The organism is Pseudomonas sp. ZS1P83 (assembly GCF_054897825.1).
The window spans coordinates 1,082,055-1,139,725 of the sequence record NZ_CM142706.1 but is presented as its reverse complement, the minus strand read 5'-3'; the positions used below and the strand labels follow the sequence as shown (position 1 = coordinate 1,139,725).

The 57,671-nt window shown below is 56.9% G+C and carries 51 protein-coding genes, 1 pseudogene and 1 riboswitch (2 of these 53 cut by a window edge); of the genes and pseudogenes, 11 read left to right on the top strand and 41 right to left on the bottom strand.

Annotated elements, in window-relative coordinates:
- Positions 1–847: the 3' portion of an IS66 family transposase gene (gene tnpC, locus ACYZT0_RS05485; protein WP_462044750.1), read on the top strand. It extends 689 nt beyond the left edge of the window; only the last 847 of its 1,536 coding nucleotides appear in the window; its start codon lies beyond the left edge, outside the window; the stop codon is at positions 845–847.
- A 104-nt stretch (positions 848–951) separates the two neighbouring features.
- Here the strand turns inward: tnpC and tnpB are convergent, their stop codons facing one another.
- From tnpB to mtnA, 22 genes are all read right to left on the bottom strand, one after another.
- On the bottom strand, positions 952–1,290 hold the full coding sequence (tnpB, locus tag ACYZT0_RS05480; RefSeq protein WP_462044957.1) for an IS66 family insertion sequence element accessory protein TnpB: 339 nt from the start codon (positions 1,288–1,290) through the stop codon (positions 952–954).
- Positions 1,291–1,379: 89 nt separating this feature from the next.
- Positions 1,380–2,351 (bottom strand): UDP-glucose 4-epimerase family protein, encoded by a 972-nt coding sequence (locus ACYZT0_RS05475; protein WP_462044956.1) that lies wholly within the window; start codon positions 2,349–2,351, stop codon positions 1,380–1,382.
- Between the two features lie 127 nt (positions 2,352–2,478).
- Entirely contained in the window at positions 2,479–3,669 is a 1,191-nt protein-coding gene (locus ACYZT0_RS05470; RefSeq protein ID WP_462044955.1) for a glycosyl transferase, read from the bottom strand.
- Between the two features lies 1 nt (position 3,670).
- Positions 3,671–6,433, bottom strand: a complete 2,763-nt coding sequence (locus tag ACYZT0_RS05465) for an FkbM family methyltransferase (protein WP_462044954.1) — start codon at positions 6,431–6,433, stop codon at positions 3,671–3,673.
- A 1-nt stretch (position 6,434) separates the two neighbouring features.
- Positions 6,435–7,817 (bottom strand): ABC transporter ATP-binding protein, encoded by a 1,383-nt coding sequence (locus ACYZT0_RS05460; protein WP_462044953.1) that lies wholly within the window; start codon positions 7,815–7,817, stop codon positions 6,435–6,437.
- Positions 7,807–8,640, bottom strand: a complete 834-nt coding sequence (locus tag ACYZT0_RS05455; protein WP_462046504.1) for an ABC transporter permease — start codon at positions 8,638–8,640, stop codon at positions 7,807–7,809. The genes ACYZT0_RS05460 and ACYZT0_RS05455 overlap by 11 nt, the downstream gene beginning before the upstream one ends.
- Positions 8,641–8,738: 98 nt before the next feature.
- Positions 8,739–9,698: a glycosyltransferase family 2 protein gene (locus ACYZT0_RS05450; RefSeq protein WP_462044952.1), complete on the bottom strand. Its 960-nt coding sequence runs from the start codon at positions 9,696–9,698 to the stop codon at positions 8,739–8,741.
- A gap of 501 nt (positions 9,699–10,199) precedes the next feature.
- Positions 10,200–11,132, bottom strand: a complete 933-nt coding sequence (locus tag ACYZT0_RS05445) for a glycosyltransferase (protein WP_462044951.1) — start codon at positions 11,130–11,132, stop codon at positions 10,200–10,202.
- Positions 11,133–11,167: 35 nt separating this feature from the next.
- Positions 11,168–12,058 (bottom strand): glucose-1-phosphate thymidylyltransferase RfbA, encoded by an 891-nt coding sequence (rfbA, locus tag ACYZT0_RS05440; protein WP_462044950.1) that lies wholly within the window; start codon positions 12,056–12,058, stop codon positions 11,168–11,170.
- Positions 12,055–12,948, bottom strand: a complete 894-nt coding sequence (rfbD, locus tag ACYZT0_RS05435) for a dTDP-4-dehydrorhamnose reductase (RefSeq protein ID WP_462044949.1) — start codon at positions 12,946–12,948, stop codon at positions 12,055–12,057. Before rfbD ends, rfbA begins: the two co-directional genes overlap by 4 nt.
- On the bottom strand, positions 12,945–14,021 hold the full coding sequence (rfbB, locus tag ACYZT0_RS05430; RefSeq protein WP_462044948.1) for a dTDP-glucose 4,6-dehydratase: 1,077 nt from the start codon (positions 14,019–14,021) through the stop codon (positions 12,945–12,947). Before rfbB ends, rfbD begins: the two co-directional genes overlap by 4 nt.
- Before the next feature lie 230 nt (positions 14,022–14,251).
- Complete coding sequence (locus tag ACYZT0_RS05425) at positions 14,252–14,491, bottom strand: LapA family protein (protein ID WP_461973387.1); 240 nt, start codon at positions 14,489–14,491, stop codon at positions 14,252–14,254.
- Between the two features lie 11 nt (positions 14,492–14,502).
- Positions 14,503–14,811 carry an integration host factor subunit beta gene (gene ihfB, locus ACYZT0_RS05420; protein WP_054051920.1) on the bottom strand — a complete coding sequence of 103 codons (309 nt, stop codon included), beginning with the start codon at positions 14,809–14,811 and terminating at the stop codon, positions 14,503–14,505.
- 151 nt (positions 14,812–14,962) lie between these two features.
- A complete protein-coding gene (locus tag ACYZT0_RS05415; protein ID WP_462044946.1) occupies positions 14,963–15,241 on the bottom strand; it encodes a hypothetical protein in 279 nt (92 codons plus the stop codon).
- A gap of 218 nt (positions 15,242–15,459) precedes the next feature.
- On the bottom strand, positions 15,460–17,154 hold the full coding sequence (gene rpsA, locus ACYZT0_RS05410) for a 30S ribosomal protein S1 (protein WP_140681797.1): 1,695 nt from the start codon (positions 17,152–17,154) through the stop codon (positions 15,460–15,462).
- Positions 17,155–17,274: 120 nt separating this feature from the next.
- Complete coding sequence (cmk, locus tag ACYZT0_RS05405) at positions 17,275–17,964, bottom strand: (d)CMP kinase (RefSeq protein ID WP_059406801.1); 690 nt, start codon at positions 17,962–17,964, stop codon at positions 17,275–17,277.
- Positions 17,961–20,168 (bottom strand): bifunctional prephenate dehydrogenase/3-phosphoshikimate 1-carboxyvinyltransferase, encoded by a 2,208-nt coding sequence (locus tag ACYZT0_RS05400; RefSeq protein WP_462044945.1) that lies wholly within the window; start codon positions 20,166–20,168, stop codon positions 17,961–17,963. Before ACYZT0_RS05400 ends, cmk begins: the two co-directional genes overlap by 4 nt.
- Before the next feature lie 28 nt (positions 20,169–20,196).
- Positions 20,197–21,309: a histidinol-phosphate transaminase gene (gene hisC, locus ACYZT0_RS05395; protein WP_462044944.1), complete on the bottom strand. Its 1,113-nt coding sequence runs from the start codon at positions 21,307–21,309 to the stop codon at positions 20,197–20,199.
- Positions 21,310–21,321: 12 nt separating this feature from the next.
- Positions 21,322–22,416 carry a prephenate dehydratase gene (gene pheA, locus ACYZT0_RS05390; protein ID WP_030128742.1) on the bottom strand — a complete coding sequence of 365 codons (1,095 nt, stop codon included), beginning with the start codon at positions 22,414–22,416 and terminating at the stop codon, positions 21,322–21,324.
- Entirely contained in the window at positions 22,416–23,501 is a 1,086-nt protein-coding gene (serC, locus tag ACYZT0_RS05385) for a 3-phosphoserine/phosphohydroxythreonine transaminase (RefSeq protein ID WP_462044943.1), read from the bottom strand. The genes pheA and serC overlap by 1 nt, the downstream gene beginning before the upstream one ends.
- A 253-nt stretch (positions 23,502–23,754) precedes the next feature.
- A complete protein-coding gene (gene gyrA, locus ACYZT0_RS05380) occupies positions 23,755–26,409 on the bottom strand; it encodes a DNA gyrase subunit A (protein ID WP_462044942.1) in 2,655 nt (884 codons plus the stop codon).
- Positions 26,410–26,837: 428 nt separating this feature from the next.
- Positions 26,838–27,914 carry an S-methyl-5-thioribose-1-phosphate isomerase gene (gene mtnA, locus ACYZT0_RS05375; protein ID WP_462044941.1) on the bottom strand — a complete coding sequence of 359 codons (1,077 nt, stop codon included), beginning with the start codon at positions 27,912–27,914 and terminating at the stop codon, positions 26,838–26,840.
- Between the two features lie 108 nt (positions 27,915–28,022).
- Between mtnA and ACYZT0_RS05370 the strand changes: the two genes are divergently transcribed.
- From ACYZT0_RS05370 to ACYZT0_RS05350, 5 genes are all read left to right on the top strand, one after another.
- On the top strand, positions 28,023–29,357 hold the full coding sequence (locus tag ACYZT0_RS05370) for a TRZ/ATZ family hydrolase (protein WP_462044940.1): 1,335 nt from the start codon (positions 28,023–28,025) through the stop codon (positions 29,355–29,357).
- Between the two features lie 58 nt (positions 29,358–29,415).
- Positions 29,416–30,114 carry a bifunctional 2-polyprenyl-6-hydroxyphenol methylase/3-demethylubiquinol 3-O-methyltransferase UbiG gene (gene ubiG, locus ACYZT0_RS05365; protein ID WP_462044939.1) on the top strand — a complete coding sequence of 233 codons (699 nt, stop codon included), beginning with the start codon at positions 29,416–29,418 and terminating at the stop codon, positions 30,112–30,114.
- A 4-nt stretch (positions 30,115–30,118) separates the two neighbouring features.
- On the top strand, positions 30,119–30,790 hold the full coding sequence (gene mupP, locus ACYZT0_RS05360; RefSeq protein WP_462044938.1) for an N-acetylmuramic acid 6-phosphate phosphatase MupP: 672 nt from the start codon (positions 30,119–30,121) through the stop codon (positions 30,788–30,790).
- 109 nt (positions 30,791–30,899) lie between these two features.
- The gene (locus ACYZT0_RS05355) at positions 30,900–31,640 is read left to right on the top strand and encodes a YciK family oxidoreductase (protein ID WP_462044937.1); all 741 of its coding nucleotides are present in this window, start codon (positions 30,900–30,902) and stop codon (positions 31,638–31,640) included.
- A 228-nt stretch (positions 31,641–31,868) separates the two neighbouring features.
- Positions 31,869–32,795: a GGDEF domain-containing protein gene (locus ACYZT0_RS05350; protein ID WP_462044936.1), complete on the top strand. Its 927-nt coding sequence runs from the start codon at positions 31,869–31,871 to the stop codon at positions 32,793–32,795.
- Positions 32,796–32,844: 49 nt separating this feature from the next.
- Here the strand turns inward: ACYZT0_RS05350 and ACYZT0_RS05345 are convergent, their stop codons facing one another.
- The 3 genes from ACYZT0_RS05345 to ACYZT0_RS05335 form a co-directional block, all read right to left on the bottom strand.
- Positions 32,845–34,719 carry an MFS transporter gene (locus ACYZT0_RS05345; protein WP_462044935.1) on the bottom strand — a complete coding sequence of 625 codons (1,875 nt, stop codon included), beginning with the start codon at positions 34,717–34,719 and terminating at the stop codon, positions 32,845–32,847.
- Between the two features lie 84 nt (positions 34,720–34,803).
- Positions 34,804–35,970, bottom strand: coding sequence for a TDT family transporter (locus ACYZT0_RS05340; protein ID WP_462044934.1), 1,167 nt, complete (start codon positions 35,968–35,970; stop codon positions 34,804–34,806).
- Positions 35,971–36,075: 105 nt separating this feature from the next.
- Positions 36,076–36,387 (bottom strand): cupin domain-containing protein, encoded by a 312-nt coding sequence (locus ACYZT0_RS05335; protein WP_462044933.1) that lies wholly within the window; start codon positions 36,385–36,387, stop codon positions 36,076–36,078.
- Between the two features lie 377 nt (positions 36,388–36,764).
- Here ACYZT0_RS05335 and ACYZT0_RS05330 point away from each other — a divergent pair, with 377 nt between their 5' ends.
- Positions 36,765–40,235 carry a hybrid sensor histidine kinase/response regulator gene (locus ACYZT0_RS05330; RefSeq protein WP_462044932.1) on the top strand — a complete coding sequence of 1,157 codons (3,471 nt, stop codon included), beginning with the start codon at positions 36,765–36,767 and terminating at the stop codon, positions 40,233–40,235.
- A gap of 148 nt (positions 40,236–40,383) precedes the next feature.
- On the opposite strand, the gene ACYZT0_RS05325 is transcribed toward ACYZT0_RS05330, so the two are convergent.
- Together ACYZT0_RS05325 and ACYZT0_RS05320 are read right to left on the bottom strand one after the other, a co-directional pair.
- Positions 40,384–41,748: a DNA recombination protein RmuC gene (locus ACYZT0_RS05325; protein WP_462046503.1), complete on the bottom strand. Its 1,365-nt coding sequence runs from the start codon at positions 41,746–41,748 to the stop codon at positions 40,384–40,386.
- Between the two features lie 175 nt (positions 41,749–41,923).
- Positions 41,924–42,079: pseudogene (locus tag ACYZT0_RS05320) on the bottom strand (sel1 repeat family protein); the annotation flags it as partial.
- Positions 42,080–43,078: 999 nt separating this feature from the next.
- Here ACYZT0_RS05320 and ACYZT0_RS05315 point away from each other — a divergent pair.
- The 3 genes from ACYZT0_RS05315 to ACYZT0_RS05305 all read left to right on the top strand — a co-directional run bounded on the left by ACYZT0_RS05315 (position 43,079) and on the right by ACYZT0_RS05305 (position 45,494).
- Positions 43,079–43,303 (top strand): hypothetical protein, encoded by a 225-nt coding sequence (locus ACYZT0_RS05315; RefSeq protein WP_003214941.1) that lies wholly within the window; start codon positions 43,079–43,081, stop codon positions 43,301–43,303.
- Between the two features lie 276 nt (positions 43,304–43,579).
- Positions 43,580–44,062, top strand: coding sequence for a hypothetical protein (locus ACYZT0_RS05310; protein WP_462044931.1), 483 nt, complete (start codon positions 43,580–43,582; stop codon positions 44,060–44,062).
- Positions 44,063–44,207: 145 nt separating this feature from the next.
- Positions 44,208–45,494 (top strand): OmpP1/FadL family transporter, encoded by a 1,287-nt coding sequence (locus tag ACYZT0_RS05305; protein WP_462044930.1) that lies wholly within the window; start codon positions 44,208–44,210, stop codon positions 45,492–45,494.
- Between the two features lie 76 nt (positions 45,495–45,570).
- Here the strand turns inward: ACYZT0_RS05305 and ACYZT0_RS05300 are convergent, their stop codons facing one another.
- The 14 genes from ACYZT0_RS05300 to cobO form a co-directional block, all read right to left on the bottom strand.
- A complete protein-coding gene (locus ACYZT0_RS05300) occupies positions 45,571–46,122 on the bottom strand; it encodes a glutathione peroxidase (protein ID WP_462044929.1) in 552 nt (183 codons plus the stop codon).
- 55 nt (positions 46,123–46,177) lie between these two features.
- The gene (locus ACYZT0_RS05295) at positions 46,178–46,300 is read right to left on the bottom strand and encodes a hypothetical protein (RefSeq protein ID WP_256657562.1); all 123 of its coding nucleotides are present in this window, start codon (positions 46,298–46,300) and stop codon (positions 46,178–46,180) included.
- The gene (locus ACYZT0_RS05290; protein ID WP_462044928.1) at positions 46,297–47,505 is read right to left on the bottom strand and encodes an MFS transporter; all 1,209 of its coding nucleotides are present in this window, start codon (positions 47,503–47,505) and stop codon (positions 46,297–46,299) included. The genes ACYZT0_RS05295 and ACYZT0_RS05290 overlap by 4 nt, the downstream gene beginning before the upstream one ends.
- 52 nt (positions 47,506–47,557) lie before the next feature.
- Entirely contained in the window at positions 47,558–47,962 is a 405-nt protein-coding gene (locus ACYZT0_RS05285) for a MarR family winged helix-turn-helix transcriptional regulator (RefSeq protein WP_282377585.1), read from the bottom strand.
- A 137-nt stretch (positions 47,963–48,099) separates the two neighbouring features.
- Positions 48,100–48,834 carry an adenosylcobinamide-GDP ribazoletransferase gene (locus ACYZT0_RS05280; protein ID WP_462044927.1) on the bottom strand — a complete coding sequence of 245 codons (735 nt, stop codon included), beginning with the start codon at positions 48,832–48,834 and terminating at the stop codon, positions 48,100–48,102.
- 2 nt (positions 48,835–48,836) lie between these two features.
- A complete protein-coding gene (cobC, locus tag ACYZT0_RS05275) occupies positions 48,837–49,412 on the bottom strand; it encodes an alpha-ribazole phosphatase family protein (protein ID WP_462044926.1) in 576 nt (191 codons plus the stop codon).
- Positions 49,409–50,464 (bottom strand): nicotinate-nucleotide--dimethylbenzimidazole phosphoribosyltransferase, encoded by a 1,056-nt coding sequence (gene cobT / locus ACYZT0_RS05270; protein ID WP_462044925.1) that lies wholly within the window; start codon positions 50,462–50,464, stop codon positions 49,409–49,411. The genes cobC and cobT overlap by 4 nt, the downstream gene beginning before the upstream one ends.
- A complete protein-coding gene (gene cobU, locus ACYZT0_RS05265; protein ID WP_462044924.1) occupies positions 50,461–50,982 on the bottom strand; it encodes a bifunctional adenosylcobinamide kinase/adenosylcobinamide-phosphate guanylyltransferase in 522 nt (173 codons plus the stop codon). The genes cobT and cobU overlap by 4 nt, the downstream gene beginning before the upstream one ends.
- 126 nt (positions 50,983–51,108) lie before the next feature.
- On the bottom strand, positions 51,109–52,560 hold the full coding sequence (locus tag ACYZT0_RS05260) for a cobyric acid synthase (RefSeq protein ID WP_462044923.1): 1,452 nt from the start codon (positions 52,558–52,560) through the stop codon (positions 51,109–51,111).
- On the bottom strand, positions 52,557–53,549 hold the full coding sequence (cobD, locus tag ACYZT0_RS05255; protein WP_462044922.1) for a threonine-phosphate decarboxylase CobD: 993 nt from the start codon (positions 53,547–53,549) through the stop codon (positions 52,557–52,559). Before cobD ends, ACYZT0_RS05260 begins: the two co-directional genes overlap by 4 nt.
- Positions 53,542–54,450 carry an adenosylcobinamide-phosphate synthase CbiB gene (cbiB, locus tag ACYZT0_RS05250; protein ID WP_462044921.1) on the bottom strand — a complete coding sequence of 303 codons (909 nt, stop codon included), beginning with the start codon at positions 54,448–54,450 and terminating at the stop codon, positions 53,542–53,544. The genes cobD and cbiB overlap by 8 nt, the downstream gene beginning before the upstream one ends.
- The gene (gene bluB, locus ACYZT0_RS05245) at positions 54,447–55,097 is read right to left on the bottom strand and encodes a 5,6-dimethylbenzimidazole synthase (RefSeq protein ID WP_462044920.1); all 651 of its coding nucleotides are present in this window, start codon (positions 55,095–55,097) and stop codon (positions 54,447–54,449) included. Before bluB ends, cbiB begins: the two co-directional genes overlap by 4 nt.
- Complete coding sequence (locus ACYZT0_RS05240; protein ID WP_462044919.1) at positions 55,094–56,431, bottom strand: cobyrinate a,c-diamide synthase; 1,338 nt, start codon at positions 56,429–56,431, stop codon at positions 55,094–55,096. The genes bluB and ACYZT0_RS05240 overlap by 4 nt, the downstream gene beginning before the upstream one ends.
- 10 nt (positions 56,432–56,441) lie before the next feature.
- A complete protein-coding gene (gene cobO / locus ACYZT0_RS05235) occupies positions 56,442–57,053 on the bottom strand; it encodes a cob(I)yrinic acid a,c-diamide adenosyltransferase (protein ID WP_462044918.1) in 612 nt (203 codons plus the stop codon).
- Positions 57,054–57,133: 80 nt separating this feature from the next.
- Positions 57,134–57,367, bottom strand: a riboswitch (cobalamin riboswitch).
- Positions 57,368–57,521: 154 nt separating this feature from the next.
- Here cobO and ACYZT0_RS05230 point away from each other — a divergent pair.
- On the top strand, positions 57,522–57,671 hold the 5' end (the start) of the coding sequence (locus ACYZT0_RS05230) for a hypothetical protein (protein WP_462044917.1). Its footprint extends 435 nt past the window's final position; only the first 150 of its 585 coding nucleotides appear in the window; its start codon is at positions 57,522–57,524; its stop codon lies off the right edge, out of view.

Here is a 57,671-nt window from a genome sequence, read left to right as displayed (position 1 = left end):
TTTGATGCGCGACCGATTGCTGGAAAGTCCGGTGATCCACTGCGACGAAACGCGGGTACAAGTGCTGAAGGAACCGGATCGAGATCCGACCAGCCAGTCTTGGATGTGGGTCCAAGCCAGCGGCCCGCTTGAGCGCCCGGTTGTCCTGTTTGACTACACCACCAGCCGAGCGCAGGAGGTGCCGTTGCGCCTGCTTGCCGATTATCGCGGCTACCTGATGACCGACGATTACGCCGGCTATAACGCCTTGGGCGCGCAGCCAGGTGTCGAGCGTTTGGGCTGCTGGGCGCATGCGCGACGTAAGTTCGTCGATGCGCAAAAAGTGCAGCCCAAGGGTAAGACCGGGCGAGCCGACATCGCGCTGAACCTGATCAATAAACTCTACGGCATCGAGCGCGAGCTCAAAGAGGCCAGCGACGACCAGCGCTTTAGCGCTCGACAGGAAAAAAGCCTGCCGGTACTCGCAGAACTAAAAAGCTGGCTGGAGAAAACCCATCCCCAGGTGACGACGCAAAGTGCCTTGGGCAAAGCCGTCGGTTATCTGGCCAGCAACTGGAGCAAGCTTGAGCGTTACACCGAGGCTGGCTTCCTGCCCATTGATAACAATAGGGCCGAGCGAGCGGTAAAACCCTTTGTGATCGGTCGCAAAAATTGGATGTTCAGCGACACGCCCAAGGGCGCGACGGCCAGTGCGCAGATCTATAGCCTGGTCGAAACTGCCAAAGCCAACGGCCAAGAGCCCTATACGTGGCTGCGCGACGTACTTGAACGCCTGCCACAAGCTACTTCGGTAGAAGACTTCGAAGCCTTGCTGCCGTGGAACTGTTCCCCGACTATCTTGCGCTAAATGCACACATCGGTTTTTTGCCATGTGTGGTTTACGGGTCGCTTACCTTCGGTAGAAGACTTCGAAGCCTTGCTGCCGTGGAACTGTTCCCCGACTATCTTGCGCTAAATGCACACATCGGTTTTTTGCCATGTGTGGTTTATGGGTCGCTTACAGTTCAGTTCCTGAACGGTCAGCACGATAGCCTCGTCCACCTCATCAGGTGAAATTTTAAAACGCTCGGACTCCAGGCGCTTGAGCCAAAGGCAGAAGCCGTTGCGCTCCCAGTACAACACTTTGACGCGGTTGCGGTGGCGATTTAGAAAGACGAAAAGCACGGGGTCGAACACCGCAACTTTGATGTCCAGTTCGACCAATGCAGCCAGGCCGTCGATGGACTTTCGAAAATCTACAGGCTTCGGGTAGAGGTACACTTTTTCAACGCTGACATTGGGACGCATCATGGTGATGGGCTCCTGATGGAAATCGGGAGCACAGCATCAGCCGTCAGCTATCCGCTGGAGTGTGGAGTTCATGGAGCGGATACCATTACTCATGACTTATGAGCTCTTAGAAAATGTTGAGCTGTTGAATATAGTGCCTCATCGACATCAACAGGCGGCGACCAGCCAAGTAGATTCTTCGTTTTACTAATATCGACTTGTAGCGAATCAAACAACCGAGTCGAAAGAGAACGTTTTTGCAACATTATCGCAGCGATTCTCATAAGCCAAACAGGAACAGGGATCAGCCTCGCCGGCTTTCCAAGAGAGCGTGCCAAATGATGGAGTAACTCGGTAGTAGACAAGTCTTGTCCATCACTAACTAGAAAAATCTCGTTTGCCGCATTTGGGTGTTCGAGACAGACACTGATCAGATCAACAAGATTATCTATCGCAACTAAGCTACGCTTATTGAAGACTGCACCAAACGGAAGTGGAATCCCACGATTCAACCAACTCATCATCGTTTTAAAGTTCGCCTTCACTCCTGGCCCATAAACTAGCGGAGGTCTAATAATGACAATCTGCATACCGGAGCTTTCAGAAATTTTATTCAACCCTGCTTCGGCCTCAAATTTGGAGATACCATATGGATCTGCAGGATTTGGAATATCATCGGCTGTAAAGGGTCGAGTGCTTCTTCCACCCTCACCATTAACTTTTATGGAGCTCAAGAAAATAAACCGTTTAACTCCGCAACTTGCAGCTTGGCGGGCTAGATTTAGGGTACCTTCCACATTAACCAACCTAAACATTGCCAGCTGATCGGACGCCAGATCATTCATTACGTGTACACGTGCCGCGGCATGAACAACCACATCAACTCCAGTCAAAGCGCTACAATAGTCCGTATCACGACTTAGACTGTCTACTTTACACTCTACAACACGCGATGGAAATTTGAAGTCACTTGATCTAACAACAGCGACTACATCGTAGCTCAATAAACCTGCCAATCGCATAATGAGTGCCGAACCAACAAAACCTGACGCACCAGTCACTAGAATTTTGGTTCGTTTCATAACGTTTTTACGTCCAAATTTAAACATTCAAATATATTTCGATCCTGCAAACAGCCAGAAAACCTTATGAACGCTGCAGTAGTCTGATATTTAGTCATGATCTACCGCAGGATCAATAAACAAAAACTTATCGAGTAATTACTTTCTTGATGAAGCCTATAACCCCGTCTCGCCTGATCACTCGGACCACAGTTTTAAAGTTTTGGCTAGCGGTTTTCGGCGACATAAAACTCCGTGCAACCTGGCTCCCTATACCTGGAGAAGTTACACCCCCATCTACAGGCTGATTCGAACCATCGTTGGTTTCGGCTTTCCACCAGCTGAAATAACTAGGTTCTTCCATGCTATAAGGAAACGGGAAAGCTTTTTGAACGTCAATTCTCTGCTGATAAAGGCGACGCGCCTTCGCTGGAATAGATTGGCCATTTTCAAAATTACCGTAAAACCAGCTTTTTAGCGTCGTATCGCCTTGCCCCTCAGCCTCAATATCTTTGGCATAACTATCCCACAACTCATGAGCAACAGCCTGGCTGGATGCATAACGCGTGAGCATCCCGAATCCTGCACCGCTATCATAGCCAGTGAAATGATAAAAACGCAGCGGAACGCCTGCAACCAAAAATACGCCACTGTCATCTTTGCTCAAAGGCCGATGGGCAATGTTCCAAGTGGCTACGTTGCATCCCGGATCTCTTACGATATGCAAGCCACTGAAAAATGCTGGGGCCAAGTCGCACCAACGCTGATCGGTAAAAATACCAGCAGGGATATCGTCACGGCAAAATAAGCGTAGGCGATTAGCCCACCATTGGATAAAGCCAAGGCCTTGACCGTCTGTACGGGCAGCAAAGAACCCCAGGTTATAGACACCGTGCTTCAAAGCTGAAAGTTCGTTATCACAAATTGCTGCAACGTCAGACTCCGCATCAAGCAAGTGAGGTGTCAACAGAATTTCATGTTTATCCAGAAGTTCATCGAGCATGGCTAGGGAGTTGAATACCTTGATATCCGGATCCAGATACATGATTTTATCAACGTTGGGGCGCTGGGCCATTACCTCCGCCGCAGTCCCCTTCACCGCCGTGCAAAGTTCTACTACCGTATGTCCAAACGCCCAGCGCTTCCAATCAGGAATGCCCAGGTTCTCAATAGTAAGGACCTCGTCGAACGGCTCTGCGCTCAGGTCAAAACCGACTGGCAGATCATCGGAATAGAGCAACACGAAAGTCCAGTCTGGGTGAAACTTTTTAACAGACTTCGCTAACACTCGAGCTTTAGGAAGGTAGCTTTTGGTGATAGAAGTATAGACAAGCATCATTTTATTCCTTTGCAGCTTTATAAATAGATTTAGCGGCAGTCAAAATCTCTTCGGGTGACGCACCGACAGGTACAACCTTACCCAGCCGATATTCCTTAACTCGCCGTCCCTGAGCGCCTATATCAAACGCGACAATAGGCACTCCCATCTCTATTGCTTCTGAAATTGTATAACTAAATGTCTCGGGAACAATGGACGCCATAAACACAACACTTACACCCAGCGAATCTATAAGCGAAGGCAACTCTTCAGGGGAATATCGCCCGTGAATCACTGCATTAGCAGGCAGTTGAGTATGGCTCTCACCGATCACTATCACCGGAACATCTAAATTTTCATCATCAATATAGGAACATAGTTCTTTAACGACATCTCCACCCTTAATATGAGAAAGGGTCCCTATAATGCCAATACTCAGAGCCCCTCCGAGATTAGTCCTTTCAGTACATTTGAAATGCTGTAATTCATGTGGCATCACATTGATCCTATCGTCCTCAATGATGAAATCCGTCCTTAATATTTCAATAGAAGACTCATCAAAACAGGTGATAACGTCACAGGCATCGAACAGACGTTGAAATGGGGCACGCCAAAGATCAATATCTGTTGCCATATCACTTTTTGTATACCAACTGTGATACCAGCTCAAATTTTTAGGAAGACATTTTTTACATACTTCGTGATCACTCGGGATACCGCAGAATTTTTGATCATGGTCAGACAAGTGAGGGGAGGGGCAAAGAGCATGAAAGTCATGAACCTTAAAATCGATACTACTACCGGACCGATTTTTTAGGTCAACAATTAGATCAATCGCCTTTTCGATAGGGCCATAGCCGTATAAAGAGTTGACTACGATCTTATTGACACGAGAGGCATTCAGGCACTTAAACAGATCTTCAAGGGAGGCCGCGACATAAAGAGAATTATTCGAGCCAGCGTTATTCCGGAGCTGAATGTACCAGTCCCCTCCCCAGCAATAGACTCTCAAAATCGACGCGTCTTCAGTGAGAGTCGATGCAATCAACTCAGAAGTATAAGTATTTGAGCCACCACCACCGTTGTGATCAAAAACTATTGTCTCTACGACGAGCTCAGAGCTTTTTAAAGCGTGTGTGAGCACCTCTATTTCGTTGGCACTCTGCTTTGCTTCAAAATTCACTATTTCAGTCGGAGAATTAGTTGCTTGGCGAAACATCTGAAGCTTACTTTTCAGCCCAGACATGCCGCCCGACCGAAACTCCATCCAAACAGTTCTGAAGAGTTTCTTAAAGCCTGCAAACCCCTGATTTTTTCGTATGTATGCGACTAAAATCGAATTTAACTTGACCATTTTGCGAAGAAATGCCGAGAATAATCTTACCGGTCGAGTAACTCGCCATGAAGTTGAAGAAAGTAGATTCTGAATGTCTGAATGCAGCGCGTATATTTGTTGCTGTCGTTGCTCAATCCCCGCAGAAAGCTCATTTAATTGCGATTCCAGAAGTATAACTTCCGCCTTTTTCTGCGCCAACGCTGCCTCGCTAGCCTGCTGAGACTCGTATCGCTCTTGGCGCTCCTGCAACTCATTGAGTTGCGATTCCAGAAGTGTAACTTCCGCCTTTTTCTGCGCCAACGCTGCCTCGCTAGCCTGCTGAGACTCGTTTCGCTCTTGGCGCTCCTGTAACTCATTGAGTTGCGATTCCATAAGTGTAACTTCCGCCGTTTTCTGCGCCAACGCTGCCTCGCTAGCCTGCTGAAACTCGTATCGCTCTTGCCGCTCCTGCAACTCATTGAGTTGCGATTCCAGAAGTGTAACTTCCGCCGTTTTCTGCGCCAACGCTGCCTCGCTAGCCTGCTGAGCCTCGTATCGCTCTTGCCGCTCTTGCAGAACCAAAGGGGATGGGAAATTAAGGCTCAGTCTCGATGCGGGGTTTGTATTGGACAAAACCTCATCGGCATATTGAGGTTTATGCAACAGTGGCAAAACAAAATCTTCCAAATCTTTTATTTCAAACAGCTCGTCGAAAGTCACTTCCGGATCTAAATCTGTAATTTTCGATATCGGAATCAACAACAATGAAACTTCTTTTGCATTACCAAAAATATTGTCGACAACACCATTGAAGTTTTCTGGATTATAGGCTGCCGATAAAAGTCCAAAAACGCGATATTTTAAAGGCTGACAAAACTCAAAAATCTCGTACCCAGAGGTCAGCGAATTGCACTCACAAAAGATCAACGGCTGATCTCTTGCAATCACTTCAATGGCCCCCTCTAGCACCCGCCGCTCCATCCCTTCAACGTCTAGTTTCATAAAATGAACCGCCGGCACATTAAGCTTATCCACAGTGGAAATATGCACGTCGTATATATTAGCTATCTCTTTTGGAACAACGTTATCAATAGAAAGGCCACCAAAGTTCACGGACTCTTTAATATCAATTGACTCTAGCGCAATAGAACCTGCCGCTTCGGCGAGTCCCATATTAAATGCCTGCACATGCTTAATTCCATTAGCTTCAATATTGGAACAAAGTATTTGATAGATTTCCTTGCGAGGTTCAAATGAGTAAACTTGGCCGCTGGTCCCCACGAACCGGGCAAATGCTAGCGTATGCGTGCCGATGAACGCTCCGATATCAAGCACATGCATCCCTGGCTTGACCAGTTTATGCAAAAAACTTAACTCACAACCTGCCCACTCGCCATAAAGAGACAGAGAGTGAGAAATAATTTTGTCCGCCGGTATTACGTTCATTTTGCCGTATTTTGTGGAAATCATCTCAATTCAACTCCGCACCGGCGATAGAACTTATGACAATATCCATATTTAAGTCTTGCAACCCACAGATCCCGTGCACTAACCGACTGTTCAAACTATGGAGAGCCATGGCATCGTTCAACCAATGATGCTGCACGTGTTCATCTCCGACACCATCGGCAACCGCGATATTAATAGAATAATCACCTTGAATAAGAATCGGCATTCTGAAAGAAAAACTGACTCGCACTTCATCTGTCGGTCTTACACTCAATCCCGAATTACGAAACGCGAGATCTGTACCTTCTGCAAATACGTATTGCCCCAGACGATCCTTTATCATAATTCCAAAGGCAGGGTTTTTTATGTGCTTATCGGCTTTTGCAGCTATGTTGAATTTTACCGATTCACCACCAAGCAAAGTACTAACCTTGCTTCCTTCTTCATTTTCAAACCAAGCATTTACAATTGTTATGCCTTGATATCCGAATGACTCAGCCTGCGCCCTAAATGGAGACGTTTTTATTACATTACCAGGTTGCTCGCCCGCTTTGTACTCTTCAATTCTGCTATCGTTCGATTGCGAAATGCTGTAAATCGAATCTATCTCGCTTTCATTAGCCACACTCTCAATATCTTTTTCAGCATACAAATCTTTTATATATGCCCGACATATAACATCTGTCACATCGACAACGGGCGGGCTATTTTTAGATAGTAGTACACCCCGCTCACATAGATTTACAACGGCACTGGTGTCATGACTTACGAAAACTACCGTCCCACCCTTTTCTTGGTGAGCTCGCAAGAAGCGCATACACTTTTGCTGAAAAAATACGTCGCCTACTGCAAGAGCCTCATCGACGATTAATATGTCCGCGTCTACATGGGCAATGACCGAAAATGCTAAACGTACATACATACCGCTGGAGTAGGTCTTGACAGGTTGATCAATAAACTCAGCAATCTCCGAAAATGCGACGATATCATCGAACCGTGCTTCCGCCTCTTTATGAGTCAACCCCAAAACTGCAGCATTCAGAAAAACGTTTTCTCTCCCAGAAAATTCCGGGTTAAACCCTGAACCTAGCTCGAGCAATGCGGCAATACGGCCATTTGTTTCTATGCTACCTTGCGATGGATGAAGCGTTCCGCAGATAATCTGCAGCAGCGTAGACTTACCAGCGCCATTTCGCCCAATGATACCTACTGTTTCACCCTTCTTAATTTCAAAGGATACATCCTTAAGCGCCCAGTATTCTCTGTAATACTGCTTAAAGGGTAGGCGAAGTAGTTTCCTAAAAACTGGCATAAAGAACTGTTTTAGGCGATCTCGGGGGCTGGCATAGACCTCATAGTACTTACTAATATCATTTACGCGAATCGCATAGTCATTAGAGGACATCTGCAAACCCCTTTCTTGTCTTTTGAAACCAGACGTATCCGACAAACGCAATAATCAGCGACGCTGCGCAGTACATCAGTAGCCCCTTCCAGTCTGGTAAGTTTCCCCATACAAGCACAGCCCGAGACTGTTCAATTATAAACGTCAGAGGATTCAAGAGTATGAATGGGCGAAATCGTTCCGGAACAGCATCAAGCGGATAGAACACCGGAGACAAAAACATGAGCACTGTAGTAATGATAGTTACCGTTTGGCCCACGTCTCGAATGAACACTCCTAATGAAGCCAAGAACCATGACAGTCCTAACACCAAAATGACTAATGGCAAAATCACGAACGGTATCAGAATCGCAGTCCAAGGAATAAAACCATTAAACACCAAAAGCGCTACTAATAACACACACACATTGATTAAACTATTAAACAAGGCAGCAAGTACTGTCACTAGCGACAGCGTTTCTACAGGAAAAATAACCTTTTTTACAAAATTAGCATTTGCAATAATTAAAGAAGGGGCTCTGTTGATAACATCGCAGAATAAATTAAGCACAATTATTCCGACAAACAAAACAACCGCGAATTGAGTTTTGCTATCGTCGCCACCCGCCCCCCCCCATCGAGCCTTGAATATTTCAGAGAATACGAATGTATAAACGACCAGCATAAGGATCGGATTGAAAAGAGACCATGCCAATCCAAACGCTGACCCTTTATACCTTCCCGAGACCTCTCGCTTGCTCATCTGACTAATGATTTGTCTGTTTCGCCAAAAATTCTTTACAAGCGTTATAGGCGAGATTGAGTGCGCTGAATGGGGATTTATGCTGACGTGCAAATGAGTCATGCCCGACCCTTCCTATTGAAGTGCTTTATACATAACTTGATTGATCGTTCTAAAATCAAAACTACACCCTGGACAGATTATATCGCATTACATAATACTGCAAACAAAAGCGCACAGCTTCCAAACTTCGTCTGCCGGTAAACACCGGACCGTTTCAAATAAACGAAACGCTTAACGACACTACCGGTTCTAGCTTGCTTGAAATCGAGTAATTTCATTTGGTTTTCATTCGTAAGCCGCGTCTTTATAGACTCTAAAGCCGTTATATTTTGTTGATTCCAGATGCAAAAACGTCCACTTAGAATCATACGTATACGTTTCAGACGCGAAAAAAATCCTAAATTTGATCCAACCAAATTATTGCCATGCTGCCGATACCGAACATAGGAATTTTCATCATAATGTACTATGCCTCCTACCCCACAAACGACTAAATATGCCCACCAATCATGTGACACTATTGGAAAGTCATCGCCAGCATCTTTCAAAATTTTCAATGTGGCACGGTTGAACACCATCGTATTCCCCCCCGCAATACTTTGAACTAAAGAATTACTGAACGATGGTGGCCGCCCAAATAGCGGTGACCGACCTACCGACACACCGTCAACCGTGACAGTTTCCGTTCGCCCACAATATAGTGCTGGTACGTTATCAGGTACAGTTTTAATCCACTCTAGAGCTTTTTCTATTTTGTCTTCATGCCACATATCATCCTGATCACCCCAGGCGTAATAATCTGATGTGGTTTCAAGACCACATGTAACCGACATAAAATTTTGTGCAAAGCCTTTACGGGGACCATTAACAATATTTAATCTGTCCTTCCCCCAACGCGTTTGATAATCTCGAAGAATATCAACGGTCCCGTCTGAAGACCCGTCATCAGAGACTACAACTGACCATCTCGCATGAGTTTGACTTGCAATTGAATCTAATTGCTCTGCCAAAAAACGCTCACCATTGAACGTACAGAGCATGACTGTGACGTGATCTCGTTGAACGGACGGCAAGTTATCATCCCCATCTTGGGACACAACTGACCTCTTTTCAGAGCTTGACGTAAAACGGCTTGTCACTCGACCCAGCTCCCGTACACATTTTGTCCGCTTGCCGTGCTAGGTGCTCTAAGTTCAAGAACCACCTTCCAGCCCGACAACGCCTTGAGACACGCAAAATTCGCAATTATAACCACTACCAAACTGAATTGATAGCCACTTGATATCAAGTTAAGCAACAGCTAGATATTACTTAAAGTAAAACTGACTGAGCGCCAAAAAGATAACTGGTGGACTGCGGTCAGACATAAGGATATCAATTTCTGCGACGACGACAAAAGGGTGGCAATGTGCCAACCTTCGTAGCATAAAAACTGATCGACAAAAGTGATAATAAGTATTTGATTTTTATAGAAAAGACTGAAGGTCACACAAAATGCCGGAGTCTGTCTCTGAGAAGTTTCCGACAGCGTGTGCTTCCCGACCTTATACGAACTGATCAATCTTACGTGTGCTATGCATGCACAGCAAACCAAGGACCTATTCTATCAAATCATCCGTCTTGCGACGCACGCTTGTGGCACTGACGAGACAAATGACTACGAACAACATTTTATCTCTATAACGGCGGCGACATTGATGCGCTTGGGTGGCTAGGTAAAGCAATTGAAAAACACCGAGCTTTATCCATCTTCTAACGAACGCATCTTCAGTCTTATCGAGAATCTTTACCATCAAAGCAATCTGGTGAAACCACCAGCCACTCTTAATTACCCTGTAACGCGATAGGAGAGACTTGAATCCAACATTAGCCCCCACTTGGTTATTGGCATGCTGGCGATAAAGAATCCCTGGCTCAGAATCAATGAACCATTGGTAACCATTTGCACGCGCATAACCATAACAGAACCAGTCGTGCAAAGTTATTGACTGGATATCATCCCAGTTATCGTACACTACACGCTTTATTTGGCCCGCCAGACGCTTACTAAAAACGTACGTACATCCCGGTCCAGCCGCTTCGAAAAGGTAGTCCCACGCAACTTGCGGCTGGGCCTTGTTTAACACATGACTTGTACCATCAGGCCAGAAGGCGGTGACGTTGCTTGAGTAAGCGTCACACACGCCACTCTGGAGCAAGCGCGTAGCTCGCTTGAGTTTGTCCGGCAACCAGATATCGTCCTGATCGGCAAATGCTACGAAGTCAAACTCCCCAAAACCTACGTCTCTGATGAGACGATAAAAGTTTTTCCCGGCACCGCCATAGCTACCTGCCGAAGGCAACAACACAACGTTGCTATTAATCGTACACAGAGATGCACACCATTGCTCCGTGCCATCAGTAGACGGATCAATGCTTATATAGATAGTTACATCTACACCGGCTTGACCCAGGATAGAATTGATCTGCTGTTCAATCCACAAAATTCCATTGTAGGCAGCCAACAATACTGCAATTTTTGGTCGCCCCACTGACTAGTACTCGCCTACAAACGAAAATGGATCAATCAATACAGGTTGGAGATCAGGAGCTTCGACAAATACTGACCGTACCCAGTTTTCTTCAGAGCATCGGCTTGAGCACTGAGCTGCTCGGCAGTGATCCAACCGTTGTGGTAGGCAATCTCTTCCAGGCAAGCCACTTTCAGGCCTTGGCGCTGTTCGATGGTATGCACGAAGTGACTGGCTTCCAGCAGAGAATCATGGGTACCAGTATCGAGCCAGGCGAAACCACGGCCCAGCATTTCGACATTGAGCGTCTTGCGCTCCAGGTACGCACGGTTAACGTCAGTGATTTCCAGCTCGCCACGCTCGGACGGCTTGATGCTCTTGGCGATCTCGACAACATCGTTGTCGTAGAAGTACAGGCCGGTCACCGCATAGTTGGATTTTGGCTTCAGCGGTTTCTCTTCAATACTTAGCGCCCGACCGGTGTTGTCGAACTCGACAACACCGAAGCGTTCTGGGTCGGAGACGTGATAGCCGAATACGGTAGCGCCGTGCTGTTGAGAGCTGGCGGAACGCAAGTTATCGGAGAAGTGCTGACCGTAGAAAATGTTGTCGCCCAAGATCAGGCAGCAAGGATCTTTGCCGATGAACTCTTCGCCAATGATGAAGGCTTGTGCCAGACCGTCCGGACTTGGTTGCTCGGCGTAGGTCAGCTTGATGCCGTACAGGCTGCCATCACCCAGCAACTTGCGGAAACATGGCAAGTCTTCAGGCGTGGAGATAATCAGGACTTCACGCATGCCCGCGAGCATCAGCACCGACAGCGGATAGAAGATCATCGGCTTGTCGTAGATCGGCAGCATCTGTTTGGACACACCGAGGGTCAACGGATGCAGACGCGTACCCGAGCCGCCAGCGAGGATGATGCCTTTACGATTTGTCGTGCTCATTTATTCAGAACTTCCCTAAGCATTCGGGTTACACCACTTTGCCAATCCGGCAAGTGTAGAGAAAAATTGTCACGCAGCTTCTGAGTATTCAATCGCGAATTCAGGGGGCGGCGCGCAGGTGTTGGATAAGCCGTCGTTTCAATCGGATTGATCGCCGTTACGGCAAGCTGCTCGCCGTTGGCTTGGGCGAAGCCGATCACATGGCTAGCATAGCCGTGCCACGACACTTCGCCACTGGCCGCCAAGTGATACAAGCCCGACAGTTCGGGACGTTGCAGAACTTGCTGAATGGCCAACGCGGTCACGTCGGCAATCAGGTCTGCCCCCGTAGGGGCTCCAATTTGGTCGGCGATAACGCTCAAGGTTTCGCGATCCTTGGCCAGACGCAGCATGGTCTTGGCGAAGTTGTTACCGCGAGCGCCGTAGACCCAGCTGGTACGGAAGATCAGATGCTTGCAGCCCGACGCGGTAATCGCCTGTTCACCGGCCAGTTTGCTGGCGCCGTAGTGATTCACCGGGGCGACTGCATCTGACTCTTGCCAAGGAGCAGAACCCAGGCCGCTGAAAACGTAGTCAGTCGAGTAGTGAACCAGCCAAGCACCCAGAGTCGTCGCCTCTTCGGCCATGACTTGGCTTGCCTGACCGTTCACACGGTTGGCCAGTTCGGTCTCGGACTCGGCTTTATCAACGGCGGTGTAGGCCGCCGCATTGACGATGACGTCGGGCTTGACCTGACGGATCGTCGCGCGCAAGGCGTCGAGATCGGACAGATCGCCGCACAAACCATCGACCACATGTCGGTCCAACGCGATCAACTCGCCAAGCGGCGCAAGGGAGCGTTGCAGCTCCCAGCCCACCTGGCCGTTTTTTCCCAGCAGAAGTATTTTCATGCCTTGTTCGAACGATCTGCGTAGTTCTGATCGATCCACTGCTGATAGCTACCGCTCTTCACGTGCGCGACCCATTCAGTGTTGTTGAGGTACCACTCGACCGTTTTGCGGATGCCGGTTTCAAAGGTTTCTTCCGGCGTCCAACCCAGTTCAAGCTGGATTTTGCTGGCGTCAATTGCATAACGCTGGTCGTGACCCGGGCGATCCTGAACGTACGTGATCAGGCTGGCATGTGGACGGTGAGCAGAATCGGGACGCAGTTCGTCGAGCAGCGCGCACAGGGTATGCACCACTTCGATGTTTTGCTTTTCGTTATGACCACCGATGTTGTACGTCTCGCCGATCACGCCTTCGGTCACGACTTTGTACAGTGCGCGAGCGTGATCTTCGACGTACAGCCAGTCGCGGACCTGATTGCCTTTGCCGTAGACCGGCAGCGGCTTGCCTTCCAGTGCGTTGAGAATGATCAGCGGGATCAACTTCTCTGGGAAGTGGCACGGACCGTAGTTGTTCGAGCAGTTGGTGACCAAGGTCGGCAAGCCGTAGGTACGGCTCCAGGCGCGAACCAGGTGATCGGAACTGGCCTTGCTGGCGGAGTAAGGCGAGCTTGGCTGATACGGCGTGGTTTCGGTGAAGAGGTCTTCCGGACCTTCGAGGTCTCCGTAAACTTCGTCAGTCGAAATATGGTGAAAGCGGAAGTTGGCTTTACGCGCATCATCCAGCGCCGCCCAATAGTGGCGCGCAGCTTCCAGCAGGGTGTAAGTGCCGATGATGTTGGTCTGGATGAATTCAGACGGGCCGGAGATCGAGCGGTCGACGTGGGACTCTGCGGCCAAGTGCATGATGGCATCTGGTTGGTGTTCACGCAGGACGCGGTCGACCTGATCGCGATCGCAGATGTCGACGCGCTCGAACACGTAACGCGAGTTCTGGCTAACTTCGGCCAATGACTCAAGGTTACCGGCGTAAGTAAGCTTATCGACGTTAACGACAGCATCAGCAGTGTTGGAGATGATATGACGAATGACTGCCGAGCCGATAAACCCGGCGCCGCCGGTTACTAGAATTTTCACGCGAAACCATACCCTTGAGTTACTGACAGGGTCGTCAACCGAGCACTGTCTAATCCATGAATGCAGAAGCCATCAAGTCAGCTGATGACTCTGACAGAGTCAGTTTGAACCGACGTGGGCATATGCCAACTATCGGACAAGCGCAGCATTTTACAGCTTAATGACGGTTTTACTAATGGATATAGACAAGCCGTGGCTAAAGTTTGGTGCCCTTGCGTGTCATGCGGCAATCAGACAAGGCGCTTACGTGAGACTCTAGACGTACGTCCCAGAAACCAGCCCAGAATCGGCCCAATCACCATCCCGATCAGCAGCGCAACAACCATGATCAGCGAGACCGGCAGTTGCGGCCCCGCCCAACCCAGGAACAGCAGGGAAACCGATTGTTGATTTTCCAGGACAAACGCCAGAACCGCCAGAATCAGCAACAGGATAACTACGCCAAGGAGTACACGCTTGAGGTTACGCACGCGCCGACCCTTTAGTTATGGAGGTCAAAACCTTCCTCCTCTTCCTCGTTTACCCGATCACGCAGTTCCTTGCCTGGCTTGAAATGCGGCACGAATTTGCCGTCGAGGCTGACGGACTGACCGGTTTTTGGATTGCGACCTACGCGCGGTGCGCGGTAGTGCAAGGAGAAGCTGCCAAACCCACGGATCTCGATGCGATCACCGGTGGCCAGGCATTGGGACATTTGTTCAAGCATGGTCTTGATGGCCAGCTCCACATCCTTGGATGAGAGCAGCCCTTGATGGGTGACAATTCGTTCGATCAACTCCGACTTCGTCATATTTTTCCCTTCTTTTTCAAGCAGCTAGATCAGCGCTTCAAAGGTTTTAGCACGCCCGGATGAATTTGAACAGCCCGAGTTTTTGACTTACTCCACCAGCGTTGAGATGCCCTATTCCAGAGCAGCGGACACTGATCGTGCACTCTCGCACTCATCTACAGATAACCAGCATGGTGCGCGTAAGATAGCCCGCAGGATTGAAGCCAAAGGGGTACTCATCCTCGTCTTTGGCATCATCGGACCTGGCTACAACTTTGTAGCCCGCGGCCTTGCACTCCTTGTTCGCTCGCTTGTGGCACTTCTCCCACCCCGAACCCAATCCCGAACAATCAATCTCGATGCCACTGACCCCACGCACTGCGTGAGTCTTGGCATTAGTGGTACAGCCCGCCAGTGTCATTACTGCTATTACGACAATGAGCTTGTACATTCGCTTCCTTAGGCCGGGCACGCCGCCAGACTGTCGTTCGCTTTAGGCTATAGACTAGCTGTAAATAAACGATTGATCCTGTTAAAGAAACAGACAACTTGTCGGGAGGATTGGTTTCACGGCATTCAATTTCAGCGCCGCGTGACCATCAGAATCACTAAATCGCAGGCGCAAAAAAGGGCGACCGAAGTCGCCCTTTTTCTATGGTCTGACAGAACTTAGTTCTGTTTTTCCATTTGTGCACGCAACAGGTCGCCCAGAGTGGTAGGACCAGGAGCAGCGGTATCCGAAGCTGGCTTGTCGCGCAGGCTTTGGATGGCTTCTTTCTCTTCTTCAACGTCTTTCGACTTGATGGAGAGCTGGATTACACGGCTCTTGCGGTCAACGCTGATGATCTTGGCTTCTACTTCTTCGCCTTCTTTCAGAACGTTGCGCGCGTCTTCAACGCGGTCACGGCTGATTTCGGAGGCTTTCAGAGTCGCTTCGATATCGTCGGCCAGAGTGATGATGGCGCCTTTAGCGTCAACTTCTTTCACGATGCCTTTAACGATTGCGCCTTTGTCGTTCTCTTGAACGTACTCGGAGAACGGATCGCTTTCCAGTTGCTTGATACCCAGGGAGATACGCTCGCGCTCTGGGTCAACCGACAGGATAACGGTGTCCAGCTCGTCGCCCTTCTTGAAGCGGCGAACGGCTTCTTCGCCCACTTCGTTCCAGGAGATGTCGGACAGGTGAACCAGACCGTCGATGCCGCCGTCCAGACCAATGAAGATACCGAAATCGGTGATCGACTTGATGGTGCCGGAGATTTTATCGCCCTTGTTGAACTGGCCAGAGAAATCTTCCCATGGGTTAGATTTGCACTGCTTGATGCCGAGGGAGATACGACGACGCTCTTCGTCGATGTCCAGAACCATAACTTCCACTTCGTCGCCGACTTGTACGACTTTCGAAGGGTGGATGTTCTTGTTGGTCCAGTCCATTTCGGAAACGTGTACCAGGCCTTCAACGCCTTCTTCCAGCTCAGCAAAGCAGCCGTAGTCGGTCAGGTTGGTTACACGAGCGGTAACGCGAGTGCTTTCTGGGTAACGGGCTTTGATAGCAACCCATGGATCTTCGCCCAGTTGCTTGAGGCCCAGGGAAACACGATTGCGTTCGCGATCGTACTTCAGAACCTTGACATCGATCTCGTCGCCAACGTTGACGATTTCGGAAGGATGCTTGATACGCTTCCAAGCCATGTCGGTAATGTGCAGCAGGCCATCGACGCCACCCAGATCGACGAATGCGCCGTAATCGGTGAGGTTCTTGACGATACCTTTGACTTGTTGGCCTTCCTGCAGGGATTCCAGCAGAGCTTCACGCTCAGCGGAGTTCTCGGCTTCGAGGACGCTACGACGAGAAACGACAACGTTGTTGCGTTTCTGGTCAAGCTTGATGACCTTGAATTCCAGCTCTTTGCCTTCCAGGTGCGTGGTGTCGCGCACTGGACGAACGTCAACCAAAGAACCTGGCAGGAACGCACGGATGCCGTTAACGTCGACAGTGAAGCCGCCTTTAACCTTACCGTTGATAACGCCCTTGACCACTTCTTCGGCTGCGAAGGCTGCTTCCAGAACAATCCAGCATTCAGCGCGCTTGGCTTTTTCACGCGACAGCTTGGTTTCACCAAAGCCGTCTTCAACCGAGTCCAGAGCAACGTGAACTTCGTCACCGACGTTGATAGTCAGTTCGCCAGCATCGTTGTAGAACTGCTCAAGCGGGATGAGTGCTTCAGACTTCAGGCCAGCGTGAACGGTTACCCAACGAGCTTGGTAATCGATATCAACGATAACACCGGTGATGATGGAGCCTGCCTGAAGGTTCAGGGTTTTTAGGCTTTCTTCAAAGAGTTCCGCAAAGCTTTCGCTCATTTTAATTCCTGTTGAATAAGGGCGAAGGATACGCCCATCTCCACATCCCAGACGACGTGGGTTATGTTCATTAGAAGAAGCACCGCAAGACTATGACTGGTCCCCTGTGGCGCTTCTTGGTCACCCGGCGATATCGCGAATGGCGATCTCACTCATGATGCGTTCCAGCACCTGATCGATGGATAATTCCGTGGAATCCAGCTGTATGGCGTCAGCCGCCGGCTTGAGCGGGGCTACCGCTCGCTGGGTGTCACGCTCATCGCGTGCACGTATCTCATCTAGCAGACTCGACAGACTAACACCATCGACTTTGCCCTTCAACTGCAAGTATCGACGGCGCGCACGCTCCTCGGCACTGGCAGTCAGGAATATCTTCAGCGGCGCGTCGGGGAAAACCACCGTGCCCATGTCGCGACCATCGGCTACCAGGCCCGGCGGCTCCTGAAACGCCCGCTGGCGCTGCAGCAAGGCATCGCGCACCGCCGGTAGAGCAGCCACTTGCGAGGCCCATGCGCCGACTTGTTCATTGCGCAAATCATCAGTGACATCGTCACCTTCGAGAATGATTCGTTGCGGATGACCTTCGGTCGCCCCGACGAACTGCACGTCCAGATGAGCGGCCAGCAGCTTCAGCGACTCTTCATTGGTCAGATCGACCCCATGGTTACGCGCGGCGAATGCCAGCAGACGGTACAGCGCACCGGAATCCAGCAGGCACCAGCCCAGACGCTTGGCCAGAATCCCTGCAATAGTGCCCTTGCCCGAACCGCTAGGCCCGTCGATGGTGATAACCGGTGGCTTGATAATCACGACTGAGCCTCTTGAGCAACACGGATACCGACCTGCGCACACAGCGCGAGGAAGTTCGGGAACGACGTCGCGACGTTGGCGCAATCATGGATGCGGATCGGTGCTGTGGCGCGCAACGAAGCAACGCTGAAGGCCATCGCAATCCGGTGATCGCCGTGGCCGTGCACTTCACCGCCGCCGATCTGGCCGCCGTCAATAATGATGCCGTCCGGGGTTGGTTCGCATTTGACGCCAAGCGCCAGCAAGCCGTCAGCCATGACCTGTATCCGGTCCGACTCCTTGACCCGCAGCTCTTCAGCGCCACGCAGGATGGTGCGTCCTTCGGCACAGGCGGCGGCCACGAACAGCACCGGGAATTCGTCGATGGCCAGTGGAACCAGCGCTTCGGGAATCTCGATACCCTTGAGTTTAGCTGCACGTACGCGCAGGTCCGCCACCGGCTCACCGCCGACTTCACGCTGGTTTTCCAGGGTGATATCGGCGCCCATCAGACGCAGAATGTCGATCACGCCGGTACGGGTCGGGTTGATGCCGACGTGTTCAAGCACCAGCTCCGAACCTTCGGCGATCGATGCGGCCACCAGGAAGAACGCCGACGACGAGATGTCGCCCGGCACTTCAATGTGGGTCGCGGTCAGTTTATGGCCGGACTCGACCGAAGCGGTCGCACCGCTGACGCTGACCGGGTAGCCGAAGCCACGCAGCATGCGCTCGGTGTGGTCGCGGGTTGGCGCCGGCTCGGTGACGGTGGTCTTGCCTTCGGCGTACAAACCCGCCAGCAGCAGGCAGGACTTAACCTGAGCACTGGCCATTGGCATGGTGTAGGTCAGGCCTTTGAGCGTGTTGCCGCCACGAATAGTCATCGGTGGACGACCCTCAGCAGCGGTCTCGATCACGGCGCCCATTTCACGCAGCGGATTGGCCACGCGATTCATCGGACGCTTGGACAGCGAAGCATCGCCCGTCAGCGTGCTGTCGAAGTTCTGCGCAGCCAACAGGCCAGACAGCAAACGCATCGACGTGCCGGAGTTGCCCAGATAGATCGGGCCCGGCGCAGGCTTCAAGCCATGCAGGCCGACGCCGTGAATGGTCACGCGACCGTGGTGCGGACCTTCGATCACGACGCCCATGTCACGGAAGGCTTGCAAGGTTGCCAGGGCGTCTTCGCCCTCGAGGAAACCTTCCACTTCGGTGACGCCTTCAGCCAGGGAGCCGAGCATGATCGAACGGTGGGAAATCGATTTGTCGCCCGGTACGCGAATCCGCCCAGTCAGGCGGCCACCAGGTTGTGCCAGGAAAATCAGGTCGTTGGAATTCATAGCGTCCACATAGGCCCGGCGGGCCAGGATTTTACTGAAATGCTCGCGGGCAACCCGGGCGCGCGTGAACACGCCCAACAATTGGTGCCCATCCCCTGCATCGACCGCGTCGCGCAAGGCGTCGAGGTCGCTGCGAAATGTATCGAGTGTGCGCAGGACAGCTTCGCGGTTGGCGAGGAAGATGTCGTGCCACATGACCGGGTCGCTACCCGCAATTCTTGTGAAATCGCGGAAACCGCCCGCAGCGTACCGGAAGATCTCAAGGTTTTCATTGCGCTTGGCCAACGAATCGACCAAACCGAACGCCAACAAGTGCGGCAAATGGCTGGTCGCCGCCAATACTTCGTCGTGACGCTCAACCTGCATGTGCTCGACATCGGCGCCCAATTCACGCCACAACCGGTCGACCACTGCCAGGGCTGCCGGGTCAGTTTGATCCAGCGGCGTCAGAATCACTTTATGGCGACGGAACAGCTCGGCGTTGGAAGCTTCCACCCCGCTCTGCTCGGAGCCGGCAATCGGATGCCCCGGCACGAAACGCGAGGGCATGCCGCCAAACGCCACGGTTGCCGCACGCACCACGTTGCCCTTGGCGCTGCCGACGTCGGTCAGAATCGCTTGCCCCAGGTCCATGGCGGCCAATCGGCCGAGCATTTTTTCCATGGCAAGGATTGGCACGGCGAGTTGAATCACGTCGGCGCCCTGGCACGCAACGGCCAGGTCTTCTTCGCAGCGATCCACCACACCCAGCTCAACTGCCAGTTTGCGCGACTGCGGGTCGAGATCGACCCCGATCACCTCGCGGCACAGACCGCTTTCACGCAAACCCTTGGCAAACGAACCGCCGATCAGCCCCAAACCGACCACCACCAGGCGACCGATCATAGGTTCAGCAGATTGTAGTGCAGTGACATCAACCACGAGCCAGAACCTTGGTCAGCGCTTCGAGGAAGCGGCTGTTTTCTGCTGGCAGACCGACGGTGATGCGCAAGTGGTTCGGCATGCCGTAGTTGGCCACCGGACGCACGATTACGCCTTCGCGCAGCAAACCCTGGAAGACCGGCGCCGCCACTTGCCCAAGATCGACGCAGATGAAGTTGCCTTTCGACGGAATCCAGCCCAGCCCCAGCTCACGAAAACCCGCTTGCAGTTGCTGCATGCCGGACTCATTCAGGCGACGGCTTTCAGCCAGGTACTCGGTGTCTTGCAGCGCAGCGCTCGCAGCGGCCAGCGCCAGGCTGTTAACGTTGAACGGCTGACGCACTCGGTTCAGCACATCCGCAACCACCGCAGTGGACAAGCCATAACCGACCCGCAACGCCGCCAGACCGTAGGCCTTGGAGAAGGTGCGCGAAACCAGCAGGTTCGGATAGGCCGCCAAATAGTCCAGGCCATCCGGCAAGTCGCTGCCTTCGGCGTATTCAATGTAGGCCTCGTCCAGCACCACCAGCACGTGTTCCGGTACGTCCTGCAGGAATTCGTCCAGCGCCTCGGCGTCGAACCAGGTCCCGGTCGGGTTGTTCGGGTTGGCGATGAACACCACACGGGTATCGGCATCGATCGCGGCCAGCATGGCCGACAGATCATGGCCCCAGTCTTTGGCCGGGATCACTTTTGCCTGAGCGCCAACGGCTTGGGTCACGATCGGATAAACCGCGAACGCATGCTCGCTGAACACGGCGTTCAATCCCGGCGCCAGGTAGGCACGGGCGACCAGTTCCAGAATGTCATTGGAACCGTTGCCCAACGTCACCTGATTGAGCTCGACGCGGCACTGATCGGCCAGCAGGGTCTTGAGCGCAAAACCGTTGCCGTCCGGATAACGGGTCAGCTCGGCCAGCGCTTCGTGAATCGCTGCCAAGGCCTTTGGACTGGCGCCCAACGGGTTTTCGTTGCTGGCCAGTTTGACGATGCTGGCCGGATCGATGTTCAGCTCGCGCGCCAGTTCGTCCACGGGCTTGCCCGGAACGTAAGGCGAAAGTTGTTGCACGCCCGGCTGTGCCAGAGCGAGGAAGTCACCACTCATTTGCTACCGCCCTTAGAGAACTGCTTTCGGGTAGGAACCCAGCACTTTGAGTGCCACTGCTTCCTGACTGATCTTTTCCAGCACACCTTTTATCAGCGGATCGCGGTGGTGGCCGACGAAGTCGATGAAGAACACGTAGGTCCATTTACCGCTGCGCGACGGACGCGTCTCGATTCGCGTCAGGTCGATGCCGTTGTCGTGGAACGGCACCAGCAACTCGTGAAGTGCGCCGGGCTTGTTGCTCATGGAGACGATGATCGAGGTCTTGTCGTCGCCGGTTGGCGGTACTTCCTGGCTGCCGATCATCAGGAATCGCGTGGAGTTGTCCGGGCGATCCTCGATTTTCTCGGCCAGACGGGTCAGCCCGTACAAGCCTGCGGCCATGTCGCCGGCAATCGCCGCCGAGTTCCACTCACCCTTGACCCGCTTGGCCGCTTCGGCGTTGCTGGACACCGCCACGCGCTCGACATTCGGGTAATGGGCGTCCAGCCATTTGCGGCACTGGGCCAGCGATTGGGCGTGGGAATAGATGCGGCTGATGCTGTCGGTCTTGGTGTTTTCACCGACCAACAGGTGGTGGTGAATCCGCAGCTCGACTTCGCCACAGATCACCATGTCGTGTTCGAGGAAGCTGTCGAGGGTGTGGTTGACCGCGCCTTCGGTGGAGTTTTCCACCGGGACCACGCCAAAGTTCACCGCGCCGGCCGCCACTTCGCGGAACACTTCGTCGATCGCCGCCATCGGTTTGCTGATCACGGCGTGACCGAAGTGCTTCATGGCTGCGGCTTGGGTGAAGGTGCCTTCAGGGCCGAGGTACGCCACTTTCAGCGGCTGCTCGAGGGCCAGGCACGAGGACATGATTTCGCGGAACAAACGCGCCATCTCTTCGTTGCCCAGCGGCCCCTGGTTACGCTCCATCACTCGCTTGAGCACCTGAGCTTCGCGCTCAGGACGATAGAACACAGGCACTTCGCCTTCGGCCAGCGAGGCCATCTTTACTCGCGCAACTTCCTGGGCGCAGCGTGCGCGCTCACTGATCAGCTCCAGGACTTTTTCGTCCAGGGCATCAATGCGCAGGCGCAGTGCCTTGAGTTCTTGCTCAGACATTAACCGTGTTCCTTCTCGAACTCTGCCATGTACGAAATCAGTGCGTTGACCGCAACGATGTCGACGGCGTTATAGATGGAGGCACGCATGCCGCCCACGGAACGGTGACCCTTGAGGTTCAACAGGCCACGCGCTTCGGCACCGACCAGGAATGGCTTGTCGAGACGGTCGTCAGCCAGGCGGAACGGCACGTTCATCCACGAGCGATCCGACTTGTTGATCGGGTTGCTGTACAAGCCGCTGGCGTCAATGAAGTTGTACAGCGTGCGCTGTTTAACGTCGTTGAGCTTGCCGATGGCTTCAACACCACCCTGCTCCTTCATCCACTCGAATACCAGACCCGAGAGGTACCAGGCCAGGGTTGGCGGAGTGTTGTACATCGAGCCGTTATCGGCCGCGACCTTGTAGTTGAGCATGGTCGGGCACAGGGAGCGGGCGTGACCCAGCAGGTCTTCGCGAATGATGTTCACGACGATGCCGCTCGGGCCGATGTTTTTCTGGGCACCGGCGTAGATCATGCCGAAGCGCGAGACATCCATCGGACGCGAGAGAATGTCCGAGGACATGTCGGCGACCAGAGGGACATCACCTGTTTCCGGGATCCACTGGAACTCCAGGCCGCCAATGGTTTCGTTCGGCGCGTAGTGAACGTAGGCCGCGTCTTTGGACAGGCTCCATTCGTTCTGGCCGGGAATAGCGAAATAGTCGTAAGGCTTGGCGGTAGCGGCAACGTTGACGTGACCGTAGCGCGACGCTTCTTCGATGGCTTTCTGCGACCAGATACCGGTGTCGATATAGTCGGCGGTACCGCTTTCCGGCAACAGGTTCAGAGGGATCTGAGCAAATTGCTGGCTGGCGCCACCTTGCAGAAACAGCACTTTATAGTTCGAGGGGATATTCAGCAGATCACGCAGATCCTGCTCGGCCTTGGTGGCGATGGACACGAACTCATCACTGCGATGACTCATTTCCATGACCGACAGGCCTTTGCCGTGCCAATCGAGGAGTTCACCCTGAGCGCGCTTCAGGACAGCTTCCGGAAGCGCCGCAGGACCGGCACAGAAGTTATAGGCTCTCTTGCTCACATCCAATCTCGCTCTGATTTGGTGGTATCACGCAATAAATCACAACATCAATCGACACAGGGTCCCTGCCGAAGCAGAAAACCTGTGGGAGCGAGCCTGCTCGCGAATGCGTCACCGCGGTGTTTCAGAGGCACCACGGCGCCTGCATTCGCGAGCAGGCTCGCTCCCACAAGGGGTCTCCACAGATATCGAAATTTTCCATTCGGACAAATAATAAGGGGGCGAATCTTCATCCGCCCCCCCGTTTGTCCGCTTATTCCTGCGGTTCTTCGTCAGCGGCGGCGTCGAGTTGCTGGTCTTCGGCAACGTCGTCGATCACGACTTCACCGTCGAACACTGCACCCTCTTCACCTTCCAGCTCTTCGCCTTCGACTTCCGACGGTTCCTGAACCCGTTCCAGACCTACCAGCTTTTCATCGCTGGCCAGCTTGATCAAGGTCACACCCTGGGTGTTACGACCCAGGCTGGAGACTTCGTCGACACGCGTACGCACCAGGGTGCCCTGGTCGGAAATCAGCATGATTTCCTCACCATCAAGCACCTGGACTGCACCGACCAGACGGCCGTTACGGTCGTTGCTGACCATGGCGATAACGCCCTGACCGCCACGTTTGTACTCAGGGAACTCGGTGATCGCCGTACGCTTGCCGTAACCACGCGCCGAAGCGGTGAGAATCTGGCTGCCTTCTTCCGGGATCAGCATCGAAATCAGCTTCTGGCCTTCCGGCAGACGCATGCCGCGGACACCGCGAGCGGTACGGCCCATGGCGCGAACATCGGTTTCCTTGAAGCGAGTGACCTTGCCGCCGTCGGAGAACAGCATGACTTCGCGCTCGCCATCGGTAATGGAGGCAGAAATCAGCACGTCGCCTTCGTCCAGTTCCAGCGCGATCAGGCCAACGCTGCGTTGACGGCTGAAGGATTCCAGCGGGGTCTTCTTCACGGTGCCGTTGGCGGTGGCCATGAAGATGAAGTGACCTTCAGTGTACTCATCGACCGGCAGCATGGTGGTGATGTATTCACCCTCGCCCAGCGGCAGCAGGTTGACCAACGGACGACCACGGGCAGCGCGGGACGCTTCCGGGATTTCGTAGGTTTTCAGCCAGTACACTTTGCCTTTGCTGGAGAACAGCAGCAGCGTGGTGTGGCTGTTGGCGACCAGCAGGTGAGCGATGTAGTCCTCATCCTTGACGCCAGTAGCCGATTTGCCTTTACCGCCACGCCGCTGAGCCTGGTACGCAGCCAAAGGCTGGGTCTTGGCGTAGCCACCGTGGGAAATGGTCACGACGCGCTCTTCTTCCGGGATCATGTCACCCAGGGTCAGGTCGAGACGGGCATCGAGAATCTCGGTGCGGCGCACATCGCCGTATTCGGCACGGATCACTTCCAGCTCTTCACGGATCACTTCCATCAGGCGCGTGGCGCTGCTGAGGATGCGGATCAGTTCGCCGATCTGGTTGAGGATCTCTTGATACTCGGCCAGCAGCTTTTCGTGTTCCAGACCGGTCAGACGGTGCAGACGCAGTTCCAGAATGGCTTGCGCCTGTTCCGGCGACAGGAAGTACTTGCCTTCGCGCAGACCGTATTGCGGGTCCAGGGTCTCTGGACGGCACGAATCAGCGCCGGCACGTTCAACCATCGCGACCACGGCGGAAGATTCCCACGCCATTTTGATCAGCGCTTCCTTGGCTTCCGACGGCGTTGGCGAGGCTTTGATCAGGGCGATGACCGGGTCGATGTTCGACAGGGCAACCGCTTGACCTTCCAGAATGTGACCACGTTCGCGGGCTTTACGCAGTTCGAACACGGTACGACGGGTAACGACTTCGCGACGGTGACGAACGAAGGCTTCCAGCAGGTCCTTGAGGTTCAGGATGCGTGGACGGCCGTCGATCAGCGCGACGATGTTGATACCGAATACCGCTTGCAGCTGGGTCTGGGCGTAGAGGTTGTTGAGGATCACCTCAGGCACTTCGCCGCGACGCAGCTCGATCACGACGCGCATACCGTCCTTGTCGGACTCGTCGCGCAGTTCGGTGATGCCTTCGAGCTTCTTCTCTTTTACCAGCTCGGCGATCTTCTCGATCAGACGGGCCTTGTTCAGCTGGTAAGGGAGCTCGGTGATGACGATCTGCTGACGGCCACCGACCTTGTCGATGTCTTCGATCATCGAGCGGGCGCGCATGTAAATGCGGCCACGACCGGTGCGGTAGGCTTCGATGATGCCGGCGCGACCGTTGATGATCGCGGCGGTCGGGAAGTCCGGACCGGGGATGTATTGCATCAGCTCATCGATGGTCAACTCGGGGTTGTCGATGAGTGCCAGGCAACCGTCGATGACTTCACCGAGGTTGTGCGGCGGAATGTTGGTTGCCATGCCCACAGCGATACCGCTGGAGCCGTTGACCAACAGGTTGGGAATACGGGTCGGCATGACCGCCGGGATCATTTCGGTGCCGTCGTAGTTCGGCACCCAGTCCACGGTTTCTTTGTGCAGGTCAGCCAGCAGCTCGTGCGCCAGCTTGGTCATGCGCACTTCGGTGTATCGCATGGCGGCGGCGTTGTCGCCGTCCACGGAACCGAAGTTGCCTTGACCGTCTACCAGCAGGTAGCGCAGCGAGAATGGCTGCGCCATCCGAACGATGGTGTCGTACACCGCGGTATCACCGTGAGGGTGATACTTACCGATCACGTCACCGACAACACGGGCAGATTTCTTGTACGGCTTGTTGAAGTCGTTGCCCAGCTCGCTCATCGCGAACAGCACACGCCGGTGCACGGGCTTCAAGCCATCGCGCGCATCCGGCAGTGCCCGCCCGACAATTACGCTCATCGCGTAGTCGAGGTAGGACTGCTTCAGCTCGTCTTCGATATTGACCGGGAGGATTTCTTTGGCCAGTTCGCCCATGAGAAGCCTGATTCCTTTTTCTGGTGAAACCTCGTCACATCCATATGGGACGAACGAAGCTCGCCGCTGCAGGCTGAGTGCCATGCACCGACTTACGACAAATCAACGAGTTATGCCATGGATCTGCGCAGTAAAGGCAGCCACATTGGGCTACCTTGGAAACCGCCGAATGTTATCACAAGAGCCGCCACGCACCTATCCCCCTGATGCGCATGGAGTGTAGTTAGTTGAGTGGTGGCAGGCTTGAAGGGGACGAGAGAGGCTCAGAGCCTTTTTGAATGAAGAATTTCGGGGTGAATGAGGGTTGTTTGGTGACTGTCATGACCCCTTCGCGAGCAGGCTCGCTCCCACATTGATCTGCGTCGTCCACAAATCCCCTGTGGGAGCGAGCCTGCTCGCGAAGGCATTCTAACTGGCGCCAGATATCTTTAATGCAGGCGCTTGCGGCACATCAACTGCGCCATTTTCGCGGTGTCCGGACGCTCGACGATGCCTTTTTCGGTGACGATCACATCGATCAAGTCAGCCGGAGTCACGTCGAACACCGGGTTGAACGCATCGACATCGGCGCCGACCCGCTTGCCGCCGACTTCCAGCAACTCACGACCGTCGCGCTCTTCAATCGGGATGTCATCACCGCTGGCCAGGTTCATGTCGATGGTCGAACTCGGCGCCACCACCATGAAGCGCACGCCGTGGTGCATGGCGTTCACCGCCAGCTGATAGGTGCCGATTTTGTTGGCCACGTCGCCATTGGCGGTGATCCGGTCAGCGCCGACGATCACCCAGGTAATGCCTTTGGTCTTCATGATGTGCGCAGCGGCGGAGTCGGCATTGACGGTCACGGGAATGCCTTCGTTGGCCAACTCCCATGCGGTCAACCGAGAACCTTGCAGCCATGGACGGGTTTCGTCGGCATAGACGCGCTCGACCATGCCCTCGATGAACGCCCCACGAATAACGCCAAGCGCCGTACCAAAGCCGCCGGTGGCCAGTGCGCCGGTGTTGCAATGCGTCAGAATCGCCTGGGCGTTGCCCTGATGCTTACGAATCAGGTCCACGCCCAGTTGCGCCATGGTCAGGTTGGCTTCGCGATCACTCTCGTGAATGGCGATAGCCTCCGCCTCCAGCACCGCCAGCGGATCGGCGTGATGCTTCAGACGCTCAAGTCGGTCGCGCATGCGGCCCAGCGCCCAGAACAGGTTAACCGCTGTCGGACGGGAGTCGGCGAGCAGCGCGAAATCCTCTTCCAGCGCCGCCTGCCAGTCGCCACCCTTGGCAAACCGCGCACGGGCCGCCAGCACGACGCCATAGGCGACACTGATGCCAATCGCCGGCGCGCCGCGCACCACCATCGAACGAATGGCCTCGGCCACGCCAGCGGCGCTGGTGTAGGCGATCCACGTTTCCTCGAACGGTAAAATACGCTGATCCAGCAGGTACAGGGCGCCATCACGCCAATCGATGGCCTTCACCTTCTCCGCAGCCAACAGTCGATCGCGCATCCCTCACCCCGTACTCATGAACAAAAGCCGTCGATTATAGCGATCCCCCTGCGAAGACGCTCGGGTATACTTCGCCATCCTTCACAAAAGCTCTGGAACCGACTCTCGATGTTGAACACTGCCGTTGCGCTCGACCTGTTATTGCTGCCGACCTGGCTGGTACCCGTCGAACCCGCTGGCGTTGTCCTCAAAGAGCACGCCCTCGGCATCCGTGACGGGCGCATTGTCTTTATCGGCCCGCGCGCCGCAGCACTGAAGCTTAACGCAACTGAAGTCCGCGAACTGCCGGACATGTTGCTCTGCCCTGGCTTGATCAATGCCCACGGGCATGCGGCGATGACGCTGTTCCGTGGTCTGGCCGATGATTTGCCCCTGATGACCTGGCTGGAAAACCACATCTGGCCGGCCGAAGCCAAGTGGGTCGATGAAGCTTTCGTACGTGACGGCACTGACCTGGCGATCGCCGAGCAGATCAAAGGTGGCATCACCTGCTTCTCTGACCTGTATTTCTTCCCGAAGGTTGCCAGCGAGCGCGTCCATAACAGCGGCATTCGCGCGCAAATCGCGATTCCGATCCTCGACTTCCCGATCCCGGGCGCCAGTACGGCGGACGAAGCCATTCGTCAGGGCGTCGAATTGTTCGGCGATCTCAAGCACCACGAGCGCATCAAAGTGACCTTCGGCCCTCACGCACCCTACACCGTGGGCGACGAGACCCTGGAGAAAATCCGGGTGATCACCGAAGAACTGGACGCCTCGATCCATATGCACGTGCATGAAACGGCTTATGAAGTGCAGCAGTCCATCGAGCAACGCGGCGAACGCCCATTGGCCCGCCTCGGGCGCCTGGGTTTGCTGGGGCCGCGCTTTCAGGCGGTTCACATGACGCAGATCAGCGATGAAGACCTGGTATTGCTGGTAGAAAGTAACACCAACGTGATTCATTGCCCGGAGTCGAACCTGAAGCTGGCCAGCGGGTTCTGCCCGGTGGAGCGCTTGTGGCAGGCTGGCGTCAATGTGGCGGTCGGCACCGATGGCGCGGCCAGCAACAATGACCTGGACCTGCTCGGCGAAACCCGCACCGCCGCATTACTGGCCAAAGCCGTCGCCGGCTCGGCCACCGCGCTGGACGCTCATCGCGCCCTGCGCATGGCCACGCTCAACGGCGCGCGTGCGCTAGGGATCGAGGCTGACGTCGGTTCGCTGGAAGTCGGCAAAGCAGCAGACATCGTCGCATTCGACCTCTCTGGCCTGGCGCAGCAACCGGTCTACGACCCGGTTTCGCAGCTTATATATGCCACCGGCCGCGATTGCGTGAAACACCTTTGGGTCGCTGGCAAGCAACTGCTCGACGACCGTCGCCTGACTCGCCTGGATGAAGAACAGCTTTGCGCCACCGCCAAGGCCTGGGGCCTACGCATCAGTGGCCATACCGAATCGTAAGCCCCCCCGGACCCACCACCGGGGCAACAGGATTTTTCAAGTTTTAGAGGACTTAACCATGAGCAACGTCGACTACGCCGAAATCGCCAAATTCGAAGCCCTGGCCCATCGCTGGTGGGACCGCGAAAGCGAGTTCAAACCGCTGCACGACATCAACCCGCTGCGGGTTAACTGGATTGACGAGCGAGTCCATCTGGCCGGCAAGAAAGTCCTCGACGTCGGTTGCGGCGGCGGCATCCTCAGCGAAGCCATGGCCCAGCGCGGCGCGACCGTCATGGGCATCGACATGGGCGAAGCGCCGCTGGCGGTCGCGCAACTGCATCAACTGGAATCCGGCGTGAGCGTCGAATACCGGCAGACCACCGCCGAAGCGCTGGCCGAAGAAATGCCTGAGCAGTTCGACGTGGTCACGTGCCTGGAAATGCTCGAGCACGTGCCGGATCCATCCTCGGTGATCCGCGCCTGTTTCCGCATGGTGAAACCCGGTGGTCAGGTGTTCTTCTCCACCATCAATCGCAACCCGAAGGCGTACCTGTTCGCTATCGTCGGCGCGGAATACATCATGAAGCTGCTGCCGCGCGGCACCCACGACTTCAAGAAGTTCATCCGCCCTTCCGAGCTCGGCGCCTGGAGCCGCATGGCCGGCCTGACCGTCAAGGACATCATCGGCCTGACCTACAATCCGCTGACCAAGCACTACAAACTGGCCTGCGACGTGGACGTCAACTACATGATCCAGACCCTGCGCGAGGAGTAAGCCGATGCGTATCAGAGCAGTTCTTTTCGACATGGACGGCACCCTGCTCGACACCGCGCCGGACTTCATTGCGATCTGTCAGGCGATGCGTGCCGACCGCGGCCTGCCGCCGATGAACGACCAGCACATTCGCGATGAGATCTCCGGCGGCGCCAAGGCGATGGTCGCCGTGACCTTCTCCATGGACCCGGAATCACCGGGTTTCGAGGCGTTGCGTCTGGACTTCCTGGAGCGCTACCTCGTCGGTTGCGCGGTTCACAGCAAACTCTTCGACGGCATGGGCGAACTGCTGGCCGACATCGAGAAGGCCAACCTGATCTGGGGCGTGGTCACCAACAAGCCGCTGCGGTTTGCCGAGCCGATCATGCAGCAGCTTGGATTGGCCGAGCGCTCGGCGCTGCTGATCTGCCCGGACCATGTGAAGAACAGCAAACCGGACCCCGAGCCGTTGATTCTGGCGTGCAAGATGCTCGACCTGGACCCGGCCAGCGTGCTGTTTGTGGGTGATGACTTGCGCGATATCGAGTCCGGTCGCGATGCCGGCACCAAAACGGCTGCCGTGACCTATGGCTACATTCATCCGGACGATAACCCGCGGCATTGGGGCGCGGATGTGGTGGTCGATCATCCGCTGGAGTTGCGCAAGGTGCTGGATAACGCTTTGTGTGGTTGCTGAGCCGCTTTTCGTAGGAGCACGGCTTGCCGGCGATGGCGATTCTGAAGACGCCATCGCTGGCAAGCCATGCTCCTACAGGGTCCGCTTTCTGATTTGTTGAGGTTTTTTTATGTTTGATTATTCCGCCCGCCCAGATTTGCTCAAGGCCCGGGTCATCCTGGTCACCGGCGCTGGCCGTGGCATCGGCGCTGCCGCCGCGAAAACCTTCGCCGCGCACGGTGCCACCGTGCTGTTGCTGGGCAAGACCGAAGCTAACCTGACTCAGGTCTACGACGAAATCGAAGCCGCTGGCCATCCACAACCGGCCGTGATCCCGTTTAACCTGGAAACCGCCCTGCCCCATCAATACGATGAGCTGGCAGCGATGATCGAAACCGAATTCGGCCACCTTGACGGTTTGCTGCACAACGCGTCGATCATTGGCCCGCGCACGCCGATCGAGCAGTTGTCTGGCGAAAACTTCATGCGCGTCATGCATGTCAACGTCAACGCCATGTTCATGCTCACCAGCACCCTGCTGCCGCTGCTCAAGCTGTCTCAGGACGCCTCGGTGGTGTTCACTTCCAGCAGCGTCGGTCGCAAGGGTCGCGCGTATTGGGGCGCATATGGCGTCTCCAAGTTCGCCACCGAGGGCTTGATGCAAACCCTGGCGGACGAAGTCGACACCGTGGCACCGGTGCGCTCCAACAGCATCAACCCGGGCGCCACGCGCACCAGCATGCGCGCCCAGGCTTATCCGGGTGAAAACCCACTGAACAACCCGACGCCCGAGGAGATCATGCCGGTCTACCTCTACCTGATGGGTCCGGACAGCACCGGTATCAACGGTCAGGCGTTCAACGCTCAGTAACGCCCGCGCATTACTTTTGTGCTGCGACGGCTTCCTGTCGCGGCACTCAAAGTGCGCCACAACCACACTGATGCAAGTCAAACAACTGCCACCGCGTTCGGAAAAATTTTTTAAACAACTATCAAGCTATTGATTTATAACGCTTTATATTCGACTGAACTGAATGGCACGACTTTCGCTCTAAATTTGCTCAGACACGCAGTGTGAAAGCAATCGGGCGGACGCCAAATGAAATCACCTTCCCAGACCAACGCAATTGACTTCGATGTTGCCAAATTGCAACGCCTGGGCCTTGGTCAGCAGTCTCTCCTTCTGGAGAGGCCGGTCAGCCTTGCGCAACTGCGCCAGAAGCTGAGCCTGCAGCTGCAAACCAGTCTTGAGCCGCAACGCATTCTGGGGCTCTTCTTTCGTGAAATTCAGCGACTTGTACCGCTCGACGCCTTGAGCTATCAGCACGAGGCCAGCGACTTGCGACTGGAGTTCGGCCTGCGCGGCCATCACTCGATCAGCTACAGCCTCAGCCATGAAGACGAGCACCTGGGTGAACTGATGTTCCGCCGCAATCAGCGGTTCAGCGAGCAGGAACAGGGCCACCTCGAGTCGCTGCTGTCCGCGTTGATGTATCCGATGCGCAATGCCCTGCTCTACCGCGCCGCCACCCAAAGTGCCTTGCGCGATCCGCTCACGGACACCGGCAACCGCATCGCCATGGATCAGACCCTGCAACGGGAAATCGAGATGGCGCGTCGGCATCTGCAACCCTTGTCGCTGCTAATGCTGGACATTGATCACTTCAAACGCATCAACGACAACCACGGACACAGCGCCGGCGATCACGTGCTCAAGGCCGTCGCAGCCTCGATCAAAAGCCAGTTACGCAACGTGGACATGGTTTTCCGGTTTGGTGGAGAGGAGTTCCTGATCTTGCTTTCCAACACCAACCGGGAAGCGGCAGCCCTGGTCGGTGAGCGACTGCGGTTTGCCGCGCAGGCTGAGGAGTATGCCGCCGACGGCCATTTGGTCGAGCTGACGGTCAGCCTTGGCTGCTCGACCCTATTGCCCGGCGAGTCTGCCGATAGCCTGTTGCGACGGGCCGACAGCGCGTTGTATGTGGCCAAGCGCGAGGGGCGCAACCGATTGGCGATGGCGGGCTGAACATCCGTCAGAGCGGGCTCGCTGGTGCAGCGGCCCGCATGGACAGGTATTAGCGACTAGTACCGCGCAAATCCCCCACCAACCCTTGCAACTGGGCGGGTTCTGCCGCTTCAACCGACACCGCAGGCCCTGCCACCAGCGTCACCCGCGACCACAACCGGCGAAACACGCCCTTTTGCGGGTCGCGGCTGAAGAAACTCCCCCACAAACCCTGCAATGCCAGCGGAATCACCGGCACCGGCGTCTGTTCGAGAATCCGCCTCAGCCCGCCCTTGAACTCGTTGATCTCGCCATCGGCGGTCAATTTGCCCTCAGGGAAGATGCACACCAACTCGCCGTCCTTCAGATACTGAGCAATGCGCGTGAACGCTTTTTCGTAGATCTGAATGTCTTCCTGGCGCCCCGCGATCGGAATGGTCCCGGCCGTGCGAAAGATAAAATTGAGCACCGGCAAGTTGTAGATCTTGTAATACATCACAAAGCGAATCGGCCGACGCACCGCGCCGCCAATCAGCAAGGCATCGACGAAGGACACGTGATTGCACACCAGCAACGCCGCGCCTTCATCGGGAATCAGCTCCAGATTGCGATGCTCCACGCGGTACATGGAATGGCTGAGCAGCCAGATCATGAAGCGCATGCTGAACTCAGGGACAATGCTGAAGATGTAGGCATTCACGCCGATGTTCAGCAGCGACACCACCAGGAACAACTGCGGGATCGACAACTTGACCATGCTCAGCAAGACGATCGAGACAATCGCCGAGATCACCATGAACAGCGCGTTGAGAATATTGTTGGCGGCAATCACCCGCGCCCGCTCGTTCTCGGGGGTACGTGACTGAATCAGCGCGTACAGCGGCACGATGTAGAAACCGCCGAACACGCCAAGCCCCAGAATGTCGATCAACACCAACCAGGTGTGACCGAAGCCGAGGATTTCGATCCAGCCATGGCCGGTGACGCTGTCGGGAATTCCACCGGAATGCCACCACAGCAGCAAACCAAACACCGTCAGACCGAACGAGCCGAACGGCACCAGTCCGATCTCGACTTTGCGTCCGGACAGTTTCTCGCAGAGCATCGAACCGAGTGCGATACCGACCGAGAACACGGTAAGAATCAGCGTCACCACGGTTTCATCGCCGTGCATCCACTCCTTGGCGTACGCCGGGATCTGCGTCAGATAAATCGCCCCGACAAACCAGAACCATGAGTTGCCGACAATCGAGCGCGACACCGCAGGGGTCTGCCCCAAGCCCAGTTTTAATGTGGCCCAGGACTGGCTGAAAATGTTCCAGTTCAGACGCATTTCAGGTGAGGCGGCCGCGGCCCGTGGAATGCTGCGGCTGGCCAGATAGCCGAGCACCGCAACACCGATGATCGCCGTGGAGACGATCGGCGCGTAATGACTGGACGACATCATGATCCCGGCGCCGATGGTCCCGGCGAGGATCGCCAGGAAGGTGCCCATTTCCACAAGGCCGTTGCCACCCACCAGCTCTTCGTCACGCAAGGCCTGCGGCAGGATCGAGTATTTCACCGGCCCGAACAGCGCTGAGTGAGTACCCATGGCAAACAGCGCCACCAGCATCAGTGACAGGTGATCGAACATGAAACCGACTGCGCCGACCGCCATGATGGCGATTTCCCCTAGCTTGATCAGACGGATCAGCGCGTCCTTGGCGAACTTTTCACCGAACTGCCCGGCCAGCGCCGAGAACAGAAAAAACGGCAGGATGAACAGCAGCGCGCACAGGTTGACCCAAATCGAGCGATCACCCTCGATAGTCAGCTTGTACAAAATGGCGAGGATCAGCGACTGCTTGAAGATGTTGTCGTTGAACGCCCCGAGCGACTGCGTGACGAAAAATGGCAGGAAGCGCCGGGTGCGAAGCAAGGTGAACTGTGAGGGGTGACTCATCTTCCATGTGTCCCTGATGTTGGGTAGAGAGTGGCGTGGATACCGTTATTGGAATATCGAACGACGATCCAGGCCACACATTACCTAAACTTTGCAGGTTGTTGCTTTAATCTGTGCAATGCACGGCGAGACAAACAACTCGCCCCGCCATGCGCCCTGCAGCGTCCGTTTGGCGACGATCAGCCACATCACCGCCAGCAACACCACCAACACACAGCCGAAGACACTGAAAAACGTCAGGTTCAAGGTGCTGGCCAGTTTCAACGTTGCCAGAGAATAGACGCCCAACGGGAAGGTGAATCCCCACCAGCCGAGATTGAAAGGGATACCGACGCGCAGGTAACGCAGGGTGATGAGCACCGCGATCAGCATCCACCACAAACCAAAGCCCCACAGTGTGATCCCGGCCACTAACCCCAGCCCTGCGGCGATCTCACCGATGCCCGGCAGACCGTTGGCCGCAAAGATGGCCGGCGCATCGGCCCCCAGCAGCAACATGCCCAGCGCCCCAGTGCCGATCGGGCCCAGCGCCAACCAGCTGGAGGCGGCCATGTTTTCGTGGGGCAACTTATGCAGCGCCATGCGCAGCAACAGAATGGTCAGAATGCTGAACGCCACCGGTAAGGAAAATGCCCAAAGCACGTAGCTGGTCACCAATACCACCAGTTGCGAATGGGCATCCGTCAGGTGCGGCGCCAACAGACCACCGCTGGCGGCCGCCACTTCCGCCGCGACCACCGGCAACAGCCAGACGGCAGTCATCTGGTCGATGCTGTGTTCCTGACGGGTGAACATCATGTAGGGAATCAGCACGCCACACGCCAGCGACATCGCCACATCCAGCCACCACAGCACCTCGGCGACATGAACCACGCCCTCGCCCCAACGCGGTAAACCGAACACCAGAAAGCCATTAATGATGGTCGCCAGGCCCATGGGGATGGTGCCGAAAAACATCGAAACCGTGGAGTGGCCGAAAATCCGCCGCGCCTCATCAAAAAACAGCGCCCAACGTGCCGCGTATACCGCCGTGAACAAAACGAACAGCACGATATTGAACAGCCAAAGGGCTTCGGCAATCGCGTGCAAACCGGCACTTGCGGCAGGCAGCTGCGCCAGCGCCAACGCCAGCACGCCGGTGCCCATGGTGGCGGCGAACCAGTTCGGCGTGAACTGGCGGATAACTTCGCGCGGGTGCTGTAAATGACTGAAAGGTTTGAAACCGACTGGGGCGGTGTTGGGGCATGTCATGGTGAACTCCTGTCCACTGTGGAGGTGGAGCCCATGGTAGATCTGAATCGAATATCGATATAACGGGTAATATCTCTAACTGTTATCTGTTTTGCAGATATAGCGTCAGACGCTGCCTTCAGTCTCGATCACCAGGATTCTCGCCGCCCCCTGCGGATGGGCAACGTGTTCGGTGCCGACATCGGCATAAAAGATATCCCCTACACCCAACACTACTTGTTTCTCCTGACCCTCTTCGCGATAACGCATCTGCACGACTCCATCCAGCACCACGAACACTTCTTGCCCATCATTGATGTGCCATTTATAGGGCTGATCGGTCCAGTGCAAACGCGTGGTGATGCCGTTCATGTTGGCGATATCCAAAGCGCCCCAGGCACGGTCAGCGGTGAAGGATTTGCTGCGGATGATTTTCATGCTCGGTCCGTCGAAGTGAATGGCTGCCAAGGCTAGCGGTCATTGGACCGCTGACGCATCAATGCGAGATGAGCGCCGACCGAGAGAATAATCAAAAGGTTGAGGAGCTGCACCGGTTGATCGGGATTGCATTGAGTCAGTGAAGCCGCCTTCGCGGGCAAGCCGCGCTCCCACAGGTTTCGTGCTGACCGCATGATTGGGATACGACACGAAACCTGTGGAAGATTCTATGCGGCACAGACACCAAAAATCGAACGGTCCTTCAACCTGCGACACCCCGCCGCGCCGCGACCTTGGTCGACACTGACTAACCCCTGCCATCGTGCGAGACTGTCTGTCCGGGCGGGAGTCCCGGGTGTCTTTTGTCTGGAGTTCCCATGTCGCTGTCCAGCGGGCTGATCGCCGCCGTCGCCCTGGCCTATATGGCCATCATGTTCGCCATCGCCTTCTACGGCGACCGTCGCAGCACGCCGTTGCCGCCGCGGGTGCGCGCTTGGGTATACAGCCTGTCGCTGGCCGTCTATTGCACCAGTTGGACCTTCTTTGGCGCCGTGGGCCAGGCCGCCGAACAGCTCTGGTCTTTCTTGCCGATCTACCTCGGGCCGATTCTACTGCTGGTGTGCGCGCCATGGGTCCTGCAAAAAATGGTGATGATCAGCAAGCAGGAGAACATCACCTCCATTGCCGACTTCATCGCCGCCCGCTATGGCAAATCCCAGTCGCTGGCAGTGGTGGTGGCGCTGATCTGCCTGGTCGGCGTGTTGCCCTACATCGCGTTGCAACTGAAGGGCATTGTGCTCGGGGTGAACTTGCTGATCGGCGCCGGTGCCGACGCCATGGGCACTCGCGCCCAGGACACGGCGTTGATCGTGTCGATGGTGCTGGCGCTGTTCACCATTGTCTTCGGTACCCGTAACCTCGACGCCACGGAACACCACCGCGGCATGGTGCTGGCGATTGCGTTCGAATCGCTGGTCAAGCTGTTCGCTTTTCTCGCGGTCGGCGCGTTTGTGACCTACGGCCTGTACGACGGTTTCGAGGACCTGTTCGACCAGGCCATGCTCGCGCCGCGTCTGGAGGAGTACTGGAAAGAAACCATTAATTGGCCGTCGATGGTGGTGCAAACCGGCGTGGCAATGATGGCCATCATCTGCCTGCCCCGGCAGTTCCACGTAACCGTGGTGGAAAACATCGACCCTCAGGATCTGCGCCTGGCCAAATGGGTGTTTCCAGCCTATCTGGCGCTGGCAGCGCTGTTCGTCGTCCCCATCGCCCTCGCCGGCCAAATGATGCTGCCGAGCTCGGTGCTGCCGGATTCTTTTGTCATCAGCCTGCCGCTGGCTCAATCCCACCCTGCCCTGGCGATGCTGGCGTTTATCGGTGGCGCCTCGGCGGCGACCGGCATGGTGATTGTCGCCAGCGTGGCGCTGTCGACCATGGTCTCCAACGACATGCTGTTGCCATGGTTGCTGCGGCGCAATAACGCGGAGCGGCCGTTCGAAGTGTTCCGCCAGTGGATGCTCTCGGTCCGCCGAGTGAGCATCGTGGTGATTCTGCTGCTGGCTTACGTCAGTTATCGCCTGCTCGGCTCGACGGCAAGCCTGGCGACCATCGGCCAGATCGCCTTCGCCGCCGTGACCCAACTGGCCCCGGCCATGCTCGGCGCGCTGTACTGGAAACAGGCCAATCGTCGCGGTGTGTTCGCCGGCCTCGCCGCCGGGACGTTCCTGTGGTTCTACACCTTGGTCCTGCCGATTGCCGCCAACAGCCTCGGCTTGTCCTTGAGCAGTTTTCCCGGTCTGGCCTGGTTACACAGCAACCCGCTGCACCTGCCGATTACCCCGCTGACCCAGGGCGTGGTGCTGTCTCTTGCGGGCAACTTCACGCTGTTCGCCTGGGTTTCGGTGCTGTCACGTACGAGGGTTTCGGAACACTGGCAGGCGGGTCGCTTCATCGGTCAGGAAATCAGTGCCCGCCCCAGCGCCCGTTCGATGCTGTCGGTTCAGATCGACGATTTGTTGCAGCTGGCGGCTCGCTTCGTCGGCGAAGAACGCGCCCGTCAGAGTTTTATCCGCTTCGCCTACCGCCAAGGCAAAGGCTTCAACCCGAACCAGAACGCCGACGGTGAATGGATCGCCCATACCGAACGTTTGCTGGCCGGTGTGCTCGGTGCTTCTTCGACCCGGGCAGTGGTAAAAGCCGCTATCGAAGGTCGGGAGATGCAGCTTGAGGACGTCGTCCGTATCGCCGATGAAGCCTCAGAGGTGCTGCAATTCAACCGCGCGCTGCTGCAAGGCGCGATCGAGAACATCACTCAGGGCATCAGCGTGGTCGACCAGTCGCTGAAACTGGTGGCCTGGAACCGGCGCTATCTGGAGTTGTTCAATTACCCGGATGGGCTGATCAGGCTTGGCCGACCGATTGCCGACATCATTCGCTACAACGCCGAGCGCGGCCTGTGCGGCCCCGGCGAAGCCGAAGTGCACGTCGCCCGCCGCTTGCACTGGATGCGTCAGGGCCGCGCCCATACCTCTGAAAGACTTTTCCCCAATGGCCGTGTGATCGAGCTGATCGGCAACCCGATGCCCGGCGGCGGTTTCGTCATGAGTTTCACCGACATCACCGCGTTCCGCGAGTCGGAGCAAGCGCTGACCGAAGCCAACGAAGGCCTGGAGCGACGGGTGACCGAGCGGACTCACGAACTGTCGCAACTCAACGTTGCCCTGACCGAAGCCAAGGGCACCGCGGAGTCGGCCAACCAGTCGAAAACCCGTTTCCTGGCGGCGGTCAGCCATGACTTGATGCAACCGTTGAACGCAGCGCGACTGTTCTCCGCCGCCCTTTCCCACCAAGACGACGGCTTATCCGGCGAGGCGCAGAAACTGGTTCATCACTTGGACAGTTCACTGCGCTCGGCCGAGGATTTGATCAGCGACCTGCTGGACATTTCCCGCTTGGAGAACGGCAAGATCAATCCTGACTCCAAGCCTTTTGTGCTCAACGAACTGTTCGACATCCTCGGTGCCGAGTTCAAGGCGCTGGCCCGAGACCAGGGGCTGAAATTCCGTGTCAGGGGCAGTACGTTGCGAATCAACAGCGACATCAAATTGCTGCGACGAATCCTGCAGAATTTCCTGACCAATGCCTTCCGCTACGCCAAAGGCCCGGTGCTGCTGGGCGTTCGCCGGCGCAAGGGCGAGCTGTGCCTGGAGGTCTGGGACCGTGGTCCGGGCATTCCAGAGGATAAGCAGCGGGTCATTTTCGAAGAATTCAAACGCCTCGACAGCCACCAGACCCGCGCTGAAAAAGGCTTGGGGCTGGGCCTGGCCATTGCTGACGGGCTGTGTCGCGTACTGGGTCATACCTTGCGCGTACGCTCCTGGCCGGGGCGCGGCAGCGTGTTCAGCGTCAGTGTGCCGTTGGCTAGTGCTCAAACCGCCCTGCCGACCAAAACCGTCGAACTCAACGGCAAATTGCCGAGCGGCGCGCAGGTGCTGTGCATCGATAACGAGGACAGCATCCTGATCGGCATGAACAGCCTGCTCACCCGCTGGGGTTGTCAGGTCTGGACCGCCCGTAACCGCGATGAATGCGCGGCGCTGCTCAGTGACGGCGTGAGGCCGCAATTGGCGCTGGTGGATTACCACCTGGACCATGGCGAGACCGGAACCGAGTTGATGGCGTGGTTACGCACCCAACTGGGTGAACCGGTGCCAGGGGTAGTGATCAGCGCCGATGGGCGACCGGAGATGGTGGCCCAGGTGCATGCGGCGGGGCTGGATTACCTGGCAAAACCGGTAAAACCGGCGGCGTTGCGGGCGTTGCTGAGCCGGCATTTGCCGTTGTAGCGCGGCAGGTTTGAGGCTCGTGGTGGCGCGACTGACGCCATCGCGAGCAAGCTCGCTCCCACAGGGTTTTTGTGTTGTTCACCCGATGTTTGCAACAACACCGATCCACTGTGGGAGCGAGCTTGCTCCCGATGCTTTTAGCTTGCAGCTATTCAGGCAATTCGGCCAAGCCATCCACATCGGTCATCGCCCGCTCCAGCAAGTCTGCCGGCAGGCTCTTGCTCGCCCGCGCACCAAGCAACTTGAGCTGCTCGCTACGACTGACCAGATTGCCGCGGCCTTCCGTCAGCTTATTGCGCGCAGAGCTGTAGGCCTTATCCAGCTGCTGTAAGCGATTGCCGACTTCATCCAGATCCTGGATGAACAACACGAACTTGTCGTACAGCCACCCGGCGCGCTCGGCGATTTCCCGGGCGTTCTGGCTTTGGCGCTCCTGCTTCCACAGGCTGTCGATGACGCGCAGGGTCGCCAGCAAAGTGGTCGGACTGACGATCACGATATTGCGGTCGAAGGCCTCCTGAAACAGCGTCGGCTCAGCCTGCAATGCGGCGGAAAACGCCGCTTCGATTGGTACGAAGAGCAGGACGAAATCCAGGCTGTGCAAGCCATCGAGACGCTTGTAATCCTTGCCGGCCAGCCCTTTGACATGATTACGCAGGGACAGCACGTGCTGCTTGATCGCGATCTCGCCAATGGCATCGTCTTCGGCCGCGACGTATTGCTGATAGGCCGTGAGGCTGACTTTGGAGTCGACCACCACCTGCTTGTCGCCCGGCAGATAAATGATCACGTCCGGCTGGAAACGCTCACCGTCCGGGCCTTTGAGGTTGACCTGGGTCTGGTACTCGCGCCCCTTCTCCAGGCCTGCGTGTTCAAGCACACGCTCAAGAATCAGCTCACCCCAGTTGCCTTGGGTTTTTTGGCCTTTCAAGGCGCGGGTCAGGTTGGTGGCTTCGTCGCTCAGGCGCAGGTTCAGCTGTTGCAGCCGCTCCAGCTCCTTGGCCAGGGAAAAACGTTCGCGGGCTTCAGCCTGATAGCTTTCCTCGACGCGTTTCTCGAAGGACTGGATGCGTTCCTTCAACGGATCGAGCAACTGACCGAGACGTTGCTGACTGGTTTCGGCAAAGCGCTGCTCGCGTTCGTCGAAGATCTTGCCCGCCAGTTCCGCGAACTGCGCTCGCAGTTCGTCTCGCGAGCCCTGCAGGTCGCTGAGGCGCTGCTGATGGCTTTCCTGCTGCTCACGTAGCTCGGCGTTGAGCGAGGCGGCCTGGGCGTCCAGACGGCGCAACTCGGCCTCTTTGCCGGCGCGTTCCAGATTCCAGGCGTGGGCGGCATCGCGGGCGTCGTCACGTTCGATCTGCAGCAGTTCGACTTCACGGCGCACGGCGGCCAGGTCTGCTTGTTTGGCGGCATTGGCCTGGCCCAGATCACCGATTTCATCGCGACAGGCTTCAAGTTGGGCGTTCAATCCGTCCTGGGCCAGATGGGCCGTGGCCAGACGCTCTTCCAGCAGTGCAACCTCTGATTGCGTGGCGCTCGCTCGGCGTTGAAGTTGCCAGGCCAGTACCAATAACGGCAGTGCAGCGCCCGCCAGACCGAGCAATGCGCTGGTCAAGTCCATAGCCATAGCCACTCCTGCCAATTTAATAAAGCTTGAAGGTTAACCAAGGCGTCAGGTCTTGGACAGCTCAGGCTTCGATCAGACCAAGCTCCTGCTGGGCGCGCCGATCCCCTGCCCGCGCAGCCTGACGCAAAAGGTCCTGGCTGATACGGCGATCCCGGGCATTTCCGCATTCACGGCACATCAGCCGACCGAGACGGCTTTGCGCGGCCACGACAACTTCATAAAGCACGGTGGGGCAGATCGGAAGGCGCGCCACTCTACTCTTTTTTTCTTACAGGTAAAGCCTAAAAAACCCTGCACGCCCGTCCTAGAGCAAGCGCTCGGGACAATCCACAGAAGCTGTGGATAACTCAGTGGACAACCGCCTTTGAACTCTCGCAAAGCCCTATGGAATGGGGCCCGCAGTCAAACTGACGATTTTTTCACCAGCAAAAAAAAGCGATATTTTTCATTGACTTAAATTTCGGTTACAGGCACCCACTGCGTTTGAAGGGAAGATGACAGCGGCGTGACAACGTGCGTGACTTATGTGCACAAGTATCTTCGAGGCAGTTATATCGATGCGCTTTTTCGGCGCATTGGGTCGTTAGCCTTGGGGATAATCCTTGGCAAACCCGCGGTCCAGGCTGATGCCGGCCCAATGAATCTCGACTACCCACGGCCGGAATTTGTGCTATTACAGGGCGCGTCTGCGGGTTATGACCTTTCTGAGCGCCAAGCCGGACGTTGAATGAGGGGAGTCAGAGAACTTTTTTCGCTAATACACTTCCCTTCAGCTATTCAATCAGTTAGTATCCGCGGCGTTAGTACCAAGCTGAAAGTCAATTCTGGTCGAACACATCCCCCCGGTCAGCCTTCCTCAAGGAAGCCTCTACCGACAAAGCGGGATCGACCACCTCGATGGTTTCCAGGTAAACCTTGCGCCAACACAGCCTTTGAATCGAATGCAAAGGGTGTTGCGAAGCTCACTTACTCTGACCGAACCAACCTGCAAATTGATCAGGATCTTCACCCTGGGCCCAGAACCTTTGCCCTTGATGTGTTGCCTGCCCTCCTAAGTACCTACCTGCCAGCCCAAGCGCGCTAATTTATCAGCGCTTCAAACTGGCTGCTTTGTTCCAGTCGGGTTCTTCGTTCGACCAATGGTGGTCGTCGTCACTGGAACGTTTTAACTTTGCACGGTTCTTATCCGTGTCGCTTGTAGGAACACCCAATGACTATGTCTACTCAAATCCACACCCAGGATGCCATCCGCACCCTGACCAACGCTTTTGCACCAATGAACTGCCTGATCATGGCTGCCCGCAAAGGCTGCTTCAGCTTCACCCTGGTCAACGAACACGGCATCGCTCGTCACAGCGAACGCCTGTACCCCGATCAATACTCCAGCGCCGAGCCGCTGCAGGCCGTGATCGATCGTACCCGTCAGGCACTGGTTGCCTGAAACGCCAGAAACAGTGAAACCTCAAAAGCCCTGCTCAAAAAGCGGGGCTTTTTATTGCACGAAATTTCTCTTTTCGCTGTCACCGCTTAAGCACTAACCGATATAACGGTTATAACTCGGAGCCGGAAATATTTTAAAAACAGGCCTTTACGGCGCGAATATGACACTACACTTCAACTCAAGCGGATTCATCCGCTTCCGGCGAGCCTGAGTCGATTCACCCGCTGCCAACGCTACCTTCAGGTATCGCCGACCCTTTCATGATTCGAGGGCTTTATGGGTATCGCTGCCAGCGAACTGTGCCGCTATGTCATCCGCCCGACATTGATCTACCTCGGGCGCCATAGCGCAACTGCCGAATCCCTGCTGCTGGGCATCGCCGCCAGCCAGTCAGCCCTGGGTACTGCCCTGCATGACCGCCGTGGACACGGCCTGTACCGAATCGCCGAACCCCGCCACCAGGCACTTTGGGACCATTACCTGGCACTTGACCCGGAACGCGCAAGCCTGGTTCGTGGCCTGGCCAGCCAGCATGCTTTCCTGAGTGGTCCGCACCTGGAGTTGACCGTCAACCTGCGTTACGCCACAGCCATCGCCTGGTTGCTGGTTGAAGAACAGAACACCCCGCTCCCCGAAGCAGACGATCTGCTGGGAATGGCCCGTATCTGGCGCCAGACCTTCCAGCCTCAAGGACGCCTGAGAGACTTCACCTGCGCCTGGCAAACCTGTGTTTCACCGATGAATCAGGTCGCCTGCTAATCCGCTATTTCCACAAGATCGCGCAAATGCCGCGAACTTGGTCGGATTGTCCTACAAAACCGCTCTAAATCAAGCCATACAGCCTATAGCGCTGGGACGAAAATGTTGGTAATTTTCGCCCCGGTGATCATCAGGAGTTCTAATAATGAAAAAAGTAATGCTCAAAACCACCCTTAGCCTCGCCGTTACCTTGGCATCCTCCCAGATCTTCGCAAGTGGCTTTGCCCTCAACGAACAAAGCATCAGCGGGATGGGTACAGGTTTTGCTGGGCGATCTTCATCTGCCGATGATGCAAGTACAGTTTTTGGCAACCCTGCCGGTATGGCCCGCCTCAAAGGCCAGCAAATCACTGGAGGCATCGCAGCGATCGACGCCTCGACCGATATCAGCGATACCAGCGGCCGTTCAAGCGGGACCAACAAAGGCGATATGGTTCCGCTCACTGCAGTACCGATGGGTTTCTATACAAATAAACTCAACGATGAATGGGCTATTGGTTTCGGTGTCTACGCTCCGTTCGGGCTAGTCACCAACTACGAAAACGGCTTTCAGGGCCGCGCTTTCGGCAGCAAGAGCGAAGTCAAAGTCGTCACTCTGCAGCCAACCGTCAGCTACGCTTTCAACGATAAAGTATCGATCGGTTTTGGCCCTACCATCAACCGGATTTCCGGCACCCTGGAATCGGACATTGCTCTCCCTATCCCCAGGACTGGCGACAACAATGTGCAGATCAAGGGCGACGATACGGCCTTGGGCTTTAACGCCGGCGTCCTGGTGCAAGCCACCGACACCACTCGCGTGGGCCTGACTTATCACTCGAAAGTGAACTACAAGCTCGACGGCCACACCGATGTGACTGCCGGCGCTGGCGTGCCACCTCAGTTACTCAAAACCAACCGTTACGATGCCTCGCTGAAGATCGAAACACCTGAGTCCTATGACCTTTCCGTGACTCAAGATATGAATGATGCCTGGAAGCTCTATGCCGGTGCTACCTGGACTCGCTGGAGCCGCCTGAAAGACATCACGGTCAACAACGAAGGCGTAACCCGACTCAGCGGTGGTGCCCTCGCCCCACAAATCGTTGGTACCATCAAGGAAGACCAGAACTGGCATGACACTTGGGCCTACGCCGTGGGTACTTCCTACCAGTTGAACAAGCAGTGGGTACTGCGTACCGGTCTCACCTTTGACCAGTCGCCCACCAACAACACTGATCGTTCGCCACGCATTCCTACCGGCGACCGGACGATCTACAGTATCGGTGCGGGCTTCAATCCAACCGATGACTGGACTATTGATGTGGCTTACTCCTACCTCAAGGAAGAAGCTGTCACTGTCAACCGCGCTAACGCTTTGGGTCAGTCCTACAACGCCAAGTACGAAAACAGTGCGAACGGTTTCGGTGTCGGTGCGACCTATCGCTTCTGACGGCTCCTCAATCGCCGCCTGAATCAAAAAAGCCCCGCTCTCTTGTACAGAGGCGGGGCTTTTTTACGGGTGTCGATCAGGGTTGCGAAGCCAGGGCTTTCTCCACTGCGGCAATGAAATCAGGATCGTCAGGCGTGGTCAGGCTGGAGAAATTGGCGATCACCTTGCCCTTGCGATCGACCACGTATTTGTAGAAATTCCACTTCGGCGCGGCGCTCTGCTTGGCGATGATCTTGAACAAATGAGTCGCATCATCACCGCGGACTTTCTGCGGTTCAGTCATGGTGAACGTCACGCCGTAGTTCACGTAGCAGACCTTGGCGGTCTCTTCGCCATCCTTGGACTCTTGCTTGAAGTCGTTGGACGGAACGCCGATCACCTCCAGCCCCTGATCCTTGTAGCGCTGATTCAGTGCCTCAAGGCTTTTGAACTGCGGGGCGAAACCACAGAAGCTTGCGGTATTGACCACCACCAGCGGTTTGCCGACGAAGCGCTGGCACAGGTCGATGGATTCCTTGGCGCGCAGCTTGGGCAACGAGCCTTGCAAAAGGTCCGGGCACTCTGCCGCTTGAGCCCATCCACTAAACGCTACCAGTAACACGGGAACAGTGAGCCAGCGCATCAGCATGTCGGTGCATCCTTGAGAAGTCGTCAAAAACGAAGTTACTCGCCCTCACCTCCTGCTAGCAAGCACCCATGCCCAGTTGCATCAACGCGAGCCCACCCTGATGCCAGCCCCACCACGAAAGGGCCAGCAGCAAGGCGCAGGCAGCGACGACAGCGATCCGCGGCCAGAGGCTGTTCATAGCGCACTCATCTGTGTTTGCAGACGCGCCACCGGCCGTTCACGCACCGGCCAGTTCAGGGCTGCAGCCAACAGGCTCAAGAGAATCGCTACCTGCCAGATCAAGTCATAGCTCCCGGTTCGGTCGTACACCACCCCGCCCAACCAGCCGCCGAGGAACGATCCGAGCTGGTGAAACAGGAAAACAATCCCACCGAGCATGGACAGATTTCGCACGCCGAACAAGGTCGCGACGGTACCGTTGGTCAAGGGCACGGTCGACAGCCACAGGAACCCCATTGCCATGCCGAACAGGTAAGCGGTGGTCGTCGTGACTGGCGCCCACAGGAACAACCCAATCACCACTGCCCGCAGCAGATACAGGCCGGTGAGCAAACGCGGCTTGGACATGCGCCCGCCGAGCCAGCCCGCCGTGTAGGTACCAAAAATATTGAACAGCCCGATCAACGCCAGCACCGTAGTGCCGACAGTCGCCGGGAGGTGCTGATCCACCAGATAAGCCGGCAAGTGCACGCCGATGAATACCACCTGGAAACCGCAGACAAAAAAACCGAATGCCAGCAGCCAGAACCCCGAATGAGAGCAGGCTTCGTGCAAGGCTTCGGACAGCGTTTGTTCATGGCCGAACACCGGTAGCGGCTTGTCCTTGAGCATGCTCACCAGCGGTACGATCAGCGCCACCAACAGGCCCAGCGCCAGCAATGCCGCAGACCAGCCGAGCCAGCCAATCAACCCCAGCGTACCGGGCACCATGGCGAACTGGCCGAAAGAACCGGCGGCGCTGGCAATGCCCATGCCCATGCTGCGTTTCTCTGGCGGCACCGCGCGGCCGACCACGCCAAGAATCACTGAAAACGACGTGCCCGACAGGCCAATACCGATCAACAAGCCGGCACTCAGGGACAAGGTCACGGCCGAATCCGACAGGCCCATAAACACCAGACCCAACGCGTACAAGACGCCGCCGACCAGCACCACTTTCGCGGCGCCAAAGCGGTCGGCCAACGCGCCGGTGAAGGGCTGCGCCAGGCCCCAGATCAGGTTCTGCAAAGCAATGGCGAAGGCAAACGTCTCACGCCCCCAGCCGAACTCGGCACTCATCGGCGCCAGAAACAGCCCGAAGCCGTGCCGTACGCCCAAGGACAACGCGAGAATCAGCGCACTCCCCAACAGAACCCAACCGCACGTACGCCACATTGATGTCATTCTTATTCTCCGGTAGCGGGTATATACCCGCTTAAGATCGGAAAAACCGGCATCACGCCAGTTCGTCCAGCAGTCGCAGCAAGGTTTCACGTTTTTCGGCACCCAAGCGATCAATCAATCGCTGTTGCGCCGCTTCCCAGGCCGGCAAGGCCGCTGCCAGCCGTTCAACACCGGCCTCGGTGAGCATGACGATGCGGTTACGCATGTCTTCACCCTCGACCAGCATCAGCAGGCCTTCGCCTTCCAGCACCCGCAGATTGCGCCCCAAGGTGCTGCGATCCAGCCCCATGGCCTCGGCCAACGTGGAAATACTCGGTTTATCCAGACGCTGTAAATTACACAGCAGAGAATACTGGGCGACGTTGATCCCGAAGCCGTCGAGCGCGCCGTCGTAGTGCCTGCTGACGCCACGGGCGGCGCGACGCAGGTTGATGCATAAACATTGGGAGTCGAGCATGGTGCGTGTATATACCCGCGGTTAAATGAATGCAAATTTTTGATACAAAACCCGTAGGAGCGAGGCTTGCCCGCGAAGAACGAAAACGCGTTTTATCTGCAAGACCGCAGTGCGTCCTTCGCGGGCAGGCCTCGCTCCTACAGGAACAGTGCGAGGCCGACCAGTAAAACCATTTCCAGCAATTCCAACAACGCCCCCGCCGTATCGCCCGTCGTGCCGCCCAACCGTCGCAACATCACCTGCCGCAACCAGACAAACACCAACGCCGCCAACGCCACTGCCAACACGCCGCTGAGGCCGGCAATCAAAACACACGCCAACGCACTGACCGCCAACACCTGCTTGCCCGCCAGACGTGGCAGATGATCGGCCAGCGCTTGCCCCAACCCACCGGCACGCACATAAGGCGTGGTCAGGAATAACCCCAACATCGCGCTGCGCCCAATCATCGGAACGATGATCAGGACAACGGCGTGTTGCTGCTCGATCAACGCCAGCAACGCGGCGAACTTGAGCAGCAACACCAGCACCAGCGTCACGACCGCAATCGGGCCGCTGCGCGGGTCCTTCATGATCGTCAACGTGCGCTCTCGATCGCCGAACCCACCGAGCCACGCATCGGCGCTATCGGCCAGGCCGTCGAGGTGCAAGGCACCACTGAGCAACACCCAAACGCTCAGCAACAACGCTGCATGGAGCAACAACGGGGTGCCGAGTAACAGCCAGTTGAACGCCCATAAAATTCCGCCAAACAGCAGGCCGACCAGCGGATAAAACAGCAGAGACCGTCCCGACGCCTGTGGCGCCGGCATGCCCGGCAGACGAACCGGCAAACTGCTCAAAAATTGCAGGGCGATCCAGAAAGGCAACATGGTCAGGTCGCTTCCTTTAACAACACGCCGGATTCGACCGACAGCGAAAACAACGCGCCATGCCCGACTTCGACGTTGAGCAACTGTTCACGAGGCAAACCCCGCGCCTGCGCCAGCAACAAACGCATGACCCCGCCGTGACTGATCAGCAACACCCGCTCGCCGGCGTAGGCGGCATGCAAACGCTCAACGGCCGCCAACACCCGCGTCGAAAAATCCACGACCGGCTCACCCTCAGGCGGCGTAAACGCATAAGGGTCGGCCCAGAACAACCCCAACGCCTCGGCATCGGTGTCCATCAGCGCCGCGGCGCTCTGCCCTTCCCAGTCGCCGAAGTGCAACTCCTGCAAGTCTTTATCCAACTGCACCGGCAACCCCAGTTGCGCGCCGAGCTCTTCGGCGAACCGCGCACAACGCTGCAACGGCGAGCTGACCAAACGATCCCAAGGCCCCTGCTCGACCACCGCCGCGCGCATCTGCGCCCAGCCCTTGTCGGTCAGCGCATCGTCGAGGCTGCCGCGCAAGCCGCCGCCGAGTTCGGTTTCGCCGTGGCGCAACAAGTCCAGGCGCAAGGTCATGCCGGACGGTCCGCCACGGCGGCCTCGGCGAAGGTCGCCATCTGCCCATGAAGGTCGCACGCCAGACGCAGCAACGGCACGGCCAACGCCGCGCCACTGCCCTCGCCCAGACGCAGACCGAGGTCCAGCAGCGGTTCGGCATTCAGGGTTTCCAGTACATGACGATGACCCGGCTCGGCGCCACGATGACCAAACAACAGCCACTGACGGCATTCAGGATTCAATCGCACTGCCACCAACGCCGCGACGCTGCAAATGAAACCGTCCACCAGCACCGCAACGCCTTCCTGGGCACACGCCAGATACGCGCCGACCAGTGCAGCGATTTCAAAACCGCCGAGGTTGAACAGGGTTTGCAGCGCATCGTCACGTTGAGCGCTGTGCAGTGCCAAAGCGCGCTCGATGACCTGAGCTTTATGGCTGACACCCGCCGCATTCAAACCCGTGCCCGGCCCGGCCAGATGCACCACCGGGCAATCGAGCAAGGCACAGGCCAACGCGCTGGCCGCGGTGGTATTGCCGATGCCCATCTCGCCACCGATAAACAACTGCGCACCCGCCGCGATGGCGCGCTGCACGCTGTCACGGCCGGCCTGCAAAGCGAGTTCGCCTTGAGCCGGCGTCATGGCCGACCCTTCGACGAAATTCGCCGTGCCCGGGCCGATGTTCAAGTGCCGCACACCCGGCAAATTCAACGACGGCGTGACCGTGCCGAGGTCGACCACCTCCAGGGAGGCCCCGAGTTGTCGCGCCAACACGCTGATCGCCGCTCCACCGCTGACAAAGTTGTGCAGCATCTGCCCGGTGACTTCCTGAGGAAATGCTGACACCCCTTCTGCGACCACGCCGTGGTCACCGGCAAAAATCGCGATCCACAGTTGATCGAGTCTCGGCTTGACCTGCCCCTGTAACCCGGCCAATTGCACGGCCACCGTCTCAAGCTGACCGAGGGAGCCGGCAGGCTTGGTCAGCTGCTGTTGACGGGCCTGCGCCTGCTCGACCGCTTGAGCATTGATCGGCTTGCAGGGGTTCAGCCACCAGGATTGAGTCATAACGCAGTTCCTTTCAAAGTCAGGGGCAGACCGGCGACGGTCAGGACGACTCGCTCACAGCGCTCGGCCAACGCTTGATGCAGCCAACCGGCTTCATCGACATAGCGGCGAGTCAATTCGCCCAGCGGCACGACACCCATTCCGGTCTCGTTGCTGACAAAAATGATTTCACCCGGCAGCGACACCAGGCAGTCCAGCAACGCATCACGTTCGACCGACAGACGTTCGGTGTCGTCGAGCATCAGCAGATTGGTTATCCACAACGTCAGGCAATCCACCAGCAGGCACCGATCGGCGCTGGCGGTTTCGCGCAGGACGCGGGCGAGCTCCACAGGCTCTTCGATCAATGCCCATTCGGCCGGACGACGGGCGCGGTGATGGACGACCCGCTCGTTCATTTCACCGTCGAGCGGTTGACTGGTGGCGATGTAAGTCACTGCCAGAGCGCTGTCGGAGGCGAGTTTTTCGGCCAGGCGACTTTTGCCGGAACGGGCGCCGCCGAGGATCAGTTGGAGCATGTTTTCAGTCCTTCAAATTGCGGTGTGGGGGCGGGCCTCTTCGCGGGCAAGCCTCGTTCCCACAGGACCTGAGCCGCTCTTGATCCTGTAGCGAGGCTTGCCCGCGAAGGCGTCCTAAAATACACCTCAAATCCCGCAGAGCTCACGCAACAGTCGGGTATCCAGATGCTTCTCCACCAAATCCGCCAGCCGCTCGATATCGCGCTCACGCAACGCGTGATAATCCACTTCCTGCACCGCCTGCAAACCTGCCCAGCGCAACAGCGCACTGCACGCCGCGGGCGATTCAAACAGCCCATGCAGATAGGTGCCGAAAATCTGCCCATCCACGCTTTGCGCACCGTCGCAGCGACCGTCGTCCAGCTGCACCGCGGCGTTTTCCAACGCCGGCCCGGTGGTCACGCCGGCATGAATTTCATAGCCGCTGACCGGTGCGTCTTCCAGCGCCAGACGCCCGCGCACATTGCGCAGTTGCTTCTCTTCTTCGAGCTGCGTTTCAAACGCCAGCAAACTCAGACCGGCACTGGAACCCGGTGCGCCTTCGAGGCCCAGCGGATCGTGTACTTGTTCACCGAGCATTTGCAGACCACCGCAGATGCCCAGCACTTTGCCGCCATAACGCAGATGACGACTGATCGCAGTGTCCCAGCCATTGGCCCGCAGATACGCGAGATCGCTGCGCACGCTTTTCGAACCGGGGAGAATAATCAGGTCGGCCGGTGGAATCGTCTGGCCGGGGCCGATGAATTGCAGGTCCACCTGCGGGTGCAGGCGCAGCGGGTCAAAATCGGTGTGGTTGCTGATGCGCGGCAGTACCGGCACCAGCACTTTCAACACCTGGTCGGCCTTGTCGGTCTGACGCTGGTCGATGCCGTCCTCGGCTTCAAGGTGCAGGTCCATCACGTAAGGCAGCACGCCGATCACCGGTTTGCCGGTGCGTGCTTCCAGCCAGTCGAGGCCCGGTTGCAGCAAGGCGATGTCGCCGCGAAAACGGTTGATGATGAAGCCTTTGACCCGCGCCTGCTCGCTGGGCGACAGCAGTTCCAGGGTGCCCACCAGATGCGCGAAAACTCCGCCGCGATTGATGTCGGCGATCAGCACCACCGGGCAATCCACCGCCTCGGCAAAGCCCATGTTGGCGATGTCGCCGGCGCGCAGATTGATCTCGGCCGGCGAGCCCGCGCCTTCGACCATGACCACCGGATACGCCGCACTCAACCGTTCATGAGAGGCCAGCACCGCTTGCATGGCGATGGTTTTGTAGTCGTGGTAGGCAACGGCGTTCATCGTCGTGACCGCACGACCATGGATGATCACTTGGGCACCGGTATCGCTGTTGGGTTTGAGCAGCACCGGATTCATGTCGGTGTGCGGCTCAAGGTTGGCCGCTTGAGCCTGTACCGCTTGCGCGCGACCGATCTCGCCACCGTCGGCGGTCACGGCACTGTTGAGCGCCATGTTCTGCGGCTTGAACGGCACGACGCTCACGCCCTGACGCGTGACCCAGCGGCACAACGCCGTCACCAGCGTGCTTTTACCGGCGTCAGAAGTGGTGCCCTGCACCATCAACGTAGTCATTGGGTTTCCTTGGCGAAGGCTTGCAGGGCCTGTTCGAGACGGGCTTCTTCGGCGGCATCGGCCGGCAAACCGAAACGCAGGCTGCTGTTGGGCGTGAACAAGCGCAGCAGAATGCCGCGCCGGGCCATGAACGCATGCAGTGCTTCGGCGCGTTCGGTGATCAGCCATTGAAACAAGGCGCAACCGCCCTGGGGTTTGAAGCCGTGCTGTGCAAGCAGCAGCGCCAGACGCTCACTGGCCTCTTCAGCACGAACCCGTTGTCGGGCATGCCCTTCGGTATCCAGCAGACAGGCCTGACCCAGCACCCGCGTCGGTCCGCTGACCGCCCACGGCCCCACTTGCTCGGCCAGCAATTTGAGCAACTTGCGCTCGGCCAGCACGAAACCCAGGCGCACACCGGCCAGTCCGAAAAACTTGCCGAAGGAACGCAGCACAATCAACCCGACCTCATGGGCAAAAGGTGCCAGGCTCAGATGCTGCGTGTTGTCCATGAACGCCTCGTCCACCACCAGCCAGCCACCGCGCTGGGCCAGCCGCGAGTGCCAGTCCAGCAACCGACTCGGTGTCAGGCTCAGGCCAGTAGGATTGTTCGGATTGACCACCACCAGCACGTCGAGGCTGTCGAGATAGAAGTCGACTTCCTGCTCCAGCACTTCACGCACGATGTAGCCATTGCGTCGCCACGCTTCGGCGTGTTCGGCGTAACACGGCGAGAGCACGCCGACCTTGCCCGCCCGGCGCAAACGCGGCAGCAACTGGATCGCCATTTGCGAGCCGGCTACTGGCAGCACCTGAGCGGCGCCGTAATAATCACAGGCCGCCTGCTCCAGACCGTCATCGGTTTCCGGCAAACGCGCCCAGGCCCGCAACGGGATCTGCGGCACCGGAAACGGCCAGGGCGCAAGGCCGCTGGACAGGTCGAGCCAATCGGCTTCGGCGATGCCGTATTCGAGCGCCGCCTTGCGTAACCGACCACCGTGCTCAAGCATAGAATTCAGCCCCCACGCAGAGGATCAGCAACCATAACCATACCCCGCGCTGGACTAATTGCCAGCCACGGTCGATGGAGTCGGCGTCCGCCGGCACGCCTTCGCCCAGTTGTGGACGCTGATGCAGTTCACCGTGATAAATCGCCGCCCCGCCCAATTCGACGCCGAGCGCACCGGCACCCGCCGCCATCACCGGGCCGGCATTCGGGCTGTCCCAGGTCGGGCCTTGGGTACGCCAGCATCTCAGCGCCAGTCGGGTTTTGCCCAGCAGCGCGTAGGTCAATGCCACCAGACGCGCAGGAATGTAGTTGAGGACGTCGTCGATCTTCGCCGCCGCCCAGCCGAAACGTTCGAAGCGTTCGTTGCGGTAACCCCACATCGCATCAAGGGTGTTGCTCAAACGGTAGAGCACCACACCGGGCGCGCCGGCCACGGCAAACCAGAACAACGCGGCAAACACCGCGTCACTGCCGTTCTCCAATACGGATTCGGTGGCGGCGCGGGCGACTTCGGTTTTATCCAGTTCGCTGGTCTGGCGACTGACCAGATAACCCACGCGTTTGCGCGCCTCGTCCAGATCATCGCTGCGCAGGGCTTTGGCCACCGGCTCGACGTGTTCACCGAGGCTGCGCATGCCGAGGGCGCAGTACAGCGCTAGAATCTCGACCAGCCAACCGACATAAGGCGCCCAGGACAATGCAGTCGCCAGCAAAGTCAGTGGCAACACCGCGATCACCCATGCGGTGACGCCGTGGCTACGCCAGCCGCGACCGCCGGAGTTGAAACGTTGCTCGATGCGGTCGGCAAAACGGCCGAACGCCACCAGCGGATGCCAGCGTTTGGGTTCACCCAGCAGCGCATCCAGCGCAACCGCGGCGACACTCAACAACGCCACACTCATTGACTCACTCCCCAATAATTTTCGTACAGCAGCTCACTGAGCGGACGCGCCTGCGCCCAGCCTTCGAGTACCAGCATCGGCGCTGGATAGAATGCCTTGACCGGCCCCAGGCAAAGCACGGCCAAGGGCTTGGCACCGGCCGGCAAACCCAGCAGGTCCGCCAGGGCTTGCGGCTCGAACAGCGACACCCAGCCCATGCCCAGTCCTTCGGCGCGGGAGGCCAGCCAGAGGTTCTGGATCGCGCAGGACAACGAGGCCATGTCCATTTCCGGCAAAGTGCGACGGCCGAAGATATGGCGCTCGCGATCGTCCATCAGCGCGGCGACCAACACTTCGGCGCAGTCGTTGATGCCTTCGACTTTCAACTTCATGAATTCGTCAGTGCGCTCGCCAAGGGCTTCGGCGGTGCGGATGCGTTCTTCTTCCACCAGTAACTGAATCTTGCCACGCAGGGCTCGATCACTGATGCGGATGAAGCGCCAAGGCTGCATCAGGCCAACACTCGGTGCCTGATGCGCCGCTTCGAGCAGGCGCCGCAGTAACGCGGGCTCGACCGTGCCGCCGCTGAAATGACGCATGTCACGGCGTTCGCCGATGGCTCGGTAGACCGCTTCGCGTTCGGCCTGGCTGAATGCGTGGTCAGTCATGGCCTCTTCGCGGGCAAGCCCGCTCCCACAGGGTTTTGGTCAGGCGCAAATAGCGCGGCAACCGCCGATGGATTGGACGGGAAATAGAAGTGCACATAAGAGGCGGTCATCCGCCCTTCACGATAAACCGCCTCTGCCCCACGCCCGCCGTTAGGGCTCAGGCCACGAGCGATTGGCTCAAGCTCGGTGCTGGTCAGCGAATGGTGATAGGTGTGCCCGCGCAACGAACCTTCCGGCAACTCGACCGCCTGCAACGCCAACGCGGCCAGACGCTTTTGCATCACCGCATCCCCCGCCAGCAAGCCGACCATTTCAGCGCGAGCGCCCTCGACATCGGTCAACGAATCAAGCAAATAAAGCATGCCACCACACTCGGCCAACAACGGTTTACCCGCCGCATGGTGAGCGCGGATTGCGGACAGCATTGTGGTGTTCTGTGACAGCGCCACATGGTGCAGTTCGGGATAACCGCCTGGCAGATAGAGGCTGTCCGCTTCCGGCAATTGCGCATCACGGATCGGCGAGAAAAACGCCAATTCGGCGCCCATGGCGCGCAGCAGGTCGAGGCTCGCGCCATAGGTGAAGGCAAACGCTTCGTCACGGGCCACGGCAATTCGCACTCCGGCCAGCAACAGCTCGGCAGCGATCTCATCAGGGGCTGCGAATTCCACCGCCGGTGGCAGCGCGACCTCGCAACTGCTGGCCAGTGCATCGGCCGCTGCATCGAGGCGCAGGTCGAGATCGTTCAACTCACTGGCCTGAACCAGACCCAAATGACGACTCGGCAATTCGATCCCGGTTTCCCGGGACAAGGCACCGTACCAGCGCAAACCTTCAGTGAGGCTGCCTTCAAGTAATTGCGCGTGACGCAGGGTGCCGACGCGGTTGGCCAGCACACCGGCAAACGGCAAATCCGGCTGATAGCGCGCCAGCCCCAGGGCCAGTGCGCCAAAGGTCTGGGCCATGGCGGTGCCGTCGATCACACCCAGCACCGGCACACCAAAATGCCGCGCCAGATCAGCGCTGGACGGCGTACCGTCAAACAACCCCATGACGCCTTCGATGAGGATCAGATCGGCTTCGCCGGCGGCTTCCCACAACAGACGACGACTTTCCTGCTCGCCGACCATCCACATGTCCAGTTGATACACCGGCGCACCGCTGGCGCGCTCGAGAATCATCGGGTCGAGAAAGTCCGGGCCGCACTTGAACACGCGAACCTTGCGCCCCTGATTGCGATGCAAACGGGCCAGCGCGGCGGTGACGGTGGTCTTGCCCTGACCGGAGGCCGGCGCGGCAATCAGTACCGCCGGGCAGTGACGACTGATTTTCATAATGTAGTATTCACAGCTCGACGCCTTTTTGCGCTTTGATCCCGGCCTGGAACGCGTGTTTGATCACGCCCATTTCGGTGACCGTGTCAGCTAGTTCGATCATCTCCGGCTTAGCGCCGCGACCGGTGACCAGCACATGCTGCATCGGCGGACGCGCCTGCAAATCGCTGAGTACCTGATCGAGATCGAGGTAGCCGTGCTTGAGCGCAATGTTCAACTCATCCAGCACCACCAGGCCAATCGACGGATCACTGAGCAATTCGCGGGACACCGCCCACGCCGCTTCAGCGGCGGCGATGTCACGCTGGCGATCCTGGGTTTCCCAGGTGAAGCCCTCGCCCATCACATGAAAACGCACCTGTTCCGGGAAGCGCCGGAAGAACAGTTCTTCGCCGGTGCTGTTGCGCCCCTTGATGAACTGCACCACGCCACACTGCATGCCGTGGCCCATGGACCGGGCGAGCATGCCGAAAGCCGAGCTGCTTTTTCCTTTGCCGTTTCCGGTCAGCACCAGCAGCAGGCCGCATTCATTCGGGGAGTTGGCGATGCGTTCGTCGATCACGGCTTTTTTGCGCAGCATGCGTGCCAGATGACGTTCGTCACGATCGGGGGTATCAGGCATGGGGAGCTCTCCGTTGAGGCTGGATAACGGCGGGCAGGCACAAGAATAGACGGCAAAAAGCCTGGCATCGCCCACCGTGATGCCGCTGGATGGATCAGGCCGGTCTCCGGGCTCATGAGCGGCGATTCGCCTGACTGCGCGCCTTCCCATGTCGAGATCAACACAGTGGCTCAAGGCGCAGTCTTTACTCATTTACCGTTGCGGGGGCAGCGCCGGGATCGTGGTTCTTCATTAGTTGAATGAACGTACTCACCGGCTTCCCTGTTTCACTCTGTCGACCAAGGTCACAGAGCACCTGAAACAAGCCGCGAAGGTTAGAGGGTTGGGGATGGAGCGTCAATTGAAGACAGGCAGACTGCGAGCGAATAACTGCCGTCGATCAATTATCTGACGCCAATCTTGTGCCACACTCCCAGCAGTGATATCAAAGAGCCACAACCTCACAACACAATAACAAAGGTGAGCCACATGCAAGGCATGATCATCAGCAATCCGAAGCTGGAATTCCTGCGCCCGGTGCTGGAACGCTGGTTTGACTGTATCGACCGCTACAACGCCGTGCGCGGCGATAACGACACGCCTTACTGGTTCGACGAAAAAGCCAACCTGAGCCTGCTG

What these genes read in the sequence shown, in the direction of transcription:
- tnpB (WP_462044957.1), bottom strand. Translation starts at nt 1,290, where the DNA reads ATGATGCGTCCCAATGTCAGCGTTGAAAAAGTGTACCTCTACCCGAAG.
- ACYZT0_RS05475 (WP_462044956.1), bottom strand. Translation starts at nt 2,351, where the DNA reads ATGAAACGAACCAAAATTCTAGTGACTGGTGCGTCAGGTTTTGTTGGT.
- ACYZT0_RS05470 (WP_462044955.1), bottom strand. Translation starts at nt 3,669, where the DNA reads ATGATGCTTGTCTATACTTCTATCACCAAAAGCTACCTTCCTAAAGCT.
- ACYZT0_RS05465 (WP_462044954.1), bottom strand. Translation starts at nt 6,433, where the DNA reads ATGATTTCCACAAAATACGGCAAAATGAACGTAATACCGGCGGACAAA.
- ACYZT0_RS05460 (WP_462044953.1), bottom strand. Translation starts at nt 7,817, where the DNA reads ATGTCCTCTAATGACTATGCGATTCGCGTAAATGATATTAGTAAGTAC.
- rfbA (WP_462044950.1), bottom strand. Translation starts at nt 12,058, where the DNA reads ATGAGCACGACAAATCGTAAAGGCATCATCCTCGCTGGCGGCTCGGGT.
- rfbD (WP_462044949.1), bottom strand. Translation starts at nt 12,948, where the DNA reads ATGAAAATACTTCTGCTGGGAAAAAACGGCCAGGTGGGCTGGGAGCTG.
- ihfB (WP_054051920.1), bottom strand. Translation starts at nt 14,811, where the DNA reads ATGACGAAGTCGGAGTTGATCGAACGAATTGTCACCCATCAAGGGCTG.
- ACYZT0_RS05415 (WP_462044946.1), bottom strand. Translation starts at nt 15,241, where the DNA reads ATGTACAAGCTCATTGTCGTAATAGCAGTAATGACACTGGCGGGCTGT.
- rpsA (WP_140681797.1), bottom strand. Translation starts at nt 17,154, where the DNA reads ATGAGCGAAAGCTTTGCGGAACTCTTTGAAGAAAGCCTAAAAACCCTG.
- ACYZT0_RS05400 (WP_462044945.1), bottom strand. Translation starts at nt 20,168, where the DNA reads ATGATCGGTCGCCTGGTGGTGGTCGGTTTGGGGCTGATCGGCGGTTCG.
- hisC (WP_462044944.1), bottom strand. Translation starts at nt 21,309, where the DNA reads ATGAGTGGTGACTTCCTCGCTCTGGCACAGCCGGGCGTGCAACAACTT.
- pheA (WP_030128742.1), bottom strand. Translation starts at nt 22,416, where the DNA reads ATGTCTGAGCAAGAACTCAAGGCACTGCGCCTGCGCATTGATGCCCTG.
- gyrA (WP_462044942.1), bottom strand. Translation starts at nt 26,409, where the DNA reads ATGGGCGAACTGGCCAAAGAAATCCTCCCGGTCAATATCGAAGACGAG.
- mtnA (WP_462044941.1), bottom strand. Translation starts at nt 27,914, where the DNA reads ATGCGCGATCGACTGTTGGCTGCGGAGAAGGTGAAGGCCATCGATTGG.
- ACYZT0_RS05370 (WP_462044940.1), top strand. Translation starts at nt 28,023, where the DNA reads ATGTTGAACACTGCCGTTGCGCTCGACCTGTTATTGCTGCCGACCTGG.
- ubiG (WP_462044939.1), top strand. Translation starts at nt 29,416, where the DNA reads ATGAGCAACGTCGACTACGCCGAAATCGCCAAATTCGAAGCCCTGGCC.
- mupP (WP_462044938.1), top strand. Translation starts at nt 30,119, where the DNA reads ATGCGTATCAGAGCAGTTCTTTTCGACATGGACGGCACCCTGCTCGAC.
- ACYZT0_RS05355 (WP_462044937.1), top strand. Translation starts at nt 30,900, where the DNA reads ATGTTTGATTATTCCGCCCGCCCAGATTTGCTCAAGGCCCGGGTCATC.
- ACYZT0_RS05350 (WP_462044936.1), top strand. Translation starts at nt 31,869, where the DNA reads ATGAAATCACCTTCCCAGACCAACGCAATTGACTTCGATGTTGCCAAA.
- ACYZT0_RS05345 (WP_462044935.1), bottom strand. Translation starts at nt 34,719, where the DNA reads ATGAGTCACCCCTCACAGTTCACCTTGCTTCGCACCCGGCGCTTCCTG.
- ACYZT0_RS05340 (WP_462044934.1), bottom strand. Translation starts at nt 35,970, where the DNA reads ATGACATGCCCCAACACCGCCCCAGTCGGTTTCAAACCTTTCAGTCAT.
- ACYZT0_RS05335 (WP_462044933.1), bottom strand. Translation starts at nt 36,387, where the DNA reads ATGAAAATCATCCGCAGCAAATCCTTCACCGCTGACCGTGCCTGGGGC.
- ACYZT0_RS05330 (WP_462044932.1), top strand. Translation starts at nt 36,765, where the DNA reads ATGTCGCTGTCCAGCGGGCTGATCGCCGCCGTCGCCCTGGCCTATATG.
- ACYZT0_RS05315 (WP_003214941.1), top strand. Translation starts at nt 43,079, where the DNA reads ATGTCTACTCAAATCCACACCCAGGATGCCATCCGCACCCTGACCAAC.
- ACYZT0_RS05310 (WP_462044931.1), top strand. Translation starts at nt 43,580, where the DNA reads ATGGGTATCGCTGCCAGCGAACTGTGCCGCTATGTCATCCGCCCGACA.
- ACYZT0_RS05305 (WP_462044930.1), top strand. Translation starts at nt 44,208, where the DNA reads ATGAAAAAAGTAATGCTCAAAACCACCCTTAGCCTCGCCGTTACCTTG.
- ACYZT0_RS05300 (WP_462044929.1), bottom strand. Translation starts at nt 46,122, where the DNA reads ATGCTGATGCGCTGGCTCACTGTTCCCGTGTTACTGGTAGCGTTTAGT.
- ACYZT0_RS05295 (WP_256657562.1), bottom strand. Translation starts at nt 46,300, where the DNA reads ATGAACAGCCTCTGGCCGCGGATCGCTGTCGTCGCTGCCTGCGCCTTG.
- ACYZT0_RS05290 (WP_462044928.1), bottom strand. Translation starts at nt 47,505, where the DNA reads ATGACATCAATGTGGCGTACGTGCGGTTGGGTTCTGTTGGGGAGTGCG.
- ACYZT0_RS05285 (WP_282377585.1), bottom strand. Translation starts at nt 47,962, where the DNA reads ATGCTCGACTCCCAATGTTTATGCATCAACCTGCGTCGCGCCGCCCGT.
- ACYZT0_RS05280 (WP_462044927.1), bottom strand. Translation starts at nt 48,834, where the DNA reads ATGTTGCCTTTCTGGATCGCCCTGCAATTTTTGAGCAGTTTGCCGGTT.
- cobC (WP_462044926.1), bottom strand. Translation starts at nt 49,412, where the DNA reads ATGACCTTGCGCCTGGACTTGTTGCGCCACGGCGAAACCGAACTCGGC.
- cobT (WP_462044925.1), bottom strand. Translation starts at nt 50,464, where the DNA reads ATGACTCAATCCTGGTGGCTGAACCCCTGCAAGCCGATCAATGCTCAA.
- cobU (WP_462044924.1), bottom strand. Translation starts at nt 50,982, where the DNA reads ATGCTCCAACTGATCCTCGGCGGCGCCCGTTCCGGCAAAAGTCGCCTG.
- ACYZT0_RS05260 (WP_462044923.1), bottom strand. Translation starts at nt 52,560, where the DNA reads ATGACTACGTTGATGGTGCAGGGCACCACTTCTGACGCCGGTAAAAGC.
- cobD (WP_462044922.1), bottom strand. Translation starts at nt 53,549, where the DNA reads ATGCTTGAGCACGGTGGTCGGTTACGCAAGGCGGCGCTCGAATACGGC.
- cbiB (WP_462044921.1), bottom strand. Translation starts at nt 54,450, where the DNA reads ATGAGTGTGGCGTTGTTGAGTGTCGCCGCGGTTGCGCTGGATGCGCTG.
- bluB (WP_462044920.1), bottom strand. Translation starts at nt 55,097, where the DNA reads ATGACTGACCACGCATTCAGCCAGGCCGAACGCGAAGCGGTCTACCGA.
- ACYZT0_RS05240 (WP_462044919.1), bottom strand. Translation starts at nt 56,431, where the DNA reads ATGAAAATCAGTCGTCACTGCCCGGCGGTACTGATTGCCGCGCCGGCC.
- cobO (WP_462044918.1), bottom strand. Translation starts at nt 57,053, where the DNA reads ATGCCTGATACCCCCGATCGTGACGAACGTCATCTGGCACGCATGCTG.